This is a genomic window from Agrilactobacillus fermenti (assembly GCF_021030645.1).
Lineage (GTDB): Bacteria > Bacillota > Bacilli > Lactobacillales > Lactobacillaceae > Agrilactobacillus > Agrilactobacillus fermenti.
Map to the genome: position 1 here is coordinate 1 of NZ_JACGCJ010000014.1, position 56,098 is coordinate 56,098.

Annotated in this window: 68 protein-coding genes, 2 pseudogenes and 2 riboswitches; of the genes and pseudogenes, 20 read left to right on the plus strand and 50 right to left on the minus strand. The window is 40.2% G+C overall.

The genetic code is table 11. From position 1 onward, the window contains the following. Positions 1-309: 309 nt before the first annotated feature. The 3 genes from FHQ08_RS06350 to FHQ08_RS06360 form a co-directional block, all read right to left on the minus strand. Positions 310-1,212: an aldo/keto reductase gene (locus FHQ08_RS06350; RefSeq protein WP_330166081.1), complete on the minus strand. Its 903-nt coding sequence runs from the start codon at positions 1,210-1,212 to the stop codon at positions 310-312. A gap of 66 nt (positions 1,213-1,278) precedes the next feature. Then, entirely contained in the window at positions 1,279-2,607 is a 1,329-nt protein-coding gene (locus FHQ08_RS06355) for an MFS transporter (RefSeq protein ID WP_230913562.1), read from the minus strand. 33 nt (positions 2,608-2,640) lie between these two features. Next, positions 2,641-4,215: an ArnT family glycosyltransferase gene (locus FHQ08_RS06360; protein WP_230913563.1), complete on the minus strand. Its 1,575-nt coding sequence runs from the start codon at positions 4,213-4,215 to the stop codon at positions 2,641-2,643. An 81-nt stretch (positions 4,216-4,296) separates the two neighbouring features. Here FHQ08_RS06360 and FHQ08_RS06365 point away from each other — a divergent pair, with 81 nt between their 5' ends. Both FHQ08_RS06365 and FHQ08_RS06370 read left to right on the plus strand, forming a co-directional pair. Next, positions 4,297-5,214 carry a linear amide C-N hydrolase gene (locus FHQ08_RS06365; protein ID WP_230913564.1) on the plus strand — a complete coding sequence of 306 codons (918 nt, stop codon included), beginning with the start codon at positions 4,297-4,299 and terminating at the stop codon, positions 5,212-5,214. Between the two features lie 66 nt (positions 5,215-5,280). Beyond that, positions 5,281-6,057, plus strand: coding sequence for an epoxyqueuosine reductase QueH (locus tag FHQ08_RS06370; protein WP_230913565.1), 777 nt, complete (start codon positions 5,281-5,283; stop codon positions 6,055-6,057). 250 nt (positions 6,058-6,307) lie between these two features. Here the strand turns inward: FHQ08_RS06370 and FHQ08_RS06375 are convergent, their stop codons facing one another. After that, on the minus strand, positions 6,308-7,834 hold the full coding sequence (locus FHQ08_RS06375) for an L-lactate permease (protein ID WP_230913566.1): 1,527 nt from the start codon (positions 7,832-7,834) through the stop codon (positions 6,308-6,310). A gap of 231 nt (positions 7,835-8,065) precedes the next feature. On the opposite strand from FHQ08_RS06375, the gene FHQ08_RS06380 reads away from it, so the two are divergent. From FHQ08_RS06380 to FHQ08_RS06395, 4 genes are all read left to right on the plus strand, one after another. Beyond that, on the plus strand, positions 8,066-8,896 hold the full coding sequence (locus FHQ08_RS06380) for a hypothetical protein (protein ID WP_230913567.1): 831 nt from the start codon (positions 8,066-8,068) through the stop codon (positions 8,894-8,896). 80 nt (positions 8,897-8,976) lie between these two features. After that, positions 8,977-9,432, plus strand: a complete 456-nt coding sequence (locus tag FHQ08_RS06385; protein ID WP_330166083.1) for a DUF3862 domain-containing protein — start codon at positions 8,977-8,979, stop codon at positions 9,430-9,432. A gap of 143 nt (positions 9,433-9,575) precedes the next feature. After that, the gene (locus FHQ08_RS06390; RefSeq protein WP_230913569.1) at positions 9,576-10,205 is read left to right on the plus strand and encodes a DUF4352 domain-containing protein; all 630 of its coding nucleotides are present in this window, start codon (positions 9,576-9,578) and stop codon (positions 10,203-10,205) included. A gap of 25 nt (positions 10,206-10,230) precedes the next feature. Further along, complete coding sequence (locus FHQ08_RS06395) at positions 10,231-10,560, plus strand: hypothetical protein (protein WP_230913570.1); 330 nt, start codon at positions 10,231-10,233, stop codon at positions 10,558-10,560. A gap of 15 nt (positions 10,561-10,575) precedes the next feature. On the opposite strand, the gene FHQ08_RS06400 is transcribed toward FHQ08_RS06395, so the two are convergent. After that, the gene (locus tag FHQ08_RS06400) at positions 10,576-11,196 is read right to left on the minus strand and encodes a sugar O-acetyltransferase (protein WP_230913571.1); all 621 of its coding nucleotides are present in this window, start codon (positions 11,194-11,196) and stop codon (positions 10,576-10,578) included. Between the two features lie 153 nt (positions 11,197-11,349). Here FHQ08_RS06400 and FHQ08_RS06405 point away from each other — a divergent pair, with 153 nt between their 5' ends. After that, complete coding sequence (locus tag FHQ08_RS06405) at positions 11,350-11,634, plus strand: hypothetical protein (RefSeq protein ID WP_230913572.1); 285 nt, start codon at positions 11,350-11,352, stop codon at positions 11,632-11,634. A 9-nt stretch (positions 11,635-11,643) separates the two neighbouring features. Here the strand turns inward: FHQ08_RS06405 and FHQ08_RS06410 are convergent, their stop codons facing one another. Then, entirely contained in the window at positions 11,644-12,126 is a 483-nt protein-coding gene (locus FHQ08_RS06410) for a GNAT family N-acetyltransferase (RefSeq protein ID WP_230913573.1), read from the minus strand. A 100-nt stretch (positions 12,127-12,226) separates the two neighbouring features. Here FHQ08_RS06410 and FHQ08_RS06415 point away from each other — a divergent pair, with 100 nt between their 5' ends. Then, a complete protein-coding gene (locus FHQ08_RS06415) occupies positions 12,227-12,757 on the plus strand; it encodes a hypothetical protein (RefSeq protein ID WP_230913574.1) in 531 nt (176 codons plus the stop codon). Here the strand turns inward: FHQ08_RS06415 and FHQ08_RS06420 are convergent. From FHQ08_RS06420 to FHQ08_RS06430, 5 genes and pseudogenes are all read right to left on the minus strand, one after another. Next, complete coding sequence (locus tag FHQ08_RS06420; RefSeq protein ID WP_230913575.1) at positions 12,710-13,252, minus strand: GNAT family N-acetyltransferase; 543 nt, start codon at positions 13,250-13,252, stop codon at positions 12,710-12,712. The two genes, FHQ08_RS06415 and FHQ08_RS06420, sit on opposite strands and share 48 nt — an antisense overlap. Before the next feature lie 19 nt (positions 13,253-13,271). Further along, on the minus strand, positions 13,272-13,973 hold the full coding sequence (locus FHQ08_RS13195; protein WP_330166084.1) for a S66 peptidase family protein: 702 nt from the start codon (positions 13,971-13,973) through the stop codon (positions 13,272-13,274). 24 nt (positions 13,974-13,997) lie between these two features. After that, positions 13,998-14,186 (minus strand): annotated as a pseudogene (locus FHQ08_RS13200) (LD-carboxypeptidase); the annotation flags it as partial. After that, a complete protein-coding gene (locus FHQ08_RS13205; RefSeq protein WP_330166082.1) occupies positions 14,174-14,353 on the minus strand; it encodes a hypothetical protein in 180 nt (59 codons plus the stop codon). The gene FHQ08_RS13205 and the pseudogene FHQ08_RS13200, both read right to left, overlap by 13 nt. 26 nt (positions 14,354-14,379) lie before the next feature. Then, positions 14,380-15,225 carry an aldo/keto reductase gene (locus FHQ08_RS06430; RefSeq protein WP_230913576.1) on the minus strand — a complete coding sequence of 282 codons (846 nt, stop codon included), beginning with the start codon at positions 15,223-15,225 and terminating at the stop codon, positions 14,380-14,382. A 181-nt stretch (positions 15,226-15,406) separates the two neighbouring features. Between FHQ08_RS06430 and FHQ08_RS06435 the strand changes: the two genes are divergently transcribed. From FHQ08_RS06435 to FHQ08_RS06445, 3 genes are all read left to right on the plus strand, one after another. Further along, a complete protein-coding gene (locus FHQ08_RS06435) occupies positions 15,407-16,282 on the plus strand; it encodes an AEC family transporter (protein WP_230913577.1) in 876 nt (291 codons plus the stop codon). Between the two features lie 126 nt (positions 16,283-16,408). Next, positions 16,409-16,621, plus strand: coding sequence for a hypothetical protein (locus FHQ08_RS06440; RefSeq protein ID WP_230913578.1), 213 nt, complete (start codon positions 16,409-16,411; stop codon positions 16,619-16,621). A gap of 114 nt (positions 16,622-16,735) precedes the next feature. Next, the gene (locus tag FHQ08_RS06445; protein ID WP_230913579.1) at positions 16,736-16,924 is read left to right on the plus strand and encodes a hypothetical protein; all 189 of its coding nucleotides are present in this window, start codon (positions 16,736-16,738) and stop codon (positions 16,922-16,924) included. 92 nt (positions 16,925-17,016) lie between these two features. Here the strand turns inward: FHQ08_RS06445 and FHQ08_RS06450 are convergent, their stop codons facing one another. Genes FHQ08_RS06450 through FHQ08_RS06470 form a run of 5 tightly spaced genes read right to left on the minus strand, consistent with a single transcriptional unit; the run spans position 17,017 to position 20,777 of the window. Further along, positions 17,017-17,580: an HAD-IIB family hydrolase gene (locus FHQ08_RS06450; protein WP_230913580.1), complete on the minus strand. Its 564-nt coding sequence runs from the start codon at positions 17,578-17,580 to the stop codon at positions 17,017-17,019. A 14-nt stretch (positions 17,581-17,594) separates the two neighbouring features. Beyond that, the gene (ulaG, locus tag FHQ08_RS06455; protein WP_230913581.1) at positions 17,595-18,674 is read right to left on the minus strand and encodes an L-ascorbate 6-phosphate lactonase; all 1,080 of its coding nucleotides are present in this window, start codon (positions 18,672-18,674) and stop codon (positions 17,595-17,597) included. A gap of 13 nt (positions 18,675-18,687) precedes the next feature. Further along, positions 18,688-18,975: a PTS sugar transporter subunit IIB gene (locus FHQ08_RS06460; RefSeq protein ID WP_230913582.1), complete on the minus strand. Its 288-nt coding sequence runs from the start codon at positions 18,973-18,975 to the stop codon at positions 18,688-18,690. 40 nt (positions 18,976-19,015) lie between these two features. Continuing rightward, on the minus strand, positions 19,016-20,320 hold the full coding sequence (locus FHQ08_RS06465) for a PTS ascorbate transporter subunit IIC (protein ID WP_230913583.1): 1,305 nt from the start codon (positions 20,318-20,320) through the stop codon (positions 19,016-19,018). Next, positions 20,307-20,777, minus strand: a complete 471-nt coding sequence (locus tag FHQ08_RS06470) for a PTS sugar transporter subunit IIA (protein WP_230913584.1) — start codon at positions 20,775-20,777, stop codon at positions 20,307-20,309. The genes FHQ08_RS06465 and FHQ08_RS06470 overlap by 14 nt, the downstream gene beginning before the upstream one ends. A gap of 137 nt (positions 20,778-20,914) precedes the next feature. Here FHQ08_RS06470 and FHQ08_RS06475 point away from each other — a divergent pair, with 137 nt between their 5' ends. Together FHQ08_RS06475 and FHQ08_RS06480 are read left to right on the plus strand one after the other, a co-directional pair. Beyond that, entirely contained in the window at positions 20,915-21,751 is an 837-nt protein-coding gene (locus FHQ08_RS06475) for a MurR/RpiR family transcriptional regulator (protein WP_230913585.1), read from the plus strand. A gap of 434 nt (positions 21,752-22,185) precedes the next feature. Beyond that, a complete protein-coding gene (locus tag FHQ08_RS06480; protein ID WP_230913586.1) occupies positions 22,186-22,413 on the plus strand; it encodes an antitoxin of toxin-antitoxin stability system in 228 nt (75 codons plus the stop codon). Between the two features lie 82 nt (positions 22,414-22,495). Here the strand turns inward: FHQ08_RS06480 and FHQ08_RS12990 are convergent, their stop codons facing one another. The 12 genes and pseudogenes from FHQ08_RS12990 to FHQ08_RS06535 all read right to left on the minus strand — a co-directional run bounded on the left by FHQ08_RS12990 (position 22,496) and on the right by FHQ08_RS06535 (position 33,710). Then, positions 22,496-22,618: a hypothetical protein gene (locus FHQ08_RS12990; protein ID WP_269073888.1), complete on the minus strand. Its 123-nt coding sequence runs from the start codon at positions 22,616-22,618 to the stop codon at positions 22,496-22,498. 25 nt (positions 22,619-22,643) lie between these two features. Then, positions 22,644-23,108 (minus strand): 6,7-dimethyl-8-ribityllumazine synthase, encoded by a 465-nt coding sequence (gene ribH / locus FHQ08_RS06485; protein ID WP_230913587.1) that lies wholly within the window; start codon positions 23,106-23,108, stop codon positions 22,644-22,646. Then, positions 23,108-24,328 (minus strand): GTP cyclohydrolase II, encoded by a 1,221-nt coding sequence (gene ribA, locus FHQ08_RS06490; protein WP_269073889.1) that lies wholly within the window; start codon positions 24,326-24,328, stop codon positions 23,108-23,110. Before ribA ends, ribH begins: the two co-directional genes overlap by 1 nt. Positions 24,329-24,333: 5 nt before the next feature. Beyond that, positions 24,334-24,924, minus strand: a complete 591-nt coding sequence (locus FHQ08_RS06495) for a riboflavin synthase (RefSeq protein ID WP_230913588.1) — start codon at positions 24,922-24,924, stop codon at positions 24,334-24,336. After that, a complete protein-coding gene (gene ribD, locus FHQ08_RS06500) occupies positions 24,869-25,969 on the minus strand; it encodes a bifunctional diaminohydroxyphosphoribosylaminopyrimidine deaminase/5-amino-6-(5-phosphoribosylamino)uracil reductase RibD (RefSeq protein ID WP_230913589.1) in 1,101 nt (366 codons plus the stop codon). Before ribD ends, FHQ08_RS06495 begins: the two co-directional genes overlap by 56 nt. Positions 25,970-26,093: 124 nt before the next feature. Further along, positions 26,094-26,226: riboswitch (FMN riboswitch) on the minus strand. A 137-nt stretch (positions 26,227-26,363) separates the two neighbouring features. Further along, positions 26,364-27,254, minus strand: a complete 891-nt coding sequence (locus FHQ08_RS06505; RefSeq protein ID WP_230913590.1) for a sialate O-acetylesterase — start codon at positions 27,252-27,254, stop codon at positions 26,364-26,366. Positions 27,255-27,413: 159 nt separating this feature from the next. After that, positions 27,414-29,942, minus strand: a complete 2,529-nt coding sequence (locus tag FHQ08_RS06510; RefSeq protein WP_230913591.1) for a M1 family metallopeptidase — start codon at positions 29,940-29,942, stop codon at positions 27,414-27,416. Between the two features lie 104 nt (positions 29,943-30,046). Beyond that, positions 30,047-30,418 (minus strand): hypothetical protein, encoded by a 372-nt coding sequence (locus FHQ08_RS06515; protein WP_230913592.1) that lies wholly within the window; start codon positions 30,416-30,418, stop codon positions 30,047-30,049. 571 nt (positions 30,419-30,989) lie between these two features. Continuing rightward, a pseudogene (locus FHQ08_RS06520) lies at positions 30,990-31,316 on the minus strand (YjdF family protein); the annotation flags it as partial. A 135-nt stretch (positions 31,317-31,451) separates the two neighbouring features. Beyond that, positions 31,452-31,859: a nucleotidyltransferase domain-containing protein gene (locus tag FHQ08_RS06525; RefSeq protein ID WP_230913593.1), complete on the minus strand. Its 408-nt coding sequence runs from the start codon at positions 31,857-31,859 to the stop codon at positions 31,452-31,454. Between the two features lie 31 nt (positions 31,860-31,890). Further along, positions 31,891-33,363, minus strand: a complete 1,473-nt coding sequence (locus FHQ08_RS06530) for an MFS transporter (RefSeq protein ID WP_230913594.1) — start codon at positions 33,361-33,363, stop codon at positions 31,891-31,893. Between the two features lie 62 nt (positions 33,364-33,425). Then, on the minus strand, positions 33,426-33,710 hold the full coding sequence (locus tag FHQ08_RS06535) for an ArsR/SmtB family transcription factor (RefSeq protein ID WP_230913595.1): 285 nt from the start codon (positions 33,708-33,710) through the stop codon (positions 33,426-33,428). A gap of 106 nt (positions 33,711-33,816) precedes the next feature. Here FHQ08_RS06535 and FHQ08_RS06540 point away from each other — a divergent pair, with 106 nt between their 5' ends. Continuing rightward, positions 33,817-34,098, plus strand: coding sequence for a BRCT domain-containing protein (locus FHQ08_RS06540; protein ID WP_230913596.1), 282 nt, complete (start codon positions 33,817-33,819; stop codon positions 34,096-34,098). Positions 34,099-34,107: 9 nt separating this feature from the next. Here FHQ08_RS06540 and FHQ08_RS06545 read toward each other — a convergent pair whose 3' ends face one another. The 8 genes from FHQ08_RS06545 to thiS all read right to left on the minus strand — a co-directional run bounded on the left by FHQ08_RS06545 (position 34,108) and on the right by thiS (position 41,031). After that, positions 34,108-34,743, minus strand: a complete 636-nt coding sequence (locus tag FHQ08_RS06545; RefSeq protein ID WP_230913597.1) for a DUF1648 domain-containing protein — start codon at positions 34,741-34,743, stop codon at positions 34,108-34,110. A gap of 5 nt (positions 34,744-34,748) precedes the next feature. Next, positions 34,749-35,009, minus strand: a complete 261-nt coding sequence (locus FHQ08_RS06550; RefSeq protein WP_230913598.1) for an autorepressor SdpR family transcription factor — start codon at positions 35,007-35,009, stop codon at positions 34,749-34,751. Positions 35,010-35,312: 303 nt separating this feature from the next. Beyond that, entirely contained in the window at positions 35,313-36,785 is a 1,473-nt protein-coding gene (locus FHQ08_RS06555) for a glycoside hydrolase family 1 protein (RefSeq protein WP_230913599.1), read from the minus strand. Between the two features lie 96 nt (positions 36,786-36,881). Continuing rightward, the gene (locus FHQ08_RS06560; protein ID WP_230913600.1) at positions 36,882-38,123 is read right to left on the minus strand and encodes a dicarboxylate/amino acid:cation symporter; all 1,242 of its coding nucleotides are present in this window, start codon (positions 38,121-38,123) and stop codon (positions 36,882-36,884) included. Next, positions 38,120-39,325 (minus strand): Zn-dependent hydrolase, encoded by a 1,206-nt coding sequence (locus FHQ08_RS06565; protein ID WP_230913601.1) that lies wholly within the window; start codon positions 39,323-39,325, stop codon positions 38,120-38,122. The genes FHQ08_RS06560 and FHQ08_RS06565 overlap by 4 nt, the downstream gene beginning before the upstream one ends. Before the next feature lie 50 nt (positions 39,326-39,375). Further along, complete coding sequence (locus FHQ08_RS06570) at positions 39,376-40,152, minus strand: thiazole synthase (RefSeq protein ID WP_230913602.1); 777 nt, start codon at positions 40,150-40,152, stop codon at positions 39,376-39,378. 12 nt (positions 40,153-40,164) lie between these two features. Then, a complete protein-coding gene (gene thiF / locus FHQ08_RS06575; protein WP_230913603.1) occupies positions 40,165-40,812 on the minus strand; it encodes a sulfur carrier protein ThiS adenylyltransferase ThiF in 648 nt (215 codons plus the stop codon). Positions 40,813-40,833: 21 nt separating this feature from the next. After that, a complete protein-coding gene (gene thiS, locus FHQ08_RS06580) occupies positions 40,834-41,031 on the minus strand; it encodes a sulfur carrier protein ThiS (RefSeq protein ID WP_230913604.1) in 198 nt (65 codons plus the stop codon). Positions 41,032-41,163: 132 nt separating this feature from the next. After that, positions 41,164-41,257, minus strand: a riboswitch (TPP riboswitch). A gap of 149 nt (positions 41,258-41,406) precedes the next feature. Between thiS and thiE the strand changes: the two genes are divergently transcribed. Both thiE and FHQ08_RS06590 read left to right on the plus strand, forming a co-directional pair. Beyond that, complete coding sequence (thiE, locus tag FHQ08_RS06585; RefSeq protein WP_230913605.1) at positions 41,407-42,036, plus strand: thiamine phosphate synthase; 630 nt, start codon at positions 41,407-41,409, stop codon at positions 42,034-42,036. Between the two features lie 154 nt (positions 42,037-42,190). Continuing rightward, the gene (locus tag FHQ08_RS06590; RefSeq protein ID WP_230913606.1) at positions 42,191-43,168 is read left to right on the plus strand and encodes a toxin Cry1Ac domain D-VI-related protein; all 978 of its coding nucleotides are present in this window, start codon (positions 42,191-42,193) and stop codon (positions 43,166-43,168) included. A 90-nt stretch (positions 43,169-43,258) separates the two neighbouring features. Here the strand turns inward: FHQ08_RS06590 and FHQ08_RS06595 are convergent, their stop codons facing one another. The 3 genes from FHQ08_RS06595 to FHQ08_RS06605 all read right to left on the minus strand — a co-directional run bounded on the left by FHQ08_RS06595 (position 43,259) and on the right by FHQ08_RS06605 (position 44,264). Then, positions 43,259-43,444, minus strand: a complete 186-nt coding sequence (locus FHQ08_RS06595) for a hypothetical protein (RefSeq protein WP_230913607.1) — start codon at positions 43,442-43,444, stop codon at positions 43,259-43,261. A gap of 85 nt (positions 43,445-43,529) precedes the next feature. Continuing rightward, positions 43,530-43,850 (minus strand): YrdB family protein, encoded by a 321-nt coding sequence (locus FHQ08_RS06600; RefSeq protein ID WP_230913608.1) that lies wholly within the window; start codon positions 43,848-43,850, stop codon positions 43,530-43,532. An 18-nt stretch (positions 43,851-43,868) separates the two neighbouring features. Next, positions 43,869-44,264, minus strand: coding sequence for an NAD(P)H-dependent oxidoreductase (locus FHQ08_RS06605; RefSeq protein WP_330166085.1), 396 nt, complete (start codon positions 44,262-44,264; stop codon positions 43,869-43,871). A gap of 65 nt (positions 44,265-44,329) precedes the next feature. Between FHQ08_RS06605 and FHQ08_RS06610 the strand changes: the two genes are divergently transcribed. Continuing rightward, complete coding sequence (locus FHQ08_RS06610) at positions 44,330-44,617, plus strand: hypothetical protein (RefSeq protein WP_230913609.1); 288 nt, start codon at positions 44,330-44,332, stop codon at positions 44,615-44,617. 78 nt (positions 44,618-44,695) lie between these two features. Here FHQ08_RS06610 and FHQ08_RS06615 read toward each other — a convergent pair whose 3' ends face one another. The 4 genes from FHQ08_RS06615 to FHQ08_RS06630 all read right to left on the minus strand — a co-directional run bounded on the left by FHQ08_RS06615 (position 44,696) and on the right by FHQ08_RS06630 (position 47,692). Continuing rightward, on the minus strand, positions 44,696-45,178 hold the full coding sequence (locus FHQ08_RS06615) for an isochorismatase family protein (RefSeq protein ID WP_230913610.1): 483 nt from the start codon (positions 45,176-45,178) through the stop codon (positions 44,696-44,698). A 79-nt stretch (positions 45,179-45,257) separates the two neighbouring features. Next, entirely contained in the window at positions 45,258-46,025 is a 768-nt protein-coding gene (locus FHQ08_RS06620; protein ID WP_230913611.1) for an ABC transporter permease, read from the minus strand. A 30-nt stretch (positions 46,026-46,055) separates the two neighbouring features. Further along, positions 46,056-46,814, minus strand: coding sequence for an ABC transporter permease (locus tag FHQ08_RS06625; RefSeq protein WP_230913612.1), 759 nt, complete (start codon positions 46,812-46,814; stop codon positions 46,056-46,058). Then, positions 46,811-47,692 carry an ABC transporter ATP-binding protein gene (locus FHQ08_RS06630; protein WP_230913613.1) on the minus strand — a complete coding sequence of 294 codons (882 nt, stop codon included), beginning with the start codon at positions 47,690-47,692 and terminating at the stop codon, positions 46,811-46,813. The genes FHQ08_RS06625 and FHQ08_RS06630 overlap by 4 nt, the downstream gene beginning before the upstream one ends. A gap of 162 nt (positions 47,693-47,854) precedes the next feature. On the opposite strand from FHQ08_RS06630, the gene FHQ08_RS06635 reads away from it, so the two are divergent. Further along, positions 47,855-48,445, plus strand: a complete 591-nt coding sequence (locus tag FHQ08_RS06635) for a helix-turn-helix transcriptional regulator (protein ID WP_230913614.1) — start codon at positions 47,855-47,857, stop codon at positions 48,443-48,445. A gap of 153 nt (positions 48,446-48,598) precedes the next feature. Here the strand turns inward: FHQ08_RS06635 and FHQ08_RS06640 are convergent, their stop codons facing one another. Continuing rightward, the gene (locus FHQ08_RS06640) at positions 48,599-49,564 is read right to left on the minus strand and encodes a S66 family peptidase (protein ID WP_230913615.1); all 966 of its coding nucleotides are present in this window, start codon (positions 49,562-49,564) and stop codon (positions 48,599-48,601) included. A gap of 99 nt (positions 49,565-49,663) precedes the next feature. On the opposite strand from FHQ08_RS06640, the gene FHQ08_RS06645 reads away from it, so the two are divergent. Continuing rightward, the gene (locus tag FHQ08_RS06645; RefSeq protein WP_230913616.1) at positions 49,664-50,041 is read left to right on the plus strand and encodes a hypothetical protein; all 378 of its coding nucleotides are present in this window, start codon (positions 49,664-49,666) and stop codon (positions 50,039-50,041) included. Between the two features lie 83 nt (positions 50,042-50,124). Next, positions 50,125-50,898, plus strand: coding sequence for a CPBP family intramembrane glutamic endopeptidase (locus tag FHQ08_RS06650; RefSeq protein ID WP_230913617.1), 774 nt, complete (start codon positions 50,125-50,127; stop codon positions 50,896-50,898). 2 nt (positions 50,899-50,900) lie between these two features. On the opposite strand, the gene FHQ08_RS06655 is transcribed toward FHQ08_RS06650, so the two are convergent. From FHQ08_RS06655 to FHQ08_RS06680, 6 genes are all read right to left on the minus strand, one after another. Further along, positions 50,901-51,377 carry a hypothetical protein gene (locus tag FHQ08_RS06655; protein ID WP_230913618.1) on the minus strand — a complete coding sequence of 159 codons (477 nt, stop codon included), beginning with the start codon at positions 51,375-51,377 and terminating at the stop codon, positions 50,901-50,903. Between the two features lie 21 nt (positions 51,378-51,398). After that, entirely contained in the window at positions 51,399-51,953 is a 555-nt protein-coding gene (locus FHQ08_RS06660; RefSeq protein ID WP_230913619.1) for a GNAT family N-acetyltransferase, read from the minus strand. An 81-nt stretch (positions 51,954-52,034) separates the two neighbouring features. Next, positions 52,035-52,733, minus strand: coding sequence for a uracil-DNA glycosylase family protein (locus FHQ08_RS06665; RefSeq protein ID WP_230913620.1), 699 nt, complete (start codon positions 52,731-52,733; stop codon positions 52,035-52,037). A 137-nt stretch (positions 52,734-52,870) separates the two neighbouring features. Next, complete coding sequence (locus tag FHQ08_RS06670; protein ID WP_230913621.1) at positions 52,871-53,671, minus strand: hypothetical protein; 801 nt, start codon at positions 53,669-53,671, stop codon at positions 52,871-52,873. 796 nt (positions 53,672-54,467) lie between these two features. Continuing rightward, on the minus strand, positions 54,468-55,478 hold the full coding sequence (locus tag FHQ08_RS06675; RefSeq protein ID WP_230913622.1) for a peptidoglycan recognition protein family protein: 1,011 nt from the start codon (positions 55,476-55,478) through the stop codon (positions 54,468-54,470). After that, a complete protein-coding gene (locus FHQ08_RS06680; RefSeq protein ID WP_230913623.1) occupies positions 55,465-55,980 on the minus strand; it encodes a hypothetical protein in 516 nt (171 codons plus the stop codon). Before FHQ08_RS06680 ends, FHQ08_RS06675 begins: the two co-directional genes overlap by 14 nt. Positions 55,981-56,098: the final 118 nt, after the last annotated feature.

The window sequence follows — 56,098 nt, forward strand, 5'->3', positions numbered from 1 at the left end:
GTTTTGTCGCTTATAGAATAACATTGAGAGGCACTTCGTGCCTACATAAAAACAAAAAATTCCTTGAGATTTGATCTTAAGGAATTTTTTGTTTGAGGCTGTATAAAAAGACTTATGTCCCAGCCTCGATTATTTCACGAACGGTTGTATCTTAAACGTGTTCCAAAAGGCAACACCCTCACTCAACGACGAATGACTAAAATGGAAAGTCCACCATTTTTCGTAATGCTTGTTAGTGCTTAGTCGTTGACCGCCTTTTGCCACACTCTGTTTTTAATATTGCTTAAATAATTTAATAATAAATCGACACTAAATTTTTTCTGGTGAATCAGGCCAAACTTTAACAGAATCACCCATTTTAGACTGCGGATTATGCCATGGAAAGTCATCATACCAAAGGCTAGCTTTGGCTTGATCTAAATCATCAATAATCTGCATATCTTCTGAAGATAGTTCAAAATCACCAATTTGACTATTCTCGATGATCCGTTTTTCATGACTAGACTTAGGAATTGTAATCACATCGTGCTGAATATCCCAGCGTAAAATAATTTGTGCGGCAGATTTACCATATTTATCAGCCAGCTTTAATATTTCAGCGTTATTTAAAGCTGCACCGCCACCTAGAGGTGACCATGCTTCGAGGCGAATATCGTGTGTCTGCATAAATTGCCGTAATTCTTTTTGCTGATCAATCGGATTAAATTCCATCTGATTAATTGCTGGTTTAATTGTCGCATCAGTTAATAAATCTTGCAGACGTGGTATATCGAAATTAGAAATACCAATAGACTTGGTCAAACCCTCTTTTTGTAAAGCTTCCAAGGCCCGCCAGGTATCCTTATACTTGTGGTCAACTGGCCAGTGGATCAATAATAAATCAACATAATCTAATTGCAGCCGTTGTAAAGAACCTTTAACACCGGCAATTGTCGTTTGATAACCTTGATCACCATTAAAGACCTTGGTCGTGACAAACAGATCATCCCGATGCAGGCCGTTATCAACTAGACTAGCTTTAATACCGGCACCCACACCAGTTTCGTTGCCATATTGTTTAGCCGTATCAATCATACGATACCCGTTTTTAACCGCCATTTGGACGGATGCCTTAGCTGTATGGTTATCTACTTGCCAAACACCAAGACCCATTTGTGGCATCTCATGACCGTCATTTAATTTGACTCGTGTATCTAAATCAAAATTAGTCAAGCTAAGTCCCCCTTTTCGAAACTACAATTGCCTAGTGTAACGAACTTTCTTAAAAATTTCAAAAACTCAGCGCTCATTTTTGGTAATCACTTGTTGCACGTGGCGTTGATTATAAAGTGCCAAAATGAAAATCATTAAAAGATAGGCTGCTAACGGTATCCAAGCATAGTTGATCGTAATCATGTGCAACGTCGCGCTATTTTGACTATGGTTAGCTACGTAACCCGTTTGTGCCAATAAACCAGCAGTGATCAACCCACCAATACCTAAACCTAAGTTAACGCCAAAATCATCTGTTGAAGCTAGCAAGCCACTGGCTTCAACATGAAATTGCCGTTGGGCATACTTGATCGTGTCAGACACCATGATCGAAACAAGGGCGATCACCATACCGCTGCCAATCGTATTTACAAAGGTCCCCACGAATAATACTGATAAACTATGGGTCCACTCAGCACCAGCTATGATCAACAATTGTCCCATCGTCGCAATAATCAGGCCGACCATCATGGTCACCTTGTTAGAATACTTACGCGTCACAAAGGGAATTGCAACAATTCCGATCAAAGCTGCCGCCGTAAACGCATTAACGACAGGCACTAAATTTTCAGCTTTCAAATTATATTTAAAATAATAAATCGTCGTTTGGTTTTTAATTGAAGTAGTCACCCAATACAAAAAGATCACAATGGATAACACCAACCAAGGTTTATTGCGGCCCATCATCTTAAGTGTATCTTTGAAAGAAGCTGGCTTTGGCATGGCAATACGTTCACGGACATGAACAAATGTGTTGATGATCAGAATCAATGAAATGACGGCAAAAACAATAATTGTCAATAGAAAGCCTTTTTGTTGATCCTTGCCACCAAATAAAGCAATCAAAGGCAATGTAAAAATAGCCACAATAATCTGACTCGTTTGTCCGAAAAATTGCCGAATCACACCTAATAAAGTGATCTCACGAGGATTATCAGTCAAGCTTGGCAGAATTGATGTGATTGGTAAATTAACAGCGCTATAAAAGAAGCCCAACAATAAGTAAGTCAAGTAAGCCCAAAATAATTTGCCCATATGATTAAATGGCGGCACGACAAAAGTCAATGCAGCCACGATCACATAAGGAAAAGCATACCAAAGGAAAAACGGCCGACTATGCCCATATTTGGAATGCGTGTGATCAATCATAATTCCAATAATGACACTTTCAATCACATCTGCAAATCGGGCAATTAAAAATAACGTGCCAACTTCACCAGCGGTTAACCCATAAATATCGGTATAAAAGTAGAGCAAATAGGTGGTCATCACTTGAAAGACTAAATTATCCGCGCCATCGCTCAGCCCATAACTGATTCGTTCCCGCAAGGAAGTTTGCCATTGATTATGAGACATGACTATCACATCCTAAATTAAAAATAATATTTTTTATTTCTTCTTTAATAACCAATAAGTCAACAATTCATTATCATTTACCTGATTATGTTTCTTGATTACTCGGTAATGGTCAGTTAATGTATCCATGCCAGCATCCACTAAGTCCTGTCCAGCTGGTGTTCTCGTCACCACAAAGTCAGCTTGCTTATGTGTAATGACTTTATCTTGTTGTTGGTACATCTCTGGAAAGGCAGACTTAGGAATATTTAAAATATAAAAATATTTACTATCTGGGATTTTATTGGTTACGGTATAAACACCTAGATCTAACGTGCCATAATTCAAAACTTTGGCATTTTTTTGACGATCGATAATTTTCTTAAATTGTAACTGTGCCGGTAAGTCGCCCTTACTTTGGTAAGCAACCGTATAGTTCTTAGGATATAGCTTTGAAAAATTATAATTCGTATTCATCATAAATGGCGCAACACAGGCAAGCACGATGATAAAATTACGTAACCGCGGAATCTGCTGCGGAAAGTTATTTTGAAAGCTGGTTTCAACATTGATCAAAATGGCTAACAAGCCCATCATGGCAATTACTAACAACGGCAGCCAATAATAAAGCCGTGGCGTTAAGCCCCAGAACATGAGTAAGCCGCCAAAAATAACGGGCAATAGGTAAAGTACTTTACCCTCCCAGGCATCAGAAACTTTTTTGTTGAATGGGAAAACAAAAATAGCCAGTAATAACATAATATTAATGATCCAATGACCACCCATACCGAAACCAAAGAATAAATACTTAATTGAATTAAACACCTTCGTAAAGGTCGACATATTAATCTGATAAAGCGAAATATTAGCGTAAAAATAACCAAAAAATAGATCCGAAAGTGCATGGTTTAATAGGAAGTAAAGTAAAACCACCGCTGTTACAGTTATGAAACCAAGTAATGTATAAAGTAAAACTTTGAGCCAATCCATGAACTGACGCCGTGAGAACAAAATAATTGTTAAAGCAATAAAAAAGCCAATCCAAAAGCCAACTAAAATATATTTGCTCCAGAAAACAATACCTAATCCCAAACCGATCCAATAGAACTGTTTGAAATCTAATTGAAAATCAAAGCTGTTCGCATGCAAATTAACATGAATTATTTTACAGATGCTATACATTAAATATAAAATAAATGGCATCATGAATTCTTCGACGCTATCACCAGCATTGAAGAATGGTGACGCAAGAAAAGCCATTGGTACCAACAACGCACCTGCGAATTGCAGTGGCTTAGAAACATACAGCTGCAATATCTTTTTAAAAATGATCATTGAGGCACATAAATTGAAACTTTCTAAAACAGCAATGCCCCAAAAATTATGTTGACTGATCAAATAGCCAATGGCGTGTAAGAAATAAATCAAAGGCCCTTTTTGATCAAATAGATCTCGATAGGGTACTAAGCCGTGAACGATACCCTTTCCCACGGTAAAGTAAGCATTGGCGTCCACCCAGTCATTTAAATAATATAGGGGGGACGACTTGCCTAGAAAGAAAATTAGAATGATTGCAAATACTAAAAAGATACCATTCTCGCGATTAAATATTTTGTGCCGATTTTCCACAATCTTGCCTCCACTTATGTATCCAACTATATGTATAGTAGTTTATCACAAATTCAGTCTAAACTTTTAGAGGTTTTGCCCATGTGTACAAGTTTTATTTCACATTTAAATAACGGTCTTTATTTCGCACGTACGATGGATTTTCCTTCCACATCTCCCTGGCGGCCTGTTTACTTACCTAAAGAGTATCCTTACCGCCCAATTCTAGAACCAAAACGACAGCGTACCCAGCATGCCATTTTAGGGGGTGGCCGCCAAATAGATACTCAAACCTATTTGCTGGCTGATGGTGTCAATGACTGCGGCCTTGTTTGTGCTGAATTATATTTCCCCTATGAGGCTAAATATGCACTACAAACAGATTCTAATAAATGGAACCTCTCCCCTCAAGATTTCATCCTCTGGGTCTTGGCTAATTTCAAGACGGTTGCTGAAGTCCGAATGCACTTAAAAGAAATTAATCTAGTTTCCAGTACTTGGTACCATACCGATAAAATTTATCCTTATCACTGGTTGCTGCTGGATAAAAGTGGGGCAACAGCTATTCTAGAACCCAAAAGTACTGCTTTAACTTTAACGGAGTTGCCGCTAGGTATTTTGACGAATACACCGAATATGACCAAGCAGCTCATAAAATTGCGCCAATTTCTAAATTTACCTCCAGATAGTAATCTAGCAACACTGCAAATGGCACTGCGGCAATTTAAGGATCCACTGCCAACCGGCACGATTCCCACCGACCGTTTTGCAATCGCTGCAATCCTAAAAAGCCAATTAACAGCAACAGCCACCACCAGTGATTTATTTCGGATTTTAGATCAAGTCATTATCCCACCAACAGATGCATTTCATTTAAAGAATCACGATTATACCCATTATCAAACGGTTTTAAATCCTAGCACACAAACTTATACTTTTCATGACATTGCCACGGATACTTGGCAGCACCTTGACCTAAACCGTTTAAAATATCATACCAGCCAGCATTTTTTTAGGTAATTCCCCAGTAGTCTTTGAACCTGGCCCTGTTTTATACTAATGTTGACACAATTAGGAGTGAGCATAATGATCGATGTCCATGAGGTTTTAGATAAATTAAATCCAAATCAAAAAATTAATTACGATAAATTATTGCAAAAAATGATCGCCCAATGGCAAAGTCAAAGCGTTCGGCCAAAAATTCTATTACACAGTTGTTGTGCGCCTTGCAGCACGTACACGCTAGAATATTTGACCCAATACGCCGACGTAACAGTATACTACGCCAATTCCAATATCCATCCCCGAGCCGAATATGAACGTCGTCGTTACGTCCAACAAAAATTTATTAATGACTTCAACGAGAATACCAATAATCATGTGCAATTTTTATCCGCACCGTACGAACCCAATGATTGGGTCAAAACAATGCGCGGCTTAGAGGATGAACCAGAAGGTGGCGCTCGCTGTCGCGTTTGTTACGACTACCGTTTGGAAAAAGTGGCAGCTAAAGCCGTCGAACTTGGCTTTGACTACTTTGCCAGTGCGCTCACGATCAGTCCCCATAAAAATTCACAAATCATTAACGAAGTAGGTGTTGAAGTCCAACATGTTTACTCTGCTCATTATCTCCCCAGTGACTTCAAGAAAAATAACGGCTACCAGCGCTCCGTAGACATGTGCAAAACTTACGATGTTTATCGCCAATGTTACTGTGGCTGCATTTTTGCCGCTAAGAAACAAGGTGTGGACTTAGCCCAAATTAATCGGGAAGCTCGTGCTTTTAATGTAGGTAAAGATGGCGATACTGAATTCGCCCATATCAATTTCAAAATTGACCAAGAAACTGAAGTCCAGTCATAAAATTTATCATCTAAGCGAACCAAAAAAGATCTGCTGTTGAAGTAACCATTCATCCTTCAAACAACAGATCTTTTTTGTATGCATCGATATAACTAGGATAAAATTAGCGTTTTGTTTTCTGCTGCCTAAACGTGTTCCAAAAAGCAACACTCTCTCCTAACGTCGAATGGCTCAAATGGCAAACCCACCATTTGTCGCCATTCCCGTTAGTGCTCGGCCGCTGATCACTTTTTGTCACACTCTGTGTCATCTAAATAAAGTGCAGCAACAATCCAGTCACGTAAATATACAGACAGATGATCACAAGGTAAGCGCCACACCATTTCAAGGCTTCTTTAAGAATATTGCCTTCATCACCTTCTTGATTAGTAGCAGCGGCAGCAACCGCAATACTTTGTGGTGAAATCATTTTACCAGCGGTTGCCCCAACCATATTGGCACCAACGACCCAAAAACTATTAGCTTTCAAAGTTGTCGCCGCTTGTAATTGTAAGTTCCCGAATAAAACATTTGAACTGGTATCTGACCCAGTGATGAATGTGCCTAATGCCCCAATGACAGGTGCAACTAATGGATAGACAGGACCCATGATTGCTACTAGCGTTACCGCCAAACTAGTGGTCATTCCAGAATAGCCCATGACCTTGGCTAAAGCAACGATCGCACAAACGGTGATCAGTGTACGCCAAATCTTCTTAGCAGTTGTCCCTAACACGCCTAAGATCTTGCTGACAGACATACCTTGGATCAGCCCGCCAATAAAAGTTGCTAAAATAATCAATGTACCTGGAGAAGAAAGCCAGTTGATGGTATAAGGTACGGCTTTCGGCCCGGTGTAAATTGGAATTTGCGTCACAACTTTTGCCAAAGCAGCGTTGATTGGTTTAACTAATGGTGAAGCTAACAAAACAATGATAAATACTAAGATAAATGGGGCCCAGGCTTTCAACAATTCAGTACTTGAATGCTGAGGAATATGTTTTAAAGCCTCAGGATCATTTTTACCTTGAACCCGTGCCATGAGAACTGTCACGGCAATACATACCACAGAACCCACAATGGCTGGTAATTCAGCCCCAACAAATTTAGCTACGAATACTTGGGGCACGGCAAAGGCAACCCCTGAAAGCAGTGTCGTTAACCCAACCCCTTTAATAGCTTTGGTGCCGCCACCAACCATGGCAACCAATACAAATGGAATCAAAATAATTAAAGGCAATAATTGCATGGTAACGATAAATGATAGATGTGGTGTATCCAAATGCGTCACATTTGCTAAAGTGATCACCGGTAGGCCGATAGCCCCAAAAGCGGTCGGTGTCGTGTTAGCAATCAAACAAATCACCGAGGCACGAATTGGCTCGACCCCAAAAGCAATCAGAATACCCGCAGGAATAGCTACGGCTGTTCCAAATCCAGCGATCGCTTCCAAAAAGCCACCAAAACCCCAAGCAATAATTAAAACTAAGATCCGCCGATCCGTCGTGATTGAAGATAGCATATCTTGGATCACTTTCATGGCGCCAGAAGCCGTTGTTAAATTGTAAGTAAACAGGGCGGCCAAAATAACGTATACGATAGGCCAGATTGCCATTACAATACCTTCTAAAGCCCCTGTCAGACTATCCTGAACCGGCATTTTAAATGCCGTCACAGCTAAAATAATGGCTAAGACAAGTCCAATCGTACAGGCTTTGTCCGCAGACATCTTAATCACACCAAGTGACACGATCAACCAAATGATCGGGATCAATGCAAAAATAAAATTAAGCCACATGACTTTCCCTCCTAAGTGAAATAATAGCGCTTACACCATCATAATTGTACTATGTGAAATCTGAATTTGCACTTATTTACGCCCCTAGGGAATTCCCTATTAAAACAAATTCACCATCAATTAGAAATATGGTAGGATATAGAGGTGTAGATTTGAATTGTTTTTTTACGTAAAATTGAAATAATCCTTTTAAAATTTCGTTGTACAATACTGGGTGAGGATGTGAAGAATGTGCAAAATTCTTTTGAAGCTTTATTAGAAAAATATCGGCTTGAAAACTTGATTCATGCCAATCAAGTAAATATAAATTATGAGCCACAAGCGGATGAGTACAGTACAATTCAGGCAATTTTTAATGACCAAATTGATCAAGCAACAAATCATCGTGATTGGCAACGGGTGATCGAGTTGCTAAAGGCTATGGTTGGGGTTAGCCAAAACGCTGGTAATTTAGATGATACGATCATTTCAGAACTATCATTGCTCTATCTTACATACAGCCGTTATTACAATACGGATTTACAAAATGCACAGGTGCAGCCGATTATTGAGCATCTCAATCAATTGATCCAGCAAGCACAGGCAACACCAGAAAATGTCAATGCCTTGATTCAAAATGTCGTTAATAATTTAACGGTTCCAAATAATCTGCCATTAAGCATTGATCCACGCAATGAATTAACCATGATGCTACAGCAAAGTCGTGGCAATGCCGCTGCTAGTACCAATAATCCTACTTTAGATCAAACGATCAACTCTTTGCAGCAGGAATCAATGCGCAGTCGGCGTGATCAAATTCAAAATGTAGATTTGGACCACGATGAAGATTCAGATGATATGGATGATTATGAAGATGAAGCACCGTTTTATAAAAAATGGTGGTTCTGGACTTTGATTGTCCTAATCTTACTCATTGTTGGGGTCGTTATTCGCTTAATCGTTTCGAAAGTGACCACACCCACCTCAGCAACACCTGCCCGCACTGAACAAGTCGCTAAATCTAGTCAGCAGCAAAGCCGCTCGGAAGGTAAAAAAAAAATTCCCGTGCACATTCCCGACTAGCCTCAACTGATACTACCAGCAGTTCTAGCCAAAAAAGTATCGTATCTGGGACACAATTTACTTTAAATGATTTTAATAGTATTACCTTGGGTGATTTTTCTAAAATGGGGACTGGCGGCGTCACTTTGAATGATCTAACTGCAAAGTACGGTAAACCAGATAATACAAGCTCAGTCAAACAAAACGATCAGAACACAACCATCGCTACTTGGAATCGGATGGCAAATCAAGCTAACGCAACTGTTTCAGTGGGTTTTGTTCAAAATAAGGCCTTCAGCAAAAGTTTGAATGATTATCAGGTAGAGCGAAAAGATCCAATTACAATTGCTCAATTTAATCAGTTACAGACTGGCGCTGATGCTGATGCAGCTTTAAATACATTAGGATTGCCAAATCAAGTCAATATGATCACGATCTCTGGCTCCACTCAGGCAACGTACACCTATGACAAGGCTATGAAACCAACCAATGCTAAAATTGTGCTGACCTTTATGAATAATAAATTACAAGGTAAAACACAACACGGCTTGGATTAGCCTGACCAGTTCATGGCAACCCCAACTTTTAAAATGCATTTGCTCGTAAAAAGTGGCTGAAAACAAGACAATCGTTTTGTTTTCAGCCACTACTTGTTTGTAAGCAATTTAAGTCTAAACATATTCCAAAAGGAGTTTTGATATTGAAACAAAAGCCAACTAAGCTTCCCTTTTATTTGAATATCTGGTTTTATTTAACTATCCTATTGGCTTTGAGTAATGTTATTATTTTTATGACTATTTCAGCTACCAACAATCACCACGCTGAACAACAGATACAACTCAAAAAATTGCAAGCACAAAATAAACAATTGCAACATGAAAATAAGAATTATCGGCTACTCAATAAAACGTTAACCAACGTGCAGCAAAAAACAGACGCCGTTACCAAAAACTCGAAAGCAGCCGCAAAAACACCCATAAAACCGGCTAGTTTTGGACAGACCCAAACATATGCTGATAACATCAAAGTCACGGTCAATACATTACAATTTAGTGATGAGACACCCGACCAAAATATTTCGGATACTCAACTGATCAAGATTCAATTTCAAATTGAAAATGGCAGTCATGAAGAGCTGCATGCCAGTGGTGTTGACTTTGCCATGTATGATGGCAAGCGGCAAAAGGCCACTGAAGATACCAAAGATTTTTATGCGGAAGTTATTGCCCCACAGATGACTTCTTCGGGAACCTTATATTTCCACGCTAAAAATGCCGGCCCCTATACGATCCAGTACAACGGGAAAAGTTGGCAAACGGCACAGCCTTAAACTAATTTAGAAAGTTGTTGGTATCATGATGCAAAAGAAAAGAGACCAGCGTGCCCTCAAACGTGTTTGGCAGCATAGTCTCCTTAATAATCCTGAAAATTCATTTATCAAACAGTGGTGGTTCTGGGTCCTAGTAGCTTTAGTCATTGGCACCATTATTTCCACTGGCCAAACACCATATGATTACGCCGGTCTAACCAGTATGTTTGTTGGCTTTTTCGGTCTAATCACTCTAATTAACGGTCTCATCCGCTGGCTTCGTCATAAAAAAATTGGGGTGGTTTTACCGATACTATTTGGTCTTTGTTGTGTCATTAGCTTAGTGGCTGGAATTTTAGCCAAACATTTTTATTAATTTCCCAGGAAATAATTATTTTAAATCTTGGTCAGCTAAGTAAGCGGCTTTTTGTTGCTGCCAATAATCTTGATCAGCCTGAGTGATTGGCCGCAGTACTTTGCAAGGATTTCCAACAGCAACCACATTGTCAGGAATATCTTTGACCACAATTGAACCTGACCCAATGACTACATTACTGCCAATGGTTACCCCAGGATTAACGACGGTATTCCCACCAATCCAAACATTATCCCCAATTGTAATTGGGTAGCCATATTCCAGCTCCTCATTACGAATAGCCGCATCGATTGGATGCCCCGCCGTATAGAGGCCAACTCGTGGGGCTAAATAGACATTAGCGCCGATCGTGATTGGTGCAGTATCAATAAAAATACAGTCATAATTCGCATAGAAATGATTGCCAATTGTTGTGTGAGCCCCATAATCAATATGAAAAGGCTGTTCAATGTATATTTGATCTCCTGTTTGCCCAAATAATTCTTTTAATAATTCCTGGCGATAGGCCATTTGTTCTTCAGTAGTCTGATTGAATAAGCGCGTTAATTTGCGCGCGCGAGCATTCACTTTACGGATCTCTGGATCAGCTGCTTTATACAATTGCCCGGATAACATTCGTTCTTTTTGACTTGGCATGCCGCCACCTCTTCCATTTTTAATCACTGATGCCCATGCTACCGAATCAGACGTTAAAGTGCAAATTTTGACTGACCACAATCAGAAACCTTGCAAAAAAAGTCTCATTTCTGAATAATCATAAGTAAAGGTCTAAGCAATGAGGTGCCTATTATGAGTTTATTCAATAACAATCGACAAATTCACAAGATTCTGGAAGAACGTGGTCTCTCACATTGTTCCAAAAATGTCGCGTACCAAGCGGAGGCCATTTTAAGTGAACTAGATCGTAAAAATCTGCTCCGCGAAAGCAAACGCCTGAACCTTGAAGATCGCGCAGATGAAGAGATCATTGCCTATCTGCGCGCATTAGTTGAACAAAATTGGATCTTGGTCCAACAAAATAATGAGATCTTAAATCATCTCAAGCAAACCACTGCTAACGAGTCTGCATCTTAGGGCTCGTTTTTAAATTGCCTTGCTAAAAAAGACATCCATGGCATTATGCTCTAGTGTTTTGGGATCTGGTTTGATTGGCTGAAAGCCCATTTTTCGATAGAGATGAATTGCAGCCTTCAAGGTATGATGTGTTTCTAAATAAACCCGTTGGTAACCAGCCGCTTTCGCAAAACGCAAGGCTTGCTGCACAAGTTGATAACTGAGGCCAGCACCACGGTTCTGAGGCTGAATATATAATTTCTGTAATTCGGCGATACCGTTAGCTTCGTCAAATTCACCAATCCCAACACCACCAATAACCTGGGCCGTTGCATCGACGGCTACAAAGTACGCACGCTTGACAGTAGCTTGATAATACTGGCTCAGGTGCATTAACTCTGGGTCGAAGTAAGCTGTCCCTGGCTTGGCTAAGCCCACAGCAGCTAAACTCTGGCGAATGATTTGCGCCATAACCTGATCATCTTTAGGTTCTAATAAACGAATATTGGTCATCGCGATTACCTCCTGTGATTTACTACGGAATCATTTGTTCTTTTGATAAGGGTACACTAAAATAAGAGCAGTGAGTTTTTTATTTTTTGGGGGCAATCAGATGAATAGTCGCACAGCACGACATCGTAGTGAAAATAAACGGTTGAACTCGACCAATGAACGGTCAAAAAACCGCCGGGAAAATTTTCACGGCAGTTCCAACTCAGCACGGTCTAATTTAATTATTGGTATTATCTTGCTTGTCATGGGTATTTGGATCTTTATTGCCGCTCTACCAATTCATTTTAGCGCGCTTTTTACCGGTGGCGATATTAGCAGTATTTCTGGTCTGCTAACAGCTTTAGCTTTTGGCGTTATTGGCGGCTTGTTAATTTGGCAACGTCAACAGATCAATCAACTGCGGACCAATTTATTTTTAATTGTTTTGGGCGTCATCTTTATTTTAGACTTCTTAACTCTCGGTATCTTTTCTGACCTCAAATACTATGCTTGGTTCGGCCTATTGTTAGGTCTTTGGCATTATATTACCACAGCCCGTTCGACCAGCACTCGTCCACTAATCCAGGCACCTTGGTTTTGGATTTCAATCTTTATCATGCTCAGTGGTATTTTGATCACCGTTTTGGTTTAGTGCCAAGTCTAAAACAAGATTATACCAAGTTTCTCCGGCATGCTGGGACATTGAAATGCCTTCATTGCGGTAACCATTTTGTTCATAAAAGGGAATCAGCCTTTGCAAACAAGTCAACGTCACGCCACGCCGCTGTTGTTGCTGACCTAATTTTGCCAGTGCCGTCAATAGCTGACTACCAATACCCTGCCGTTGATAGTCGGGAGCCACAGCTAAACTTAACACGCCAATATACCCACCTATTTTAGGATTTGGCTGGATTGCTGAAAATAACGTATCGGTCAAATAACGTGCAGCAATAACTGGACCAACCACATAACCCAGTGGCTGGTCTTTTTCATTAACGGCCACCACAAACGTATCTGGAATTGTGAGCAACCGTTGTTTCATCGCTATTGCCGTAGCCGCTTCAGCTGGCGTGAACCCGGACTGTTCAATCGTCATAATTTGAGGCAAATCGATTAACTTAGGATGGCGAAAGCTAAGTTGTGTCATTAAAATCGTCTCCTTTAAGTCAGGCGTTGGCAAAAAAAGGTTCCATAATGGTTAACGTTTTTTGGTCGCAATCCATTTGCAGCAAAGCCCCATATGGCAATGCGGTCCGTGGGTAGCCATGTCCAAAATTGACATTGTAAAAAATCGGCATTTGGTAAGGCGCTGTAACTGTAAGCAAAATCTGCTTATAAGCTTCATAAAAGATTTCATTTTGCGGCTTGCCCACGATGATGCCCCGAATTGCTGCAAAAACACCTTGATCGGCTAATTTTTCAAGCATTTTTTGATAAAGCCTTGGTTGGGGATGGGTTTCACTGGTCTCAATGAATAAAATTTTATCTTGCCAAGTTGCCGTATTGGGAAAAAGCTGATACTTGGCACAAACTTGAGCTTCATCTGGATACCTCGTAGTGGTCAAAATATCGTAAAAACTATCCAAACAGCCGCCCAATAAGCGTCCAGTGGTGATTCCTGACCCCCGTAAAACCTCATAACCACGCTGCTCTTGATGCTGTGGCCGCGGTGTCCCTATTGCCTGTCTAGAAAAATCCGTCCGTTCTTCATACCAGATAGTGCTGGATTCAATTACTGTTCGGGCTGGATTTTGTTTGTAATGCTGTAAAGTTTGCCACGTATATGGTAACGGCTGTGACGCTAGCTCCGCCAAATCATTTAAAAAATTAGGTCCGTAAAATGTTTGCAGACCTAATTGATAAAACATGAGATGGTTAATCGTTGTGTCTGAAAATCCAGAGAATAACTTGGGATCATGCCTAACAGCCAGCTTAAATTGTTGGTCTGTCAGTAAATAAGGCAACGTGCGGTAAGTATCATCGCCACCAATGGCCGCAAAAATGCCACGAATCTTCGGCTCATAAAAAGCCATTTTCAAATCCGCCGCTCGAGCCTCAGGGTGTTGCGCTAAATAGTCGACCCTTTTAAAGCATGGGGCATAAAAACAGGCTTCAAGCCCAGTGCTTCCAAACGCTGAATGCCCAGTTGCCGTTGATGTCTAGTCGCCGTTTCGCCTAAAATACCGCGAGATAAACTCACAATTGCGACTTGATCACCAGGTTGTAATGGTGCTGGTTTTTGTTGCATAAGACACCTCTTCAGTATCGTTACCGCTAGCCTTGTGTCGCATTATGGGTTTTGCTTGGCGCTGCATCAGGCATCTGATTCAGTACCTTCATATCTTCCGCACTGATTTCAAAATCCAATTGGGCATTATTTTCAGTGTGGGCGCGATGTGTGGCTTTCGGTAACGGTAATACGTCATTTTGAATACAAAATTGGATGGCTAATTGGGCAACACTGGCATGATAATGATCGGCGACTGCTTGAACTTCAGGATTGTGCAGCAGGCCGCCAGTCGCTAATGGCGAATAAGCTTCTACTAAAATATCATTTTGCTTTGCAAAAGTGGTGATTTTCGGCTCTGTAAAGCCAATATAATACTGAATCTGATCTACCATTGGTTTGATTTTAGCCGTGGCAAAAACATTGTCTAAATCATGAACATTAAAATTAGAAACGCCGATGGCTTTAGCCCGACCGGAATTGTAAATTGTTTCCATAGCCCGCCAAGCTTCTCGATTCCCCTTATCATGATTCGAACCAATATTGTCCCATGGCCATGGTGCATGGATCAAATAAAGATCTAAATAATCTAGATTCAAATTATGCAGTGTGGTCTCAAAATCAGCCAGTGCCCCTTCGTAAGTTTTTGTTTGTGCCGGCAATTTAGATGTGACAAATAAATCTTCGCGTTGAATGCCTGATTCATTGATTGCTTGACCAACTTCTTTTTCGTTGCCATAGACCAAAGCAGTATCAATATGGCGATAACCTAAATCCAGAGCATCGGCAACAGCTTGCTTAGCTTCATTGGCTGGTATCTGCCAAGTTCCAAAACCAATCTTAGGAATCTTGTGACCATTGCTTAACGTAAATGTATCCGTTAATTTTGTCATAAACTCACTCCTTAAATAATTTCTTTCATAATTAATATACCATTAAATTTATACCGGTAAATACATTACCTAACATCTATATATCTGTTAATGACTTCGCTTTCATTAAGTAATATGATTAGAACAGCTTGTAAAATTTTCGTGAAGTAGGTGTGTTCCCATCCAAGTCTTTTATACTGTCATGTTGCCAGTTTTATTAATTTTTATCAGTGGCTTCATCTTTCAACGTGTTTTTATGCTCGACATTAAGCCCATCTCCACAATGGCTATGTATCTTTTACTGCCTTTTTTAGTGTTTAAAACTTTTTACCAGCAGCCGATCAATCAGAGCTTTTTTTATATCGTCGTCACATCAATCATCATCATGGCGCTCTTGATCGTCATTGGTCTAATAATTGCTAAGCTGTTGCATTATAATAAGAAAAAAACGAATGCCTTTCTGCTGGCGACCGTTTTCGCAAATAATGGTAATTATGGTGTTCCCGTAGCTTTGTTTGCTTTTGGTCAAAAAGGCCTTGCTTATGCCATGCCGCTGATGATCTTCTATACTATTCTTATGGGTGTCGTCGGTATCTACATTGCTGCCAGTGGCACCAGCGGTGTGAAAACTGCTTTTATCTCAGTACTCAAACAGCCGATGAATTATGCTATTATTCCTGGTATTATTTTCCAGCAAATGAGCCTTACCATGCCATCTAATTTGATGAAGACCGTGAATATGATCAGTCAAACAGCCATTCCCGTGATCATGCTGGTCTTAGGCATGCAATTAGCTAACGTGATGGGTAAGCATATTGATTGGCGCAGCGTCGGTATCGTTTCAATCGTGCGCTTAATTATTTCCCCTGTCATTGCTTACCTGATCTGTATCCCCTTTCATTTAAGCCCGTTACTGCAAAACATCATTGTGGTTATGGCGGCGATGCCCAGTGCTGCCAATACGACGATTTACGCGATTCAATATAATACGGAACCGGAATTCGTCTCCAGCGCCACACTGATCACAACGATCGTTAGTATTCCCACATTGACTCTATTGCTGAACTTTGTGAGTTGATTCTGACTCAAACTCCCAAAAATTTTTTCATGAAAATGCTAGCAGTATTCAAAAGCAGTAGCTAAAAAATGATAAACATGGTAAAAATATTAAGTAGCTATTCTAATATTGAAAGAGGTCGGATTATTGGCAACCACTGAAGCGCAAAAACGAGCTACCCAACGTTACCGCGAACGCAATCGCGAAAAGACTAAGATACAATCAGCCTATTCTTCAGCTAAGACATACATTAATAAGTACACCAAAAATGAAGCACAACTAGATGAACTTCAGGAATTGATCAAAAAACGGCGCGAAGAACTGCAAGAACAAGTTGGCGACAATTCAAGTACAGACTAGTGTAAACTTTGGTTTAACTGTTTTTATAGCTGTCATTCTTGTTAATTTTTGACAGCCACGAATATTTATATCTGCAATCATTTTACAAAAAATAAAACCAGGATGGTAACTTGAATGGCAACCACAGAAGCACAAAAAAGGGCAAAGAAAAAATGGAACGAAAAAAATAAAGCAAAAGCGAAATTATATACATATCGATCGACGACCAAGACATTTATTGAAACACTCGCTGATTTAAATGATTTGCAAGAGTTGAAGCAATTAATTGCACAACGTGAAGCTAATTTGAAGGCTTCAAATTAGAAAAATCAGGTGGCATCGTAAGTAAATAAAAACGAGTAATTGCACTTTTCAGTCGATTACCCGTTTTTTATTTTATAATTTTTTGTGGAGAACTACTTAAAATAAGCCTCTAGAAATTCAGTCAGACCATCTTGATCATTTGTCAATGTGTGCCGTGTCACTGCCTGTCGCACAGCCTGGACAGCATTGCCCATGGCGACACCAATACCGGCTGTCTTTAACATTTCTAAGTCATTTTCTTCATCACCAAAAGCAATCACATTAGCTAGTGGTAAGTCATAGAATTGGCTTGCTGCGATAATGCCAGTAGCCTTAGAAACGCCTGAAGGCATTAATTCTAACAATTCCCGACGAGAACGGGTCACGCGAAATAAATCACTATGAATTTGCCGCGCGAGATGGTTAATTATCTTAGGTTGATTTGCAATCGCAACTTTATATATTGGTACTTCCAGCTGTAAGTTCGCCACAGGTACATGGTGAAAATTCAGCGACCAACCAGCAAATTTAGGATAATCAGAGATACCAAAATCATTCAATGAATAGACATCATGAATCGAAATTAAATCAAATGGTACTTTGAGTTTGGCGTATAGCTTCATGATGTCAGCAATTGCCCGCACATCAAAGGCAACCATATATTGGCTTAAATCCAAATAAATTCACTTCCTTAGAGAAATGCGGGATAAGGCATATCTGGCTGATCAGTGAAACGATCTTCGAATCCCCGCGGATACCTGTAATACCGTTCTGAACCTTGGTTTGGCCAATCATAAGCACCACCCGGTAATAAAATATAAGGCTTAAAATGATAAGCATAATACTGGATGCGCCGCTGCCAAAGATCAACAATTTCAGTGGGATCACCCAATGTATTAGACCAAACATCCCAGTGCATTGGTAGAACTACTTTACAATTTAAAGCTTCAGCAGCACGAAGAATGTCGACTGATGTCATCTTATCTTGAACGCCAATCGGATTTTCTGCATAAGCTAAAATGGCAATATCAATCGTCTGCGTGCGGCCTATCTTGGCAAAATTCACAGAGAAGTGCGAATCGCCAGCATGATAGATATTGCCAGCGGACGTTTTAATCAAATAACTGACCGCTCTCAAATCCATATCGGGAACCTGTTGAGTCCCATTATCAGCTAACCCTACGGCATCTGTAATCAAAACCGTTCGATCATAGGATTCTAATACATCAATCTCACAATCTTTGATATGAATCACATCTCCTGGGCGAACCACTCGAGTTCTTGCCTTTGGTACGCCCCACGCCAACCACTGATTGACCACCGCTTGCGGGCCAATAAAAGGGACGTCATCTGGACAGTTTTTCAATATGGCGGCAGCAACGAATTTATCCAAATGATCATGATGAAAGTGCGTCACCAGCAAAGCATCTAATTGCTTAATGGCAAAAGGATCGATCACCTGAGGTGTCAGCCGTAAATTAGGTTGAATCTTACGGGCACCAAGCATGCGATGCCACTGATGGTTATCAGACATATCCGGTAAATCATGCGTCTGTTTACCTGTCCCTGACCACAAATCAATCGCGATATTCACAGCGGAATCCGTCTTTAGCCAAATACCCATATTATTTAACCACCAAAGCCGAACATGTTTTGGTGGCACAACAGCGGCTTCAATCGATTCATTTAACCAAGTGCCCCACTCTGGAAAAGTTGTCCTGAGCCAATCGTCACGACTTAGTGCAGAAACCTTCTTCTCATTCGTGGTCATAAGCTAAACGCCTCTATTTCCCAAGATCATTCATTTTTTTATCTAGGTTTGCTTTAATGTCATCTTTATCAATGAAATTATCTAATACAATCGTCTTATCTCTAATGTCATCAGGAAATTGATCAAATAATTCATGCGTCGTGACGTAAATATCAGCTGGTGCACTAGTCACACTGCCTAGATCCACTGTTTCGACTTCAGCATCAGCATCACGATTTTCATCACTCAAAATACTTTCAATATTCATCTTAGCAATCACACTAGAACCGACACCAAAACCACAAACTGCAACAATTTTCATTATAAAAACCTCCATTTTTTTTGTAATCCATGAATTAAAACTAAAAACCTAATAATACTCGAACTAACTTCAACAAGTACATGATTGGCGTCCAAACCAAGGCATAGTCAATATTGGACCAAGTCAAGCCACTGCCATAGACTGCACCGGTCAGAGGATAGAATAAAATAACAGCTGCCGACGAGATCATACCAGTGAATAGACCAGCAAATAATGCGCCACGCCAACCGCCGGCTTTGTTACCAAAGACCCCCATCACATTCCCATCAAAGTACATAATGATTGGTGACGGGAAAACAATGACTGGTGATTTAAAAGCAATGGTTAAAAAGGTAACGGCAATTGCCCCAATTGTAGAGCCTAGAAAACCAAACATCCCACCCATCGGTGAATAAGGGAAAAATGTCGGTGCATCTAAGGCCGGTACTGAACCAGGCAAGAATTTATCAGAAATCCCCTTGAATGCAGGAACGATCGAACCAATAAACATCCGAACACCAGATAATAGAATCACAATACCAGCAGTAAATTGGAAACCTTGCAGAATTAGCCAAATGACCCAATTGGTAGAACCAGCTAATTGCCCAATACCTTTTCCACCCACAGCTAAGCCAATACTGACAAAGATAAGCGGCATTAGGAAAAACAGAACAATGGTGCTATCCCGAAACATAGACGCCCATTTAGGTAATTTCATATGGTCAGCATCTTGATTGGGATCAGAACTGCCAAACCATTTACCAATAAAGTGTGCTAAGACAGAACCCACTTGATCCATAAAACCTAAAGTGATCATATCTTTGGTCCAAGCTCGTGCTAATTTACGCGTAATAGCTGGCGAATAAGTGTAGTACAGGGCATTTAACAATGTCCCCACAATAACAGTCCAAAGATTATTTGCATGTAGCACGATCGGCAAAGTCACCGCCATAAAGGCCGCATGGTAAAGCATCAAATGAGCTGTTAAATAAACGTTTTTAAAATCTCGTCCAGGCGTGAGCCGAACTAATAATAAATGCACGAAAAAAGCTAATAAGAAAATCATGACGGCATTGCGGGCGATACTATCAAATCGTAAAACCACGCCAAAGACAGCATCATTAGTCGGTAGAACACCTTTTACATGTAAGGCACTGTTTAGCTTTTGAACCACTGGCGATAGCGAATTAATTAAAATTCCAGCGCCGGCACCTAAAATGGTGATACCAATAACGGTTTTAACAACGCCATCAATGACTTGGGGTAATTTCTTCCGCTGAATCAATAATCCAAGTAAGGCGATGATCCCTAAAAAGATAGTCTGGTTACTTAAGATCTGAAAGACAATAAAGTTAATGACCTTCATCTTTCGCCCCTCCATTGATCAATTGCACAATTCTCTCGATATCATTGTCTGTCTTGGCCGCTCTTAAAATCTGTAAGTTTTCTGACACGCCTAAAAATTGCACTAACTTTTGTAATAAGGCCAAATGGGCGTCATTACTAGTGGAAGCTAGAATAATCACAATATCCACGGGATCATTAGTTTGACTACCAAATTTGACTGGTTCAGCCAATGTGGTAATGCTAAAGCCTGTCTGCAAAACGCTGCCATCTGGACGCGAGTGACCCAATGCAATCCCAGGTGCAATCACAATATAAGGCCCCAATTCTTGTACCCCGGCAATCATTTTATTAATGTATTCGCTTGTAATATACTTATAGGTAACTAGTGGTTGCGCACCAACACGTAAAGCATCCTTCCAGTCATCCGTGTGCCGTTGCAATTGGACAAAACGCGGTTCAAACTGTTCTGTTTTCATGAGTAACCTCCCTTGAATTAGGTAGAAATATTATTTCATATATGTGCACAAATATATGAAACTTTTTTACATTTGCATTGTAAGCCTTTTCTAAAAAGATAGCAAGATATTTACTTGCTTTTTGGAGATGATCCTATATGCGCGTAGAATCGCGAATCCGTCAACTATTCAGTACTTTTGGCCCAACAAGTCAGATCATTGCCAATTATGTGATTGAAAACCCAGAAGCATTCGCAACTAAATCCATCAACGAACTGGCTAATGACCTTCAGGTTTCCACGGCATCAATCTCGCGCTTTGCCAAGGCCATTGGGTTTCCTAATTTTTCTAAGATGAAAATTGCCCTCTCAAAAGATTCCACTGAAATGAATCAATTTCATCCGATCGTAACGGGAGATACAGCTTTAGATGGTGCCCGCAAAACAATTTCAGCTAATATTTCAGCGTTGAACAACACGCTAGACTTCATGAGTGATCCACTCATTGACCAAGCTACCCAGTTGTTACGTTCTGCTGATCATATTGGCTTATTTGGATTGGGTAGTTCTAATGTGATTGCTCAAGCGGCTTATCATTCTTTTTTACTATTACCCGTCAATCTGATTTATCAAAATGACTACCATATGCAACTAATGAATGCAAGTTTGCTCACAAAAAAAGATATCGCGATCGTCATTTCCCATACAGGAAATAACGCCGATATCTTAGCTTTAACGGATATTTTTCAACAGAATCAGGTGCCAATTCTTGCCATTACCAGCTTTCCTACCTCACCATTGGCTCGGTTGGCAGATATCTCGTTTTTCTCCACCTCTGAAGATACGAAATACCGACCGGAAGCCCTGATCTCTATGACAGCTCAATTGGGCATCATCGATGTTCTTTATACAGAATTAAATCGGAAATTTGGTGGCAAATCTGCACAACGCTTGCGAAAAGTTAGAAGCGCTATTCAGAAGAAACATCGTGGTTGAAGTTGAAGATGAAGTAAGAAGAGTATAAGTCAGTAAAATTCTAATTGTTGGGATAGAAGTTAGAGATAGTTGGCTTTTAGTTCTACACTTTTTTGACGCTTATGGGCGTAATTCCAACAGTACCTTATTCTTTATCAATTTCAAAATGAAATATAAGAAGGAACGTTATAATTAGTCATCTACGAACTTTTTTGTACACCAATATGATACAATTAAAATAAAACCCCGATTAACGTCAACTCGATAGTCTTGGTAGTATTGTTTTTATTACCAACATGAGATGCTTTATCTCCTGAGAATGGCGAGCAAATACAAACTATGCTCAGTATTCTTTATGATTAGTCATCAAAGACATAACTTTTAAAATGATGTTAGGATGATTTCATGGACACGGTTTGGTAGAATCTAACTACTAAGAATAGGACGTGTCCAAAATGACTGTAAAAATCCAAAATCTCAACAACACAACGTTTCTGCCCGTTCCCGATTACATCAAACCAATTGCAGCTGAATATAATGTACATCAAAACTCCGATGGGACAATAATTTACACCCCGATACACAAGAACCCTTTTCACGATGAGCGGTTCATCAACGCCCATGACCTTACTCAAAAAGAAGCATTCACGAGTAAATTAACTGGCAAGGAGCTTTTAGAATAAATCAAATCTTGTATCCCTAAAAAAAAAGACCAGCAAAGCTATTTTCCTAGCTCTGTTGGTCTTTTCCTTTTACCATAAACTATTACCAAGGTTGCTTAGTGACGGCTTTCTCACCTTGGACTACCCCATTGTCCACAAAGACATTGTAGATTTCTTGACCAAAATAAATGCTGATATTCCAATCAAAATATAGATTATTGAGCAAGTGGCCACTCAACATGCTACCTAAACTATCCTATCTTTTTCTGCACATCAATCATTTCCAATACACCTATTGCACATTCACTGCCTTTATTACCAACTTTACCACCTGCACGATTCAAGGCTTGTGCCATATTATTAGTGGTCAAAACGCCAAATAATACTGGAATAGGGCTATTTAAAGAAACTTGAGCGACACCACTTGCTGTCTCACTACAAACGTAATCAAAGTGAGTAGTCTCCCCACGTACAATTGCGCCCAACGTGATAATACCATCAAATTCAGGCTTTTGACTTATCAATCTAGTAATTCGAGGAATCTCAAACGCACCCGGTACCCAGACAACGGTAATATCAGTTTCCGCCACACCACACTGCTGTAACGTATCCATCGCACCATCCAATAGGCGGCGTGTTACCAATTCATTAAATTTTGCCACCACAATAGCGATGTGCTTACCCTGTCCATTGATTAATCCTTTGATCTTGCCCATTAGTTAACCTCCTTTAGTAGATGATGCATTTTATGTTTCTTTGTCGCTAAGTAAGAGATATTTTCAGGCAAAGCTGAGACCTCAATTGGCACCCGCCGAACGATTTTGATACCCAATTGTTCAAGTTGTTGAACCTTGTCCGGGTTATTTGTCATTAATGCAATTTGGCTCACCTGTTTTTGATATAAAATTGCAGCTACCAAACCATAATCACGCTCATCTGGTTTAAATCCTAAATGGACATTTGCTTCAACAGTATCCATACCGGCTTCTTGCAATTTATAAGCCTTTAGTTTATTAGCCAGACCAATACCGCGTCCTTCTTGCCGCAAATAAATCACCGCCCCACGACCAGCGGCTTCTATCTGTTGAAGAGACTTAGACAGTTGTTCTCCACAATCACAGCGCTTGGAACCAAAAATATCTCCCGTAAGACATTCAGAATGCACACGCAACAATAATGGTTCAGTCTCATTAAGCTCACCTTTGGAAATCAACAAAGTTGGCTCACTACCATCCTTTGTATCAAACGCCTCCAGCTGAAAGTCGCCATATTTCGTCGGTAATTGGACTTTTGTAATCGTGTCTAGCACGTCCACGGATTTCATGTAGCGATATAGCTTGATATCCTCAATTGTAAGAAAAGGTGTTTGTATCCCCTCAGCAAAGGATTTCAAATCCCGGCGACGGGCCATCGTACCGTCCCTTTTAAGTATCTCTGTGATAAAAGCAATCGGATGGGCATCAGCTATTTTTGCCAAGTCGACGGCAGCTTCTGTATGCCCCTCTCGTTCTAGCACACCACGATCTTTAGCAACAATGGGAAAAACGTGCCCAGGGTGATAAAAATCAGTTGCCACTGTGTCTGGATTTGCTAGTTGTTGGATTGTCATTGCCCGATCAAAGGCTGATATACCCGTACTAGTAGTTTTGGCATCCACACTTGTAAAAAATGCTGTTCCAAATGCATCTGTGGCATGGCTGACCATAGGTTGTAGTTGTAATCGAGCCGCAATTTCAGCACTCATAGGCACACACAGCAGGCCTCTAGCTTTAGTAATCATAGTATTTACAGCTTCTGGCGTCACATAATCAGCTAAACCAATCATGTCCCCCTCTGCTTCCCGTTGTTCAGAATCTGCGACAATCACTAACTTACCTTGCTTTAAAACATCTATAGCATTCTCAACACGTTGAATAATATCGTTTTTAACCTGCATCTGTCTCAAACTCCTTTGCATGTAAAAATATATTTCCCGAGGATATCTGTCTCAATATTGACTTGATTCCCTATTTGCAGATCACCTAGAGTTGTTTTGATCAATGTATGAGGAATCAGACCGACACTGAAAGTTGTAGATGTCACATTAGTGATGGTTAAGCTGACACCAGCCACAGCGATGGACCCTTTCACGACAATTTGTCTTTGATAGTCCATTGGTAGAGCAAATGTTAATACAACTGCATTCTGATCAACTTGCCGCTTGACCAATACTGTAATTGTATCCACATGTCCAAGTACAAAATGACCATCTAAGCGAGCACTAGCTTGTAATGCAGGTTCAAGATTTACCTTAGCTCCTATCTGTAGGTGATTAAAGTTGGTGCGCCGCATTGTCTCCGGCATAACATCCACAGTGAAGTAGTCCTCTTGTATCGCTGTTATTGTGAGACAGACGCCATTGACCGCAATGCTATCACCCACCTTGCTGTGCCAAGTTTTAATATATGCTGTTTTCAATCTGATTTTCGCAGTTTCCTTAGTTTTTTCTAAACTGGTCACTCGCCCGATCGTTTGTATGATACCTGTAAACATTTGCTATTCTCCTTAAATCAAATCTTGTATCTCCATCAAGAAATTGCCGTTTTACTAATTTGAATCCTTGCGTAATGACATTATCTAGCCCAGTAATTGCGGGCAACCCACTACCAAAGATCAAAGGTGCAACATAAATCACTAATGCATCAACTAATCCTGCAGCCAGAAATTTAGCCTGAACATGGCTGCCACCTTCTATCAACAGTGACTGAACCCCACGTAAATAAAGAATCTTCATAATCTCATTCGGCTCCCATCGATGACTAGCCAACACAGTCACAAAGTCTGGCCAATGCTGCTTGGTTTCATGTCGGCTTAAAATCAAAATCGGAGTAGCAGTAGCAAAAAGGCGACTTTGGTGGTCAATTTGATCAGCGTCGTTGACTACAACCACGCGTAAAGGTGGAAAATCAACCACATTCTCTCGTATCGTCAGCTCAGGGTCATCGATTTTTAATGTCTGCTCTCCCACCAAAATAGCTTGGTTCTGTCGCCGCAAGTGTTGGCTATCATAATAAGCTTTCTTCCCTGTTAATAAACTGCGCTGCCCTTTCATCCCATTGGTTTTTCCATCTAAGGTCATAGCATATTTCAAAGTAACAAAAGGACGTTTCTGCCGGTAAAAAAAATTATAAGTATCATTCAAACCACCGGTATCGCCGAGACAATCTATTTCAATGCCAGCTGCACTTAGTATTTCCATACCTTTACCAGCTACGAGCGGATTAGGATCCCGCTGGCCAATCACCACCCGACGAACGCCGACTTCGACGAGTTTGTGCGCACATGGTGGTGTTTTTCCATAGTGACTGCAAGGCTCTAAAGTGACATACATGGTAGCCCCGTGCGCCTGTGTTAGTGTTGATAATTGATTGAGCGCATCCACCTCCGCGTGTTTTTCACCAAAGCGATGATGATAGCCAGTTGCAAGAATCTGGTCATCTTTCACAAGTACGGCGCCTACTAGTGGATTCTTCCAAGTTTGACCAGCACCTTTTCGTGCCACTTGCCAAGCCAATTGCATATAAGCTCTATCGTTCATAATTTTCACCTCACAAAAAAGCCCCGCAACAGATGTGCGGGGCAAAAATTTTGAAAGCTAAATAAGATTTCGACATGGGTGTACCAAAATAAAAGTACACAAATCGTGCGAAACTACTTCCGTTTATCTTCTTCTACCATCCAGACTTTACTGTCGGTCCCAGACTCACACTGGGTCCACCGCTACTCGCGGGTCACGGACTTCAACACTTCGTTGTCACCGTCGGTCGGGAATTACACCCTGCCCCGAAGAAATCTATTCAGTTGTCACGTATAAATGTATACTAATGATCACAAAGATGCAAGTATCAATTCTCAACAAACGTTTACTTCAAAAAAAGACCAACAAAGCTATTTTCCTAGCTCTGTTGGTCTTTCCCTTTTACCATAAATTATTACCAAAGTCTCTTAGTGACGATTTTCTCACCTTGGACTAACCCATTGTTCACAAAAGCATTGTAAATTTCTTGACCAAAATAAACGCTGCTATCCCGATTAAAATGGAAGTCATCGAGTAAATGACCACCCGACATATCCACGCAATGAACGTTAGGATCTTCTTTGGCAATCTGGCGGATAGCCGCATCCACGGTAGCATCGTATTGACCGGATGTGTGGCTTACAGTGCCACAGAAAATTGGTAAAGTCACATTGCCAACAATCCCTCGGCAATAGGCAAAAACGGCTTTGAGATTACGATAATAATTATCAGCCGCCGTTGCTGAATAAGAACGGCGATCAGATTCACCTTGATGCCACAACATGGCACGCACTTCAATTTGATGCTTCGCAGCACTCAAGCACTGCCGAACCAAATCATCAAAATGCTTTAACAGTGAGGCATCAATATCTGGCAAAGTTTCATAATCCACTGTCCAACGATGGACATTATCACCGGTAGCATCGATAGAAGTACCGCCTTCAGACCATTTCATCACATAAATCTCTTGCTTAGCTAAAGTTGTCAGATAATGGTACGTCACCAAATCAAAGCCCCAACGATCTGAAGAAAGATCTGCTTGGGATAAAGCTGGCGAAAATTGTCCTTGTTCATGACCAGCGGAATAATTCGAACAATAGTGACAGTTGGTCATTGGCAGCTTGATATCACTTGGTAATTCTGCGATGGGCACCCGACCATCAATATTAGACTGTCCGGCTGAAATGATGCCAAATTTCTTTGTTGCATCTATTTGTTTCGGTGCCGCCCCTTTGATATAAGCTTGTAATGCCGCTACATTTGCTTGTAAACTGGCTAATTGGTTCGTCAGCGTTTGTTCATTCACTTTAAGTCACCTAACTTCATTAGATTTTGACTACGATCCAAGAAAACACTTACATCTTTAATTCTAGAGACTTTAATCTCTAAAGCGACCCTTCAAAGTCGATAAAAACTCGTAAAAACTAGCACAATTTTTACGGGTTTTATTTATTTTATACAGACACTAGGCTTGCGCAATTGCTTGATTGACCGCAGCTTTTTCGGCTTCAATCAGGTTCACACGACTTTCAATGACTTTGATATCCATCTTAATTTCACGCGTCAAGCCAGGCGTATTCAATTTTGGTTCAAAGAAAGCTTTGAATTCTGCCAACCGTTCTGGTGTGTGGAAAATACCCGCAGTCACCGTGATATAAGTGGTGAATTCCATATCGCCGCCCACGGTATCTTCCAACCATTGCCAATCATTACGGAGCCAGTCCCAAGCAGCTTGCTGCCCAGCATCGTTAGCCAAAACACCACGATACCAGCCGCGTAGATCCTGTGGTTTGATCGTATCGGCATCTTCAAAGTGACTGATCAATCGCTGCACTAATTCAGGATCAGTGGTGCTGGTCAAAGCAGCGCGAATGTCAGCTTTATAGCTGGCATCACTGGTTTGCCGATAAGCAGTTAATAATTGTTCAAAGCGTTCGGCACTACCATAATTTTTAACTTCATTCCGTAGGACAAACATGCGAATATCTGCGGGTAAAGCAGCTAAATCAGCTTTATTCGCAGTAAATAAATCATGGGCACTGGCAACAGCAGCAGCATTTTTCGCATATAAAGCCGCGCTCAAGACATATGGCCGGGTGAGCTGGTCATCGTTTGATTCTCCGGCTTGTGGCGTCCAGCCTAAACGCGCCACTTGGGCTGCACTAAGTTTATCAAATAGGGCTTGTAGATGCTTTTCTTCAGCAGAATCGGGCGTCACGAATTTCTTCAAATTATTAGCGACTTGATACAAAGCTGCATTGACCACATTGGAATGACTATCCGCAAAGCGTGCCAACAGCGGTACCACGTCGGCGTAAGAGATTTGACCGCCTTCAGCTAATAACCGCTGATCTTGTAACAAGGCTAGTTGATCAATGGCATCCAAATCACTTAAATGGTCCAAAATATCTTGTAATAAAGTAGCGTCATATTTCACAATAAAATGAGAATTATTGCCTTGATTCAAGCGGAACGGTTGACCATTTTCGTCACGCAATTGCGCATAGTCCCCTAAAGTAACTTGCCTGTCGGCCATGATTTTTGGTGCGGCAGCATAGTTGCTATTCAATGGAATCTGCCATTTGCGGCCAGCATCTTGACCTTGGCCAATAAAGAATTGCTGCTGGGATAATGTCAGCTTGCCATTTTCCACGGCAGCGGTAACAACAGGATAGCCAGGTTGTTCCAGCCAAGAATTCATGATTTCGCCCACATTCATCCCAGAGGCATCAGCCAAGGCAGCCCAGAGATTCGCACCTTTGGCATTGCCATATTGATGGGTGGCAAAATATTGCTTCAAGCCCTTGCGTAGCGCATCGTCACCTAATAAAGCCCGAACCATGACCAGCATCCGTGCACCTTTGGCATAGACGATGGCCCCATCAAACAAGGCATCGATCTCAGCTGGATCTTCCACAGCCACATGGACCGATTGCACGCCATCAGTCGCATCCCGTTGTAAAGCTGAGGGAACGTCAGAGGTTTGGAACAACTCCCAAATATGCCAATCTGGTTGAATGGCATCGATTGCCACGTATTCCATCATATTGGCAAAACTTTCATTCAACCACAAATCATCCCACCACTGCATGGTTACCAAATCACCGAACCATTGATGCGCCAATTCATGGGCAATCACGGTAGCGACTAATTGCTTCATTTCTAAAGCGGTATTATCAGGATCTAATAATAGGTAAGCTTCCCGATAAGTAACTAACCCCCAGTTTTCCATCGCACCAGCAGAAAAATCTGGTAAAGCTAATTGCCAAGAATGTGGCAGTGGATAAGGTGTTTGATAGAAATCTTCATAAAATTCGATCGAGCGTTTGGCAATATCCAAAGCAAAGTCTAATTCTTTAGCTTGGTGTGCTTTTGTCCCGAACACGCCCACTTTGACCCCACTCTTAGTCGTGGTTGTTTTGCTTTGTAGATCACCAAAAGCAAAGGCCACCAGATAAGTTGACATCCGTACGGTGGTATCAAAATAATGTACGCCATTTTCAACTTTTTGCTCAGGCATATTGGCTAAGACCGTTTCGCCTGGCTGTTCATCAAATTTGATGGCTAGATCAAATTTAGCTTTAGCTGCGGGCTCATCGATGCCTGGAAAAGCTTGGCGGGCAAAGTTCGTTTCAAATTGGGTTCCAATGATCTGTTTCTTTTCACCATTGACTTCATAATAGGAAGGATAAATGCCCATCATTGAATCCGTCAGAGGTGCTTTGTAATCGACGATAATTGTGACTTCGCCAGTCTTTGGCACACTAAACCGCACGGCATCATGGTCATTATCCATTGTAAATTCAACAGAGGTGCCATCCACAGTGATCGTATTGATCTCTAAATACTTTTGATGCAGGGCAATTTTTTCAGCTTTAGCATTACCAGTAATCGTTGTTCGTCCACTAAATTGCTTGGTACCGCGATTGATATCTAAATAAATGTTATAGTGTGTCGGTTGGAAATATTCATAAAAGTGTGTTAATTCAGCCATGATTTTCCCCTTTGCTTTGTAAGATACGTATATTATACGCTAGAGTGATGTGTGGGACAAAAATAGCTATCTTTAGATAACTTAATTGTCTTAAATTATTCAAATTACACGTTTTTAATTCGAATAATTGTCAAGCTAGTAATCATCTTTTCCAGGTTTTTTAATGCTTCTGTATCTGTCAAGTCAATGTCGATCTGCAATGTATCGTTATTCATGTTGTGTAACATAGTAATTAACCGCTCGTCTTTAATTTTGAAGTGCTGATTTTCTTGCTTGTAACGACGTAATCGTGCTGATAAATAATAGATGTCAGTCAATTTCTTTAGTAATTGTAATCCTGTTTCATTCGTCATTGCGACTATTACATCAACATCTCTAGTATATTCATATAATGTCAGCGTAATGCGTACAGTTGTATTTGTCAGATGTGCGTTTATATCGTTGTTTAGCTGTTCTAAATTTATTTGCTTTGTCATGTTCTTTCGCTCACTAACATCGCGTCGACTACGATTAGTTTTTTTAAGCTCGCGCGAGCTCATACTTAACATAACAATTCAATTTAATATCGCGAAATTATTTTTTTACTTATTACTGACTACACAATAATGTATAACTAAATAAGCGAATGAAGCTCTTTGTCTATTTAGTTTTCGTATACATTTTAAAACTAGCTAAATTACTGCTGTTACAATGTTCAGTATGTTTATTGAATATTTTGTCAGTGTGTAGACATAATTGTACTACTAAGTTACTAAAACATATTTGCGACTAAATCAGATTTTTCTTAACTTTTTGTACTTTAAGCTTGCTTTACATAAATCGTTTATAAATCGAGTATTAAGCCCGATATCTCAGTACGTAGCGCAATATTTCCATAAAACCCATTCTTGGTCATTCTAGGCATTATACTCACTATTTTTAGATAACCAGCAACATCATATTAAGTACGTTGAATTCAATCAAGAGTTGCACAAAAAATCGTGATTCTCAGATGTACAATATTTCTGAAAACCACGATTTTGTTGTATTGCCTTAGTTTACCAACAACTAATGTCCCTTATGTTTCTGTAACTTTTTTGCTTGCCTCTGCTGAAACCGTGCCTGTTGTTCAGCTAAGCGATTTGCTTTTGTAGTGTGTCGGCGATCGACGCGTTTGATCTCTCGTTCTGCTTGCATCGCCGCTTGAGCTTTGGTTGAAAGTACTGGTTTCTCACGTGACTTACGAGCTAAACGTTGCTGTCTTTTAGGATTGATATAATGCTGCTGTTTTTGCCCAGTAATTGCTGAAACACAAGGTACAGAATCCCATTCAGCTAGTAACCGCTGATTTACAAAAGCTAATACCTCTGCATCTTTAGGCTCTGGCCCAAAAACATGTTTCCAAACCTATACTTGTTTAGCGCACTGTACCTCAACTAAACCACACCAAAAGCTGCCATCAAAGAAAATTGTTAATTTCATGATGACCCCTCCTTTTTGTAAATTGCACTGGACGACCTGGAGGGAAGGTTACTGACACGATAAATGTGCTGTCAAATCAGGGTCAAAGCCGTGCATGCGTTGAATATACGCCATTGGTGCCTGCTGATACGTCAGATAATGCATCTTAGAAAAATGAAACTCAAAAGCAACAGGTGCTTCAAAGTGAACAACTTGTTTGGCTAATAAAATATGAAATTCGAGTCCTTTGCGTGGCGCCAATGGCCAGAGTTTTTTCAAGGTCCAAGTCATCAGCCGCAATTTTTCACTGGTGGTTAAAGGTCGGTGAACAACGACCAAATAATCTAAATCGCTGCTGACTTCCTGGTATCCCCCCAAAACGTAGGAACCGTGCAAGTAGATGCCTACCAAGTTATCAGCTAAAACCTGTCGATAACCAAGACGCAATAGTTTCAACAACCGCGCTGTTCGTGTCATTGACATCATCCCTATCAATTACTTTGTACGATTATTCAACAACTTTTTTATTTTTGTCAACTAGGTTGAGCCAAATAATCAGTAGAAATAACACAACTGCACCTAAAAAGACCCAATGCATGCCAGCCAAGATGATCTGTTGTAAAGCTTGTGACTCAGTCTGGCTTAAAGCCAAATGATGTTGCTGACTGATAAATTGATTGACCATAGTAAAGTGAATGCTCGCATATCTTGTCAACGCATGATTGATTGCTAGATTGAACAGCAAGCCGAACACCCCAGTCATAATTGTTTGCCCCAAAGTGCGCCCCAATGTCAACATGGCAGATGCCGTCCCCAGGTGATCAGCTGCTACCACGCGTTGGGCAACTAGCGTATTCATCGTAATCACAATGCCTAACCCAGCGCCAGTCACACCAGCAATCAAATAAAAACCGACGATTTTAAAACTAGCACCGACAAACACCAGCGGTATGTAAACGACCAGTTGTAAACAAACAATTGGTAGAGTGATCCGTTTCGGTGACCAGCGTTTGATCAACGGGCCTACAAAAAAGGACGTAACCAGCCACAACACGGGACTGGGCGTAATGGCTAATCCAGCCACCGCGGCGGAAACATGATAAATGGCTTGTAACCAAATCGGAAAATAGGTTTGAAATCCGATTTGAACACCGCTCAGCAATAATGCCGTTAAAATTTGAATGGTAAACAACGGTTGTTTGAATAAATTTAAGGGCATGATTGGCTCTTGCACCCGTTGCTCAACAATATAAAATAGAAAACCACTTATCAGCGTGATCACCATTAAACCGATAATCAACCCTAGTTGTAACTTAACATTCCCTAAATTTTGAAATAAAAGCAACAAACTTAACAACGTGAGCGATAATAGACCAATACCTGGATAGTCCAGCTTTAGATGTTGTTTTGTACGCGTGGGTTCTTTCAAGCCCACACTGACCAATATTAAAACCAAAATACCTAAAGGAACATTGATAAAAAATACCCAATGCCAGTTTAGTTTAGCCACGATGACCCCACCAACTAATGGGCCTAATAAAGCTGAAATGCCCCAAGCCGTGTTATTTAAGGCCATCATATTCGCCCGTTGCTGATAATCAAACAAATCCGCGATAATCGTGAAGGTGATCGGCATAATTGCGCCAGCACCAATGCCTTGCAGTGCCCGACATAAAATCAAAATGATTATATTAGGCGCCACACCACATAAAAAAGAACCAAGTGAAAAAACAATTAAACCACTGATAAATATTGGCTTACGGCCAATGTTATCGGCCAACTTACCATAAATCGGCGTACTGATTGCCGTCGTCAATAAATAAACAGCAAAAATCCAACTTTGTAGGGCGAGACCATTTAACTGACTGATAATTGTAGGCAAAGCTGTGGTGACGATGGTTGTTTCAACTGATGTCATAAAAGTGGCGATGAATATCGCCGCCACGATCCAAGTGCGTTTGGTCTTTGGTGCTTTAGACAAATTACCGCTTCCTTCATGTTATTCGATAATCATCGAACTAAGGCTTAAAAATAAACTGGATTCTATAAGGAATCCAGAAAGCCAGGCAAATATTTGGCAAACGTCTGTTGATTCAGTGACAGATACTTACTCTGTGCTGCTTTTCGAGTATGTGTCAAGCCCACCGCACGCAATAATTTGAAGTGATATGAGACAGTTGACTTGCTAACAGATAACTTCTCACCCACCTCTCCGCAAGTCATTTCGCGACCACTTTGGTACAAAATCCGAATCATGCGCAATCGATTAGGATCAGACAATACCTTAAATATTTCCGACCTTTTCAAATCTTCTTGTTCGATATTCATAAAACTACCGTACCCCTTTTTGCACTGAGATGCAAATCCAATATTCCCCTTGTTTACAATTAGTATTATGATTAACTTAATAGCAAACGAAATGTGAGGTATCGAGATGGATCTAACCAGAATGCAAATTGCTTTTACCGGTAAACTGAGAACCATGACCCATAAACAAGCCATTGATTTGGCACGTGCTTTAGGGGCTTTCCCCCACAATCGCCCCGTCAAAACAACCCAAGTCGTTATTTCCGGCATTATTGAAAAACCCATGGACGAAGCACTGACTACTGAAAACATGACTTACGCCGAAAACAATGCTTTGCAAGTGATCAATGAAAAGGACTTTTTGCTATGGTGTCAGCAGAAAGTCCAAGGTTATTTGAATAATATTTAATTTATTTTGTTAGCCGATAGAATGACTTGTCCAAACACCTTTTACGGAAATAACTAAAATACCAGCGATAATTAAAGCCGTCAGCAGCTGTGAAACGATTGCCGCGAAGAACAAACTGATCAATAGCGCCCAGCCACCAAAGAACATCGTATAGCCTAGTTGACGCCGGGCCCTTAGCCAACTAGCTTTTGACTTGAAGGTAAAAAATAAATGTGTTGCCTGTTGGCTCTCAAACTCAACGGTGGGCAAATAATTACCAATGGCGATAAAAATCAACGCAACTAAGAAAATAATAATACGACGTACATCAACCCCAGTTCCCAAATTATAAAAAATTGTCACAAGATAGCCGACAATACTGATAATCGGGATAATTGAAAAATAAACCACTTGCATACGAGGATTGCCAAATTGCTGAGCCCCTTTAAAATGATAAATGCCTATCATCAATAGTTGCAACAGTAACATTAACCCTAATATTCCAAAAACAGCGAACGGTTTGGTGACAAAGCCATTCGGTGTATTATCGACGCCAAAATGGATAGCCATTTTGTTCGGCAATTGCTGATAAAAGATAATACCAAATACAATTGGTAAGATTGTTAAAATACTGCTGATCCAATAGAATCTGCTTAGGTGTTTCATGATTATTACCCTCCTAACCTGTGTAACCAGCGTAAAATATCTTCAAAAACAGTCGTATTTAATTCATAATAAATAAAGTTTTTTTCTTTATGCTCACTAATAAAACCAGCTTGTTTTAAAAGTTTTAGATGATAGGAAACCGTTGCATTACTCAAATCAAAATCTGCCGCAATTTCGCCTGCTGTTCGTGTCCCTGCCTTGAGCTTCTCGAGGATATGCCGTCGGACCGGATCAGATAAAGCTTTCATAGATTCATTCATGCCCATACGCCGATCACCTGCTTCAATAGTATTTAGATACTTTTCTAAATAGAGTATAAACCCAAAAAGTTTAAAATAAAATAACTATTTAGATTTTTATCTAAATAGTCTAAAGCAAGCACACTAATATTAGATCTGTTGATGAAGTACATTTTTACTTCAGTCAACGAATGTTTATTGGCTAAACGTGTTCCAAAAGGCAATGGCCCTCACTTAACGCCGTTTGTCCCACTCTCTTAGACAAAAAAATCTGTTGTTCTCAAAGCCATTTACCGACTATTAAGAACAACAGATTTTTTAATTGATTGATCAATAACTAAGATCATTACTCAAATTGGCACCATTGCTAGCAATCACTTGCTGATACCAATAAAAAGATTTTTTCTTAAAACGATCAAAAGTTCCTTCCCCTGCATCGTCAAGATCGACATAAATAAAACCATATCTTTTAGCCATTTCACCTGTAGAGGCACTTACCAGATCAATACAGCCCCATGGGGTATAACCCATCAGCTCGACACCATCGGCAATCGCAACTTGCATGGCTTCAATATGAGACTTCAAGAAATCAATACGGTAGTCATCGTAAACTTTACCATCTTTAAAATCATCTCTGGCACCAAGACCATTTTCAACAATAAAAATCGGTTTCTGATAACGATCGTAAAGTTCCTCCAAACCGATTGTTAACCCGGTGGGATCGATCTGCCAACCCCAATCACTGCTCTTTAGATAGGGATTCTTAACGCCGCCAATTAAATTACCATTGGCTGTTGCGCCTGTATCTTCCGTGACATTGATAGCCGTAGACATATAATAACTCAGTGAAATAAAATCTACTGGATACTGCTGAATCAAAGCTAACTCTGCTTCAGTTCGATCTAAATCAGCCAACGTCAAGTTATATTGCGCTAGCAAACGTTTGGTATAAGCCGGATATGCGCCGCGAACTTGAACGTCAGTACAGAAATAATTAAAGTCTTGATTATGCCGCAAAGTAGCTAGTTGATTCTTAGGATCGGCATTATAAGCATAGCTCGTAGCCAATAAAAGCATATTGCCAACTTTAATATCGGCGTCAAACGTGTGTGCCGTTTGGACAGCCATCGCACTAGCCACAAACTGATTATGCCAAGCTTGAAAAACATTTTTCTTTTGCTTAGCCCCAGTACTAGGAACCATTGCTTGACCCAAGACTGGAAAAGTGGCTGCGGAGTTGATCTCATTAAATGTCAAAAAATAATGACAACGATCTCCAAAATGATGAATCACTGTTTTCACAAACCGATCAAAGACCGTGACCAGTTGTTTATTTTGCCAACCACCGTAATGTTTTGCTAAATAAAGTGGCGTTTCATAATGGGCTAACGTGATCACAGGCTCAATATGGTGTTTGACACACTCATTGATCAAGCTATCATAGAAAGCTAACCCTTTTTGGTTGGGTTCCGTTTCGGTGCCTTTAGGAAAAATTCGACTCCAGGAGATGGAAAAACGATAACATTTAAAGCCCATTTCCGCAAAAAGGGCAATATCTTCCTTATAACGATGATAGTGGTCAATACCAATGTGATTGGGGTAGCGATATTTCTGAGGATCAATCGTCCAATCAAAATCTTCCGAAGATAAAATATTTAACCGTTCTTTCCCACCTGGAAAAGCATCATCGATCGATGGCCCACGACCATCTTCATCCCAACCGCCTTCTAATTGATTGGCTGCCGTGGCGCCGCCCCACAAAAAATCAGATGGAAAGCCTGTTTGTAACTCAACTCGTGTCATTAATCAGCCGCCCTTTCATGAATAATATGCTGGTAAATCTAACATATTTATCATACGCCAACAGAATCATGCTTATCCTGGGGCAAAACAGCAAACTTATTTTAAATTTAATTTAGTGGCTGTCTGCCGTTGATAAACCGCCCGATCCAGAGCATTTTCATCTGCCGCAATGGCGATCGCTGTGGTCGTATCACCCACCACATTCAATACGGTACGGAACATACCGGAAAACCAATCGATTCCCGCTAAAATCGCAATCGTTTGCAGTGGTAGGCCTAGTGTAGGAACAACGATTGTCAGCGCCACCAAGCCACCGCCAGGAACTACTACCGTGCCTAAACAAGAAATCAAAGCCAGCACTACGACTTGAACCATCGCTCCCGGTGTCAAATCAAGGCCCATCATCTGTGTTAAGGTAACACACGCTAGCGACAGATACATTGCCAAACCGTTACTATTCAAAGCCATCCCTAATGGTAAAACTAACTGGCTGATAGCTTTTCCAACACCTAAACGGCTTTCCGCATCAGCTAATTCCACTGGTAACGAAATTGCGGAAGAGGTCGTCGTAAATGCCACCAACATAATGCGCGAAAAGCCATTGACCAATCCACCCAGCGGCACTTTAGCATACCAGCTGATGCCCACAAATAAAACGATCAGAAAACTAGCACTGCCAATCCCAAAGGCGACTAAAAATTTAACCAACGGTAAAATCACCTTCAACCCATTAGTGGCAGTTACCCAAGCCATCAAAGCCATGATACCAAGCGGCGCCAATTTCATGACCAGCATCACTAATCGAATCGTTAGACCATTGATTGCTTTAACAAGTTCTAGGACTTGATCAAATTTACCTGCTGTATTTGCGCGGTTAAGCACGATGCCAAATAAAATAGCAAAGATGATCACTTGAATCACATTGCCGCTTGCCAAAGCTTCAAAAATATTGGTGGGGAAAAAACTTAGCACAATGGTACTGATATCCTTCGGTGCCTTCCCTAGGGATCCATTTGCATGTAACGTGGCTAATTTCAATCCTGCTCCTGGTCGCATCATATACCCAATAATTAAGCCTAAAACAGCAGCAATAACGGTCGTAACTAAAAACCAAATCGCTGTTTTTGTACCTAATTTTTTTAATTGGTTCGCTTTGATTTGACCCAAAGACTCAATAACCATACCAAAAATCAGTAAAACCACGGCCATTTGAATTAACCTTAAAAAGATATTGCCGAAAAGCTGTATTCCCGCAATTTTGGGTCCAAAAACTAGTCCCAAAATGATACCAATTACCATACCAATACTGATCTGCATGGTTAAATTAATGCGTTTCACTTGTTTGTCGTCACTCCTCCATACGCTTGTTCATAAAGACTTGCCGTTAACAATGCTAATCCACGTTCTAAATCTGCCGTTGGTGTGTACTCCGCTGGGGCATGACTGATACCCCCAACACTAGGTACAAAAATCATGGTTGTTCGGGCAACTTGAGCCATGATCTGACTATCGTGGCCGGCACCGGAAGCCAGTTTGCACCAACTAAAACCTAATTTATCGGCTAACTTTTGATGCTCTGTCAGCAGCATCGAATCTAATTCGGTCACTGCTGTTTCCGTCCACTGGCTGATCTCAATTGAAATCCTAGGATTTGTTTCAACCTGTGCCAAATTTTCAACCAAACGGCCATAACTTGTTAGTTCTATCGCATCTGAACTTCGGCAATCCACCGTAAATTGTACCCTGCCCGGAATCACATTAGCAGTATTGGGTAAAACCGCAAATGCGCCCACGGTTAGCGTCAATTGTTCCGAAAAACGGCGGCGTTGTTCTTGTAAATAATGAATTAACATAACCGCTGTTTGCAACGCATCCGCCCGATCAACCATTGGCGTTGTACCGGCATGATTGGCCTGCCCCTTAACCACCACGGTATACCGTTTTTGTCCGACGATGCTTTCAACTAAACCAATGTCGATCTTTTGGTCAAATAACCGTGGCCCTTGCTCAATATGTAGTTCCGTAAAGGTTTCAGGAAGTTGGGGTAGTTCGAATACAACCCCATCCTTGACTAGCTGGGCAACCGCTTGAGCTCGTGCTACTGCAAAACTTAGCCCCTGATCATCATTGATGGTCTCAGTGACGGGTAGGCGCGCATAATGCTTAGAGCCGGTAAAAGTGGCGGGGAATCGACTGCCTTCTTCTTCACTAAAGGCAATTAATCGAAGCGTTTTTTTCGGTTGACCAAAACGCTTGGCTAAATTCGCAATTGCTTCAAGACCGCCAATCACACCGTACAAGCCATCATAATCCCCGCCTTGGCGTACCGTATCCATATGTGACCCGGTGGCAATGATCTGACCGGGAAATTCACGGCCGACTAAATCCAAATAAACAGTACCGTAACGGTCAACAGTCACCCTTAACCCCAACTGCTGCCCCCAAGCAATCAATTGCTGCTGTGCTTGGATCCAGGTTGATGAATAGACCAACCTATTTTGGCCCGATTGTTCACCAGATAAGGCGTTGATTTCAGCCATTCTTCGCGTCAGTTCTGTTGACCTAATTGTCGTAAAAAATCACCGTCCCGTTATTTAGCCGTACTAACACCTGTTAATGGTGAAGAAGCCACAGCACCATGATCGATCACGCGACCAGGCTTAGCTAAATAGGCTTTGCGTCCAGCTTCAATAGCTAGTTTGAATGCTTCAGCCATAAGCGGAATATTGCCCGCTGTAGCCATTGATGTATTTGCCATCACGGCAGCTGCCCCCATCTCCATCGCTTCAGCAGCTTGACTCGGCTTGCCAATTCCAGCATCTACAATAACCGGCACGTCAATCTCATCAATCAAAATCTGAATAAGATCTTTAGTTGCTAAACCTTTATTCGTTCCGATTGGCGCCCCCAGCGGCATCACCGTTGCGGCGCCTGCAGCAACTAATTGGCGCGCGACGTTCAAATCAGGCAGCATGTATGGCATCACAATAAAACCTTCATTCGCCAAAGTTTCAGTTGCCTTAAGTGTTTCATAGTTGTCTGGCATCAGATACTTTTTATCCGGAATAACTTCTAACTTAATGAACGCACTGCCGCTTAGCTCTCGAGCAATCCGAGCAGTCCGAATCGCTTCCTCAGCATTAGTCGAACCAGATGTATTCGGTAAAATGACCACGTCTTTAGGAATATAGTTTAAAATATTTTCTTCAGCGCTGGTATGACGTCGTAAAGCCATTGTAATAATTTGAGCTTTCGCGTGATTCACAGCCGAGTCAATCAAATCATATGAGTATTTACCTGAGCCTAAAATAAATCGTGATGAAAAACTATGTGTGCCGATGATCAATGGATCTATTGTTGTGACCATGTCAATGCCTCCTCAAATATCTGTCTTGCCTAAAATAAGCCGTACGATCATATTGGCTTCGTGCCCGGCGGCGATCATGACCCGTGGTGCCATCAAGCCTTCTGTCCCGACACTCGTGCCATCACCCGCAATATATAAATTGGGTCTTGGATGTTTTGTGACCACCGTGTTTGAACTATGTACGCCAGCCATTCCCGTGCCCATAACAATTGATTTATCAGGATAAAATTCAGTTGCTGCATCCAGCAACATTGCTTTAGCAGCAGGATCATCAAACGCCTCACAAATAATATCTGCCTCTGCGAATAAAGCCGCAACGTTATCATGTTCGATTTTAGTTTGAACTGTTTTGATCTCAATAAAGGGATTAAATTCCTGTAAATTTTGTTTGAGCGCGACAACCTTGGGCACCCCAATTTGACTCAATTTGAACTGTTGCCGATTTAAGTTGCTCAATTCAACCACATCAAAATCAATTAACGTTAAATGTCCAACCCCGATCCGTGTCAGTGCAATCGCAATATTTGATCCCAGACCACCCGCACCAGCAATGGTCACATGGGCTGCTGCTAATTGATCGGTAGAATCCTGAACATTGCGTGCTTTCATTTCCCGATAAACAGTTTCAAAAGGCAGCCCTTGAATTTCTGGGTTTTGCATTATTTTTTATCTCCTTTAGCTTTAGCCACCACCAACAAATGAAATCAGTTCAAGGTGGTCATTTTCAACAATTTTGACCGCTTCAAAATCAGCGCGATGTACGATTTCGCCATTTTTTTCAACCACAATATTTTCAATTGGCGCTTTTCTTTGACGCAAAAAGTCAGCAATCGTTAAGCCAACAGCACCAGCTTCACTTTGACCATTCACAATAATCATAAAAAGAACCTCCTTTCTCGTTGATCCGAAAAAAGAGGTTCGTTCGTGTATGCTAGTTAACGCACTCTTGCAAAAAAGAAAAACCCTTCTCTTTTGCAAAAGAAGGGTTTAAAAAGTCAACTAATTAAAAGTACACTTTTAAGTTCGCTCTTCCTTCGGCAGTATGAACTACATCAGGTTCGATGGGTTTGATCTCAGCCTTTATTAGGCACCCCAGACGACATATTGAATTAAATTGAGCCGTGTTCTTGCAAGCTCTTTAATATTTATAACTGCTACACGCGTAAAAGTCAACCACGAAAATTATTTGTATACTTTTAATTAAAGTTCGTTTACAATAACGTCACATTAAATCAATCAGTGGAGGCGTTTCACATGAAACTTACCAAGCACCCGTTATATCTGGTTACCGATCAGACAAATCTAACCTATACCCAATTTTTGGCGGTCATCACCCAGGCTTGTCAAAATGGGGCCTCGCTAGTTCAGCTTAGAGAAAAAGATCAATCTAGTCGTGAACTGTACCGAATTGCGCTAGAGGTGAAACAAATCACCGACCAGTATGAAATTCCTTTGATTATCGATGACCGCTTAGATATTGCTCAAGCCGTTGGTGCGGCGGGAGTTCATTTAGGCCAAAGTGATCTGCCGGTTGACGTTGCCCGGCAATTGTTAGGCCCCGATAAAATCATTGGTGCGACGACTAAAACACTAGCACAAGCCCAAACAGCAGAAAAACTAGGCGCTGATTATTTAGGTGTTGGTGCGATTTTTCCGACGAAAACGCATGTTAAAACTGTCCCGACATCGGTGGCAACTTTAACGACAATCCGCCAAAATGTTCAAATTCCTGTCTATGCCATTGGCGGCCTCAAAGCTGACAATCTACAGGCATTGGCGCCAGCCCATGTTGCTGGTGTTGCCGTTGTATCAGCCATCATGCAAGCCTCAGACGCTGCCAAAGCAACGCGAGATTTAAAAGCAGCAATTGCAAACGTTATTTGATGAACTAGCATGATCAAAATGTTGAATTATATTTAAATTAATTAATTAAGTGCCAATAAATTGTTTAAAAAAGATATTAGTAAAATTACTTATTTATTTTTTCTCATATTTCTGTATAATTTTATGTGATCTATTTCATTTAAGGAGAGGAAGTATGATGAAAAATCACTTTAATTTGGGGAAATTTAAAGCGCCAAAATATTGGGTCAGTTTTATTGGTATCATAATACTACTGCTTTTATTAAAAGGTTTCGTTGGAATTATTACATTGATTGCGGGCATAATTGGTTTAATTAGATATCTAATCAAACGACATCACGCTAAGTCTGCAAATGATCAAATTACACATCGGCCAATATATCAACAATGGTGGTTATACTGCTTAATTCTAACGCCATTTTTATTAGCAGCTACCCAACCTGCAACACCTAAAAAAGCGGCGGTTTATTCGAGCCACCAGAGCGTCCGCACCAGCCACAATAAATCAACTCGCGAAAAATCCCAACTTGCGAAAGCCAGACAAGACGTCAGCTTTTTGTTTGAAAAAGAATACTCTGAACTATTGGGTGGTACAACGCAAGATGAAATTAGCCGTGTCAAAACTGAAGTTGAACATCTACCTGCTAGCAAATCAAAGCAGGAATTATTAGCTCATGTCGTTAAGGCAGAAAAATTATGGCCGAAGTTTCACGAAAAAGAACAAGCCAACCTTAAAGCTTCTAAAGAATCAAAAGCTGCAGTTGCAGCAGCACAAAGTAGTCGTAAATTAGCAGAATCTCAAAGTAAACAGGAAGCAGAGACTAAGGCAGCGGAAGCTGAAAGTCAAAAGGCAGCCGCAGAATCCCAGTCTAAAGCACAAGCTGTCGCTGCTTCACAACAGGCTGCAGCTCAGGCACAACAAGAAGCACAACAACGTCAGGCACAACAAACACAGCAACAGCCAACACAAGCCACCAGCTCACCTCAGGGTGATATGAATACTAGTCAAGCCGGTCAAATTGTTGGTAATGCTAGAAGCCATATTTACCATGTTCCAGGTCAAGCTGGCTATAATATGAATTCTGCCAATGCTGTCTATTTTAATAGCGAACAAGAAGCACAAGCTGCTGGCTATCGAAAATCGTTAAGATAGTAAGATTAATATATATTAAAAAATCTCTAGATCACTGGTATTACCAGCAGTCTGGAGATTTTGTTTTTAATAAAAGTTAAAGGTAATTCACTATTTCTGTTCAAGTCGCTTCAATTTTGCTAAGGCAGTCTCGTCCAAAAAGAAATCAACCTTCCCGGTTTCAAGGTCAACTTCCGCTTTCACTTCAACGCCACGCGGAAAAACGTTTGTCGAATTAGCCTCGATTTTAAGTGGAAAGCCCGTACCATAAGTCATAGTACCGTACACCTTTTTCATAGTTATGCGCCCTTTCTTTTCAAAACCTATGATTCCTAGATTTTAAATGAGCTGTTCAACGATGTACAGTAAAAATTATGTAAATTTAAAGCCTATGATCTAAGATGGCATTCACTCCAGCGATAAGTCCATAGCTGATACCAACAGTGGGCGCTAAATTTAAAAATGAGAGCATTGCAACGCCGCCAAATAGACTAGCTTCTGTTACCACACGGCCTAATGATTTAAAACGTAACACCGACTGAGGCGCCATGAAGCGTGCCCAAAATAAAACTAACCCTACTGGTAAGACAATACCAATCAAGAATTTGAGCGGTAGTTGAGAAAATTTAAGTCCAGACAAAACTAATAAAATAAGCGTTGCAATTTCTACAAGAAAGCGGATAGCATTATTGATTGGCTTCATGAAAATAGGTCTCCCTTTTTAGCTTGCCATAATATTTAAACGCTTGGATAAATCACTAAGATATGCCTGTCGCTTAGACAAACTTTGTTTACCAATACTACCAAAGTTTAACCAACTTGTATTTTTAATACCCATCTGTTTGACTGAAGCCTTAAGAAAAACAGATTTAACCGCGTTCCCGCAAAATAATTTTAAATACCAAGTAGGTGAGGTGGAAGTGGTTATGATCGTTAGCTGCTGAATCTTAGTCAATAGCCCTTTCACACCAGTTTTTGTAGCTCGATAGGCAAAGTTCATTTTCATAACCTTGTCAAAGAAGCCTTTCAGCATGCCTGGCAGGTCGTTCCACCAAATTGGTGTGATAATGATGACCTTGTTGGCTTGCTGTAACAGTTCCTGGTAATGCTCGACTATATGAGAAGGCTATTATTAGGCAATATTTTACACTTTCAGATCAAGCATCAAAAGACCCGATCGCATTGAAGAAAATTATCGACTTTTTTGCCGAAGGTGCTACTATTACCGCTGCGGACGGCTCAAAGATAACGACACATAAGCAACTGGTAGATTTCTTTCAAAAGTTTTTCCACCGTAATCAACAATTAAAACACATCTTCAAAATATCAGATCAAGATGAACACTATCAAACGGAATGGGCAGTTGCGGGTCAAAAACAAGACCACACCCTGTTTGCGCTACATGGATTTGATACGTATACCTTTAACGCCAGCCACAAAATCAGTCAACTCAAAGTCACTGTCCTTTGAAAAATAAGCCTTAATTGAACAAGCCACGTTCAATTAAGGCTTTTTTAAATAAGTGTTTGACAGATTCTAAAAATAGATTCATCTGATTTTAGCAAACGCCCCTTGCCAAATTCGCTCATGATAAGCAATAGCCTGAGCTGCAGTTAGCTCTGGCGTATCGAAAGTTGAATGCATGCCAGCTGTCAGCCACATCTGAAAACCCAGGTGGTGTCCCACGCGTAAAGCTGTGTCAATACAATACTCTGTTTGCAGCCCGCAGACTTCTATGTCGGTGATTGCTTGATGCTTTAAATAAGCTGATAAACCAGTCTCATAAAATGAATCCGTGTGATATTTCAAAAAAACATGATCTTGTGCTTGCACGTCAAGTTGATCACAAAATGCCCAAGCTTTCGAACCGTATGGCATTGTTTCATCCGTGTGCTGCATGAAAATAATTGGTAACTGCTGTTGCCTATATTGTTGTATCTTCTGATTAATTTTACGTACTAAGTCATCAAAATGCCAAGCTTCAGCTAAACCATTTTGAACATCGATCACTAACAATGCTTGAGGTTTCAAAAAGACACATCCTTTAGGAATATTTGAATTATCTCCAGCATACGCCTTATTTATTAAACATAAAGTCCACAAGTAAACCTCAAAACTGCCGTTTGCGAAAAGCTAGGTAACCCAAAGTAATTAATAACAGACCATATCCCAGCGTCCCCCAAAGCAATTGATCCGTGCGCAATAAAGTGACCGGATGATAGGCGACATAATTATAATATTGTTGTGTTAAATTAGTCATAGCTAATGGGTTCCACTTAATAATGCTTGCCAATTGAGGCTTAACACCAATCAGATTACGCGTGACAAAGGGTCCCATAAAAATAATAATCATGTTAAAAGTCGTCACTACAGCATTGGATCGAATCAAGCATGAGGTTAAAAAAACAAAACCGATGATCAACATTCCGACTAAAATATCCAAACCAGTAGTGGTTAAAAGATTGACAATCAGCGGTTGATGATGCTGATAAACTTTGAACCATTGAACCGGTTGTTTAAAGGTAACCCAACTTAATATGCAGGTCCAAACGATAGCTAATAAATGTAACGCAAAATTATAAAGCAATAATACCAGCAACTTAGCGCCATAGACGTTCAAGCGACTTGGCGCTTTATATAATTCTGTTAAAATGGTGTGACTTTGAAATGCTGCCGAAAATACAGTCGATCCAATGATTACTAACACTAATAACAAGCAATCACCAGAATCAAAACAACTCATAATTAACAAATTATCATAAGTTGACCCCATCGCCGTCCCAATAAAAATCATAAACGCCAGCATCAATACTGGTGCGATCCAAGTAATTTTGCGTTTTGTTAATTTGTAAAATTCTCGCTTCAAAACGATTGTCATGCTGTACTCCTTTCAATGCAACTTATATAGCTAAATGTGGCGGTGTTTAAAGCAAATATAACCAAGGCTCAAAAATAGTGCCGTGTAAATAAGATTGCCGCCAATCAATTGGCCATTTGTTAAGTTTGAGATTTTTTGGCCACTTGGCTCACTTAACTGGGTGATCACATTGATCATGTTCAAAGGGTTCCAGGCGACAACTTTAGCCAAATTTGAACTAGCTAACATTATTGCCCGGGAAATATTCACACCCCAGAAACCCACTATCAAGCCAATCCCAATCACAACACCGTTCACATGAACAATAGCTAGCAAGCATAACGCCAATGTGACGACAAACAAGCTATACACTAATGTACCAACTTGATTTAACAAAAAAGCCTGACTCAAGGTCTGGGACTGCTGAGCAGCTGTAAACCAACTGTCACGTGCTCCAATGACAAGCGGCTTTAATAAAAATGTGAAAACACTGCCGATACATAACAGTAGCCCACTGTAGCTAATTAAAACCAGAGCCTTGGCAAAATAGACCTGCCATTGATGCCGTGCTCGATATAATAAATTTAATATCGTATGATTTTGATATTCCATCGCGAGGAATTGTGAACTAACCGTAATCAAAATAATAATGACCCACTGATCAATCCCAAAACCTTGAGCCATCAAAGTTTGAGCATCTGTAGTCGTGATTGCAGTGTAACCCATTAACAGACCTAAACCCACTACGCCATACCAAGGCAGACGTTCTTGCCAAAATTTATGAAATTCCCGCTGTAAATTAATGATCACCTGCCCGCCCCATTTCCTTGCGTCAACAAATGAACAATCAATTGTTCAAAGGAAACATCATAAGGTGATAATGCTAATAGATGCAGATTATGAGCAGCCAAAAGATCTTGTACTTGAAACAGATATCCCCGGTCAATACTGAGGCCGTCATGAACCGACTTTATCGGAATCTTTTGCGCCTGCAGCAATTTCACGGTCGTTGGCATATCATCCGTCACAAAGTGGCACCGCTGCTGCCTTAGTTGATTCAATTTATGAATCGGCTGATTCAAAACGATCCTGCCTTCATTGACCAAGATAACATCGGTCATAATTTTTTGTAATTCGCCTAAAATATGACTAGAAATCAAAAAAGTCGTACCGTCTCTGGCATATTGCTTGATGATTTTTCGAACCAATATTGTGGCTTCAATATCTAAACCATTCATCGGTTCATCTAATAAAACAAGTTCTGGCTGGTTTAATAACGCTAAAGCAATACCCAGCTTTTGTTTCATACCTAGCGAATAATCCTTAGCTTTTTGCCGGATAAAGGTCGTCATTGCTAATTGGGTCACGACCGTTTGAATGTTTGCTGCTGTTTGGGCATATAGCCGTAGATTATCCCAGCCAGTTAAAAAAGGATAAATGGCTGGATGCTCTATTAAAGCGCCAACTTTGGCCAAAGCATGATGATCTTGCTCTAAAACCGTCTGATGGTTGATTTGTATTTGTCCAGTAAATACCATCAACCCTAAAATTGTTTTCATAATTGTCGTTTTACCAGCACCATTAGGTCCAATCAAGCCCGCAATATCACCAGCCGCAACTTCAAAACTACCTTGTTTAATGATTTGTTTGTGACCGATATAAGTCGTCATTGCTTGAACAGTTAACATATACTCACCCCATACTTACGATTTCTCATCATGAGTTTACTGCTGATGATCCTTGGTATGTAGAGGTTTCAAGCTGTGCTAGAGATTGTTGCTTGTAACGATATAGCGATACGCCTATGCTAGTATTAATAGAAATTTCAGTTTAAAGAAGGTTCGAAAGCTATGGAAAATAACTTGACTGATAATTTGAAACAATTGCGGCAGCAGTATCACCTGAAACAAAGCGATTTAGCAACTCATTTACACGTCTCCCGCCAAACCGTCTCCAGCTGGGAAACTGGCCGTAATCAACCCGATATAGACACGCTTTTACGTTTGGCTAGCTTCTATCATATTCCGCTGGCACAACTCGTGGATCAAGAAACGATACATCCGTCAGTTTCCAGCCAAATCCCCCGGGGCATTCCTAGTATCTTATTAGCCATTTTATTCATTGAACGGCTGACGCAAAACTCAAATACGGCTTTTTTCTTATGGTTAGACAGCCTACTTATTTTTTTGTTTTTACTCAACGGTGCGATTTATTTTAATAATAAGCAGGAAGTAAACTTCAAATTATCCCTTCATCTTTATTATTGGGTGCTTGGCTTGTTTGTTAGTGCTGTCTGGTTCAGTGCCTTAACTAATTTATTTCAGATGGGCTTTGCCTTTCAATTCACATTCTTTGTCAGTGGCTTGATTGCGTTTTGGGCCTTAATATTTCACAAAGATAAATCAACGCATCTTCTCGTATCAACACAAAAAAAGCTCTAAATTGAAGTCAGCCGTTTCAATCTAGAACTTAGATTTATTTAACATTACTTAATAGCGTTTTCGCTCATATTAATATCTAGGTGTCTTAATCATCAAAAAAATCAATCTCGACCAATGCTTTTGCCACTCTTATCTAACTAAAACTAATATGGCTTAGAAATCCATAAATGTCACGGTCATTTTCACCGCATCAATGACCGCCTCAGCTCCAAGGGGCGTCGTCATCATGGGTATTGTGTGACAGCTATCGTAATCATAAATGATCGGTTTTTGTGGCTCATTAAGGACTTCTTGCAAAATATCGATTGGTCGCTTTTTGGTGTTTTCCGAGTCAAAAAGTGCATGTTTTCCTAAAACGATGCCTTTGACCACATCTAAAATACCAGCATCTTTTAACATAGCAAAATTCTTTTCTACAGTAGCTGCGTCTTTTTCAGCATCTTCAATAAATAAAATATCATTATCTGTAAATCTTGGGCAATATTTAGACGCCACGATGCCGTACATTGTATTCAAATTACCGCCTAGTAGACGCCCTTTCAAAACAGACTGATTCTTATAATGCCAAGCATTAGCATATTTTTGCTTCTCATGCTCAAAAGTTTCCCAATTACCACGTTTATCCGTCCAATATTCAGGTGCCGTTAATGTCACAGCTTGATTGGGTTTGGCATGAAGTACCTGTTCAAAATAATGCCAAGTTTGAGAGACATAGGGCGGCCATTCACCAAAAGAAGCCACTAACGCCGGGCCATATAAAACTCGACATTCAGGCGCTTGCGTTTGAATTGCCAACAGCAAAGCCGTGGCATCTGAATACCCCACAAACGTCTTGGGATGTTTATTCAAATAATCATAATCAATATAAGGTAAAATCGAATTCGAATTCGTCCCACCGATCGTTGACATGATGACATCAATTTTCGGCTCATGAATCAACTCATTGAGTTCATCAGCTCTGGCTTGGATCGATCCAGACCGATAGCCCGCTTGTTTTCCCGTCAATCGACCAGCTGTCAAATGAACGCCCTGTTGCCGCAGGAACTGCTTAGCACGCTGAAAACGCTGAGGTGACAAAGCCGTGATTGGGGTCGAAGCCGAATAAAAACCAATATTCATTGAAAAGTCTCCTTCATAAAATTATTTCAAAAAATGAATATAATTGCTTATTGCCCTATATCCAAGAAAAATTAATGACTTATACCCACTCCTAAGGTGGTGCTCATCATAACAAATTCAATCTGCGCTGAAACATTACGTATCTTAAAGCAAAAACCGACTGAAATTTCAGATTTATCAATTTGGCTCTTCATAACGATCAATACAGCCAAAGCGATGATCATAAACAGTGCACCAACTCAAGTAGTCGCTCTGGACCGCTTCTTGGCCGACCAAACCACCAGCCAAATTCAAGCAACTTTTGATCAATTTCAAGGTCAATTTGGTGCGGATAACTTTTCAATGCGTCATAGTCAAAATTACAAATATCTTTGTATGTTGATTGCTAATTTTCCAGAACAAATAATTTCTAAAACAGACAAAGCAGCTATAAAATCCGACATGAAAGTGAATCAATATTTATTGTATCTGTTATAGCATTAAAAATGGACCTAAATATTATTTGTGCTACCCTTAAGTCGTTAATAAATATCATATTATCAATAGATGGGGATGATCCAATGCTTATTGAAAATAGTTGGTCTTGGGGCAAGCAACTAGCTTGGGGTATCTTGCTGTTTTTAGCCTTTTTCTTTCTTAATTTATTTAGCTATGATGAACCTTTAGCTTTTAAACGGATTGCTAATTTGGTACTAGCTCTTGTTGCCTTTAGTATTGCTTGGTGGGCACTGAGTACGCTAAAAATTACTAAGCAGCGGATTCACTTGACCAGAGTTGCTCGTGTTTCAGGTATACTGGCTGTTATTGCCGTGTTGATCATGCTTAGCTTAGAAAAAATGCCGTTGAACATCTACCACGTTTTCCAATCACATTATTTCCTGTGGGATACTGTGGCAGCCTTGTCTGCTGCAATTCTTGAAGAAGCTATTTGTCGCGGCCTATTCTTATCTGCCTTCATGAATCTAGAAACTTATCTGGAAGTCCGTAAAACACATACCTATAAGTTGACTAAAGCAGCCCTATATTCAGCAATATTATTTGGTGTCTTGCATCTCGGTAATTTGCTTGGTGGCAGCCCTCAAGCTGTCTGGCAACAAGTCTTTTACAGTTTAGCTATGGGTGTCTTTTTGGCTGTTCTGCGAACCTATGGTAACAATTTGCTGTGGCCAATTTTATTGCACTTTATTTTAGACTGGGCCCCGCTGGAATCAGCTACCGCCCCAAACACCGATTCAAGTTGGCTGATCACGCTGGTTGTATTTATACCAATCTTTATTTTCAGCATAATTTTTCTAATTCATTTAGACCGGCAACGTATTCAAGTGACGGCTTAATTTTATTTATGATTGGTGTGTTGCTTTATCAATATGGCAATCAAATAAAATACGGGGGCCGCTAAGATGAACAAGATACTCATGAACAGAGCTTTCACAATGCTGATGGCCCAATTGATACTTTCATCATAGGTCATCGTATCTGCGGTGGTATACTCCCAAGGATTTGTAGAAACGCCATTAGACGACCATTGCCGATCCGTATGGTGTTGTGCCATGTCCTGGTGGTGCAGATCTAACGCCCGCTTCTTGGGCGACTCAAAATTGTCAGACTTAGAAACAAACCAAGTCGGATGTTGCAACCTAAAAAAGGGTAACAACATTAGCGTCGCGAAAAGGTACAGTTGATAAAGTCGAAACTGATACTGAAATGGGAAAAATGATAAATCATATCGATAAACCAAAATAGCCATTAAAGCAAGTACGCCCGTCACTAAATAACCAAACCATTTCAATATTTGATAAAACTTTTTCAACATAGGTCTTCACCATCCCTATCGTTACAAAGTCATTTTTTTCAAGTAGCGCACTTCTGAAACAGTCTCACCGGCAAAATCTAATTCATGTGTGTCTGCTGCTAATTGAAAGCCACATTTTTCGTAAAAACGACGTGCTGAATCATTATTAGCCAATACCCACAAAAATATTTGTTGATAACCCTGTGCATAGATCTTACGCTCAAATGTAGCAAGCAACTTTTGCCCAATTCCTTGGTGAAAATAGTCTGGTAAAAGATAGATCGACATCAACTCCGCCCAATTTGGCCGCATTTGGTCACTGCTTTTCCCACCGGTTACCACGCCGATAATACCCTGATCCGTTTCAGCAACTAGTATTAAGCGTTTGGGAACGGCCAACCGGGGTATCCACAAATCAGCAGATAGGTCATTTAAAAATTTTGCGGGTAAAATAGTCCGATAGGCAGTTTGCCAACTCTTAAGATAAACTTGCCCAATTTGAGAGTAGTCTTTAGGCTGTGCTTGCCGAATCTTCAACATAAGCCTCACCGCTTTATTTTGTTTATGCGCCAATAATTTAATTTTAATATACGCCATATTTAATCTATTTCATATTAAAATGTCATTTAAAGTTCATTCACGACAAAAACAGCCCTAATTCTATCTTGATTGATAGGCTTAGGGCTGTTTTAACGCCGTAAGATATTTTGCCAGATAATAATCTCTATCTTTAGAATGATACTGCATAATAAATCGCGGATGTTCTAAAGGCACGATCGTATTTAAAAAATGATATGTAGCATTAATTTTCGTTAATACCTGATAATTTTCACCACTGCCAATGCAATAACAGACCGATGTATCGATGCCAAAATTAATTTGCTGGCGCAAGGATTCGATGATAAATGGCAATAACTCATGTTGTACTTTTCTGCTTTCATAGTAGTTACAGTTCACTCTGTTTCCCTTCGAGTTTATTCTAGTTAAACCAAGTGGACAAACAAAGTTCATGTAGAAATTAGCATAAAAATGATCACGGCCGCCAAAGCGACCAATTACATCACTCAAAAATCCAGATGAAGCTTGATTGATTTGAAATTTATCAACTTTAATTCCTGTCTCGTTTTGCAGGAACTTCATATCTTCAAAGGGGATCCCCGTTATCGCCGTGCTGCGTCTCGCCGGTGAACTGCCTAGTATCAATCTTCGCGGTCGACTGTCGTTATAATACGTTTGATAAAAAGCAGCAGCCAATTGAAAAACTAGCGCTTTTTGCGCACCGTTATAAGGATTGATGATACTGAAACCATCTGGCAACTTAATTGAAAAATCCGCTAAATCTCTATAAAACTGCAATACTTTTTCAGCAAAAGACAAGTTTAACCCACCTCTTTATAGAATGGTTTGAATTTAATCATACACTATATTAATTAAAAGAACGTTTCAATCTGAAATAACTACTGTCTTTAACTTAAAATAGCTATCTATTTATGGTTTATATATTTATTCTGTAGTCATTCAAAGGTATTTTCAAAGTATTTCTTAATAATATTTCTGTCCTGCATTACTTTTCTAACTGATGGCCTTTTTACAGGAATCAATCCACGACTTTTTGCAGCTGTATCTAATTTAATTAACGCCCTTTTGACATTTTCATCTGCTATCAATTGTTCATTACTTATAACAGTTCCTATAGGAGTATTTTTGTTGTGAGCTCTAATAATCTTACCCTTTTTATCTAAATAAACTTTAATATAATTGATCAAATATTTATTGGAACTTTTATCTTCATATACAATATATCCACTTACATAATTCTGTCCATTGTTTTTACGCTTGATCAATAAGTGTCTTTCGGTTGATGAATTGAGCGTTATTTCTGGCTCAACTCTTTTAAAGAAACCTATTTTCGGTTTTTCAATTTCAAAACTAGAAACTTCTTTTGTCTTGGCATTGACATTTGCTACATATATTGAGCCTAACATTCCTTGTTCAACTTTTGTTTTAATTTGAACTTTATTATCCGTTAAAGCTAAATAATCTGGGATATTTAATCTCAATTGATTATTAGCCATATTTAGTCTATATGTTGATAAACCTATGAACGCTGTAGTAACAAGCGTTAAAAGAATTATTAAATTTCTTTTGGTCCAAAAAAACCAACTATAAATTAACTCATCTTTAATCCAAAGAAGATACCCACGAATAGGACTAGTAGTTTTTACAAAATTTTGAATACGGGATTTTCTTTCAGAAAAAATCGCAGTTATTGCAGAAAAAATAATTATTATTGCACAAAGTACTAAAAGTTCCATATTTATATATCAGTCCTTTTTATTGTTGTATTTATAAATAAAACACAATTTATAAATGATTCTTCATATATCTACTTCAATTAATCAAGAATAGAGATTATTAGTGTTCAATATTGACAATACTTTGGGCATGTCCGTGGGAGAAAATCAGCTAAATAAAAAAATCCCACGCGAAATCCCACACTTTTACCATTTTGTATCATCTTCTATCCATTTTCAGCCACAAAAAAACAGCCCTATATCAAGGAAAAACGTACCTTGATACAGGACTGAAATAGATAGGAATGGTTCTAGGCTATTCCCACTCAATTGTTGCACATATTGATTTCATGGTATTACAACTGACGTATCCCAATTTTGTACCACTTTTCTCTAATATTGCATAACTGTTAAATAAGTAAGTTTCACTTGTGTAAATTATTATAATAAAGAAATAGAGCATTATCTAAAGAAGGTGTTAGTTGAAATACCAAAGCTAAATAATACAATACATGAAGTCGACTGATAGGCGACAGTGGACTATGCCCTCAGGCGACTACTGAGGGCTATTTTTTTGTAAAAAATAGCCCTCCTAGGCGATAGGACGGCAAGACGATAGGCAATTAACACTCAGACGACTACTCTTATAGACTACACTAATTAGATTTAGGTTTCAATAATTACTTTCTGTAATGTCCGTAATTTTTGTAATCTACGTAATCCTTAGACCATCACTAGGATTCTGTAAATAGAAAAACATTTAATATTTTTTCAATAAAAATAAGCCCCCTACCCGACTACAGGTAAGAGGCTTATTTTATAGAATCACATCGCAGTTTGTAGCTGGTACCCAGACATTGCTACCGATCTGGAACCAACTAGCGTCTTTGTTTTGCCCAATCACCAACCAACTCTCACCTTTTTTTGTGATTGCCAGTTTATCTTCATCGGGTTTGTCGAATGTATTTGTATCAACATTCATACTGATAGTCATGCCAACCCAGTTGCCCGTTTGAATACCAGTGTTTGTTTTTACAACAACATCATTTTTGGATACATAGCCGCCAATCTGCCAGTAATTACCATGTTCACTAGAAATCTGCCATGCACTACCTACCGGTAACACACGACCTGTTTTATCCCATGGGTTTGCCTCAGAATATAATGTAGCACCATCAGACTTTGTTACATAGGCAACACCTAAAATCTTGCGACTACGTGGCTGATTGAAATCATCATAATTCACTTCATCAATACCCCTCTCTTCAATGCCAAGGCCATTAGCTAAATCGTGTGCCAATTTATCTTTAGTGACGCCCCACGCCGCGAAGTACGTGAGTGGGTCAACATGATCACCACCATAATTGTTTGTCACCCACTGATGAGTCTTAATACCTTTTGTGCCCTGACCACCAGCATCTAAGGTCAACGGAATACCTAATTTTTGTGCCCAATAGCGGGCTAGTTCAACATAAGTGGCATAGTCCTTATTAAAGGTTTCCGGGTCATTGGTACGTGCTAACTCAATTTGGATAGGTGCGTAAGGATTCGCATTTAGCGCAGCCCAAGCAACATATCCAGGTTCACCAATTTGAAAGATTTTGCCACCACTACCGACGAAATAAGTGGCATAGGCTGCTGCACCTGTTTTTTGTCCATTCCAGTTAGATTTCATGAACTGCGCTTCATTGCGTGCAGGGTCACTAGCATTCACATCCGACTGATTGCCCGATTCATGCAAAACAATATAGTAGTTTTCTGCTGTGCGAGAATCACCCTCGTTATCACCAAGAGCAAATGTTTTATCCACGCGATCAAGAATTGACATTCGTATTACCTCCTTTCACTGTTGCTGCAGAATCACGTTCATCTCCGTGTGGCTGGCCAATAGCGCCAGCTGGTTGGCTAAGCGGCATTGGCTGAACTCCAATTTGTTCAGTGTTGCTTGATAACTCAACTGGTTTCGGTTCTAGCGCTTGTTTTGGCTGTGTGTCTGTTGCAAGTGAAATTGGTTCAGCTGTTTTCTTAGATTCATTGGTTTTTGAATCAGTCTTGCTTTCAATCGTTCCAAAGAAAGCTTTGAAACCATTAAAAAGACCGCTTGTCGCAAAACCAACAAGCAGTCCTAAAATTGCACCTGTAAACACTGTATCTTTTTGCCAAACTGAAATTATAATTCCAGCAACTACACCAACCGCTGCGCTAAACCAAGGGGCCCATTTGTTATTAACAAACGTTTGTTTGAATAGTTGGGTAAACCCCCAACAAATTAGCGCTGTTACGATCAATTCAAGCGATGTTCCAATGCCAATAGATTTAATCAGATCCAACTTTGTCACTCCTTTTTACACATGTTTTTATAAAATTCCAGTTGTTCATGCAGAAATGTAATATGTTGTTCTTTTTCAAGAATTTCATGTTCTAATTCTGTTACTTTTAATTGCAGCT

Bases quoted from the DNA above. Each gene is read 5' to 3' on its own strand.
- FHQ08_RS06355 (WP_230913562.1), bottom strand. From the start codon at position 2,607: ATGTCTCATAATCAATGGCAAACTTCCTTGCGGGAACGAATCAGTTAT.
- FHQ08_RS06365 (WP_230913564.1), top strand. From the start codon at position 4,297: ATGTGTACAAGTTTTATTTCACATTTAAATAACGGTCTTTATTTCGCA.
- FHQ08_RS06370 (WP_230913565.1), top strand. From the start codon at position 5,281: ATGATCGATGTCCATGAGGTTTTAGATAAATTAAATCCAAATCAAAAA.
- FHQ08_RS06375 (WP_230913566.1), bottom strand. From the start codon at position 7,834: ATGTGGCTTAATTTTATTTTTGCATTGATCCCGATCATTTGGTTGATC.
- FHQ08_RS06395 (WP_230913570.1), top strand. From the start codon at position 10,231: ATGATGCAAAAGAAAAGAGACCAGCGTGCCCTCAAACGTGTTTGGCAG.
- FHQ08_RS06400 (WP_230913571.1), bottom strand. From the start codon at position 11,196: ATGCCAAGTCAAAAAGAACGAATGTTATCCGGGCAATTGTATAAAGCA.
- FHQ08_RS06405 (WP_230913572.1), top strand. From the start codon at position 11,350: ATGAGTTTATTCAATAACAATCGACAAATTCACAAGATTCTGGAAGAA.
- FHQ08_RS06410 (WP_230913573.1), bottom strand. From the start codon at position 12,126: ATGACCAATATTCGTTTATTAGAACCTAAAGATGATCAGGTTATGGCG.
- FHQ08_RS06415 (WP_230913574.1), top strand. From the start codon at position 12,227: ATGAATAGTCGCACAGCACGACATCGTAGTGAAAATAAACGGTTGAAC.
- FHQ08_RS06420 (WP_230913575.1), bottom strand. From the start codon at position 13,252: ATGACACAACTTAGCTTTCGCCATCCTAAGTTAATCGATTTGCCTCAA.
- FHQ08_RS13195 (WP_330166084.1), bottom strand. From the start codon at position 13,973: ATGTTTTATCAATTAGGTCTGCAAACATTTTACGGACCTAATTTTTTA.
- FHQ08_RS13205 (WP_330166082.1), bottom strand. From the start codon at position 14,353: ATGCAACAAAAACCAGCACCATTACAACCTGGTGATCAAGTCGCAATT.
- FHQ08_RS06430 (WP_230913576.1), bottom strand. From the start codon at position 15,225: ATGACAAAATTAACGGATACATTTACGTTAAGCAATGGTCACAAGATT.
- FHQ08_RS06435 (WP_230913577.1), top strand. From the start codon at position 15,407: ATGTTGCCAGTTTTATTAATTTTTATCAGTGGCTTCATCTTTCAACGT.
- FHQ08_RS06445 (WP_230913579.1), top strand. From the start codon at position 16,736: ATGGCAACCACAGAAGCACAAAAAAGGGCAAAGAAAAAATGGAACGAA.
- ulaG (WP_230913581.1), bottom strand. From the start codon at position 18,674: ATGACCACGAATGAGAAGAAGGTTTCTGCACTAAGTCGTGACGATTGG.
- FHQ08_RS06460 (WP_230913582.1), bottom strand. From the start codon at position 18,975: ATGAAAATTGTTGCAGTTTGTGGTTTTGGTGTCGGTTCTAGTGTGATT.
- FHQ08_RS06465 (WP_230913583.1), bottom strand. From the start codon at position 20,320: ATGAAGGTCATTAACTTTATTGTCTTTCAGATCTTAAGTAACCAGACT.
- FHQ08_RS06470 (WP_230913584.1), bottom strand. From the start codon at position 20,777: ATGAAAACAGAACAGTTTGAACCGCGTTTTGTCCAATTGCAACGGCAC.
- FHQ08_RS06475 (WP_230913585.1), top strand. From the start codon at position 20,915: ATGCGCGTAGAATCGCGAATCCGTCAACTATTCAGTACTTTTGGCCCA.
- FHQ08_RS06480 (WP_230913586.1), top strand. From the start codon at position 22,186: ATGACTGTAAAAATCCAAAATCTCAACAACACAACGTTTCTGCCCGTT.
- ribH (WP_230913587.1), bottom strand. From the start codon at position 23,108: ATGGGCAAGATCAAAGGATTAATCAATGGACAGGGTAAGCACATCGCT.
- ribA (WP_269073889.1), bottom strand. From the start codon at position 24,328: ATGCAGGTTAAAAACGATATTATTCAACGTGTTGAGAATGCTATAGAT.
- FHQ08_RS06495 (WP_230913588.1), bottom strand. From the start codon at position 24,924: ATGTTTACAGGTATCATACAAACGATCGGGCGAGTGACCAGTTTAGAA.
- ribD (WP_230913589.1), bottom strand. From the start codon at position 25,969: ATGAACGATAGAGCTTATATGCAATTGGCTTGGCAAGTGGCACGAAAA.
- FHQ08_RS06510 (WP_230913591.1), bottom strand. From the start codon at position 29,942: ATGGCTGAATTAACACACTTTTATGAATATTTCCAACCGACACACTAT.
- FHQ08_RS06515 (WP_230913592.1), bottom strand. From the start codon at position 30,418: ATGACAAAGCAAATAAATTTAGAACAGCTAAACAACGATATAAACGCA.
- FHQ08_RS06525 (WP_230913593.1), bottom strand. From the start codon at position 31,859: ATGACACGAACAGCGCGGTTGTTGAAACTATTGCGTCTTGGTTATCGA.
- FHQ08_RS06535 (WP_230913595.1), bottom strand. From the start codon at position 33,710: ATGAATATCGAACAAGAAGATTTGAAAAGGTCGGAAATATTTAAGGTA.
- FHQ08_RS06540 (WP_230913596.1), top strand. From the start codon at position 33,817: ATGGATCTAACCAGAATGCAAATTGCTTTTACCGGTAAACTGAGAACC.
- FHQ08_RS06545 (WP_230913597.1), bottom strand. From the start codon at position 34,743: ATGAAACACCTAAGCAGATTCTATTGGATCAGCAGTATTTTAACAATC.
- FHQ08_RS06550 (WP_230913598.1), bottom strand. From the start codon at position 35,009: ATGGGCATGAATGAATCTATGAAAGCTTTATCTGATCCGGTCCGACGG.
- FHQ08_RS06555 (WP_230913599.1), bottom strand. From the start codon at position 36,785: ATGACACGAGTTGAGTTACAAACAGGCTTTCCATCTGATTTTTTGTGG.
- FHQ08_RS06565 (WP_230913601.1), bottom strand. From the start codon at position 39,325: ATGGCTGAAATCAACGCCTTATCTGGTGAACAATCGGGCCAAAATAGG.
- FHQ08_RS06570 (WP_230913602.1), bottom strand. From the start codon at position 40,152: ATGGTCACAACAATAGATCCATTGATCATCGGCACACATAGTTTTTCA.
- thiF (WP_230913603.1), bottom strand. From the start codon at position 40,812: ATGCAAAACCCAGAAATTCAAGGGCTGCCTTTTGAAACTGTTTATCGG.
- thiS (WP_230913604.1), bottom strand. From the start codon at position 41,031: ATGATTATTGTGAATGGTCAAAGTGAAGCTGGTGCTGTTGGCTTAACG.
- thiE (WP_230913605.1), top strand. From the start codon at position 41,407: ATGAAACTTACCAAGCACCCGTTATATCTGGTTACCGATCAGACAAAT.
- FHQ08_RS06590 (WP_230913606.1), top strand. From the start codon at position 42,191: ATGATGAAAAATCACTTTAATTTGGGGAAATTTAAAGCGCCAAAATAT.
- FHQ08_RS06595 (WP_230913607.1), bottom strand. From the start codon at position 43,444: ATGAAAAAGGTGTACGGTACTATGACTTATGGTACGGGCTTTCCACTT.
- FHQ08_RS06600 (WP_230913608.1), bottom strand. From the start codon at position 43,850: ATGAAGCCAATCAATAATGCTATCCGCTTTCTTGTAGAAATTGCAACG.
- FHQ08_RS06620 (WP_230913611.1), bottom strand. From the start codon at position 46,025: ATGACAATCGTTTTGAAGCGAGAATTTTACAAATTAACAAAACGCAAA.
- FHQ08_RS06630 (WP_230913613.1), bottom strand. From the start codon at position 47,692: ATGTTAACTGTTCAAGCAATGACGACTTATATCGGTCACAAACAAATC.
- FHQ08_RS06635 (WP_230913614.1), top strand. From the start codon at position 47,855: ATGGAAAATAACTTGACTGATAATTTGAAACAATTGCGGCAGCAGTAT.
- FHQ08_RS06640 (WP_230913615.1), bottom strand. From the start codon at position 49,564: ATGAATATTGGTTTTTATTCGGCTTCGACCCCAATCACGGCTTTGTCA.
- FHQ08_RS06650 (WP_230913617.1), top strand. From the start codon at position 50,125: ATGCTTATTGAAAATAGTTGGTCTTGGGGCAAGCAACTAGCTTGGGGT.
- FHQ08_RS06655 (WP_230913618.1), bottom strand. From the start codon at position 51,377: ATGTTGAAAAAGTTTTATCAAATATTGAAATGGTTTGGTTATTTAGTG.
- FHQ08_RS06660 (WP_230913619.1), bottom strand. From the start codon at position 51,953: ATGGCGTATATTAAAATTAAATTATTGGCGCATAAACAAAATAAAGCG.
- FHQ08_RS06670 (WP_230913621.1), bottom strand. From the start codon at position 53,671: ATGGAACTTTTAGTACTTTGTGCAATAATAATTATTTTTTCTGCAATA.
- FHQ08_RS06675 (WP_230913622.1), bottom strand. From the start codon at position 55,478: ATGTCAATTCTTGATCGCGTGGATAAAACATTTGCTCTTGGTGATAAC.